This is a genomic window from Bartonella alsatica, from assembly GCF_013388295.1.
Taxonomy (GTDB): domain Bacteria; phylum Pseudomonadota; class Alphaproteobacteria; order Rhizobiales; family Rhizobiaceae; genus Bartonella; species Bartonella alsatica.
The window spans coordinates 1,236,716-1,294,386 of sequence record NZ_CP058235.1; the positions used below are offsets into that span (position 1 = coordinate 1,236,716).

The 57,671-nt window shown below is 36.1% G+C and carries 49 protein-coding genes, 1 tRNA gene and 3 pseudogenes (2 of these 53 running past the window's edge); 40 read left to right on the forward strand and 13 right to left on the reverse strand.

The window, feature by feature from the left end; translation table 11 throughout:
- Together HWV54_RS05045 and HWV54_RS05050 are read right to left on the reverse strand one after the other, a co-directional pair.
- On the reverse strand, positions 1–6 hold the 5' end (the start) of the coding sequence (locus tag HWV54_RS05045) for a prephenate dehydratase (RefSeq protein WP_005866109.1). The gene continues 855 nt to the left of window position 1, outside the view; 6 of the gene's 861 nt are visible here — the first part of the coding sequence; it begins with the start codon at positions 4–6; the stop codon falls past the left edge of the window.
- Positions 3–734 carry a 3-deoxy-manno-octulosonate cytidylyltransferase gene (locus HWV54_RS05050; RefSeq protein ID WP_005866107.1) on the reverse strand — a complete coding sequence of 244 codons (732 nt, stop codon included), beginning with the start codon at positions 732–734 and terminating at the stop codon, positions 3–5. The genes HWV54_RS05045 and HWV54_RS05050 overlap by 4 nt, the downstream gene beginning before the upstream one ends.
- Before the next feature lie 125 nt (positions 735–859).
- On the opposite strand from HWV54_RS05050, the gene HWV54_RS05055 reads away from it, so the two are divergent.
- The 3 genes from HWV54_RS05055 (at position 860) to HWV54_RS05065 (ending at position 4,607) form a co-directional block, all read left to right on the forward strand.
- Positions 860–1,444: a c-type cytochrome gene (locus HWV54_RS05055; protein WP_005866105.1), complete on the forward strand. Its 585-nt coding sequence runs from the start codon at positions 860–862 to the stop codon at positions 1,442–1,444.
- Positions 1,445–2,310: 866 nt separating this feature from the next.
- Positions 2,311–3,375 (forward strand): HesA/MoeB/ThiF family protein, encoded by a 1,065-nt coding sequence (locus tag HWV54_RS05060; protein ID WP_005866101.1) that lies wholly within the window; start codon positions 2,311–2,313, stop codon positions 3,373–3,375.
- Positions 3,372–4,607: an MFS transporter gene (locus HWV54_RS05065; RefSeq protein WP_005866099.1), complete on the forward strand. Its 1,236-nt coding sequence runs from the start codon at positions 3,372–3,374 to the stop codon at positions 4,605–4,607. Before HWV54_RS05060 ends, HWV54_RS05065 begins: the two co-directional genes overlap by 4 nt.
- A 653-nt stretch (positions 4,608–5,260) precedes the next feature.
- Here the strand turns inward: HWV54_RS05065 and HWV54_RS05070 are convergent.
- Positions 5,261–6,049, reverse strand: coding sequence for a molybdopterin-synthase adenylyltransferase MoeB (locus tag HWV54_RS05070; RefSeq protein ID WP_005866097.1), 789 nt, complete (start codon positions 6,047–6,049; stop codon positions 5,261–5,263).
- Positions 6,050–6,134: 85 nt separating this feature from the next.
- Between HWV54_RS05070 and gshB the strand changes: the two genes are divergently transcribed.
- The 18 genes and pseudogenes from gshB (at position 6,135) to HWV54_RS05155 (ending at position 27,417) form a co-directional block, all read left to right on the forward strand.
- The gene (gene gshB / locus HWV54_RS05075; RefSeq protein WP_005866095.1) at positions 6,135–7,073 is read left to right on the forward strand and encodes a glutathione synthase; all 939 of its coding nucleotides are present in this window, start codon (positions 6,135–6,137) and stop codon (positions 7,071–7,073) included.
- A 147-nt stretch (positions 7,074–7,220) separates the two neighbouring features.
- Positions 7,221–8,267, forward strand: coding sequence for a PstS family phosphate ABC transporter substrate-binding protein (locus tag HWV54_RS05080; protein WP_005866093.1), 1,047 nt, complete (start codon positions 7,221–7,223; stop codon positions 8,265–8,267).
- 37 nt (positions 8,268–8,304) lie between these two features.
- Positions 8,305–9,765, forward strand: a complete 1,461-nt coding sequence (gene pstC, locus HWV54_RS05085; protein ID WP_005866091.1) for a phosphate ABC transporter permease subunit PstC — start codon at positions 8,305–8,307, stop codon at positions 9,763–9,765.
- A complete protein-coding gene (gene pstA / locus HWV54_RS05090; protein ID WP_005866089.1) occupies positions 9,762–11,054 on the forward strand; it encodes a phosphate ABC transporter permease PstA in 1,293 nt (430 codons plus the stop codon). Before pstC ends, pstA begins: the two co-directional genes overlap by 4 nt.
- 59 nt (positions 11,055–11,113) lie before the next feature.
- Entirely contained in the window at positions 11,114–11,872 is a 759-nt protein-coding gene (gene pstB, locus HWV54_RS05095) for a phosphate ABC transporter ATP-binding protein PstB (protein WP_005866087.1), read from the forward strand.
- A 21-nt stretch (positions 11,873–11,893) separates the two neighbouring features.
- Positions 11,894–12,616, forward strand: a complete 723-nt coding sequence (gene phoU / locus HWV54_RS05100; RefSeq protein ID WP_005866085.1) for a phosphate signaling complex protein PhoU — start codon at positions 11,894–11,896, stop codon at positions 12,614–12,616.
- 613 nt (positions 12,617–13,229) lie between these two features.
- On the forward strand, positions 13,230–14,081 hold the full coding sequence (locus HWV54_RS05105; RefSeq protein WP_005866083.1) for a cell wall hydrolase: 852 nt from the start codon (positions 13,230–13,232) through the stop codon (positions 14,079–14,081).
- 30 nt (positions 14,082–14,111) lie between these two features.
- Complete coding sequence (locus HWV54_RS05110) at positions 14,112–15,359, forward strand: aminopeptidase (protein WP_005866081.1); 1,248 nt, start codon at positions 14,112–14,114, stop codon at positions 15,357–15,359.
- A 55-nt stretch (positions 15,360–15,414) separates the two neighbouring features.
- The gene (mutM, locus tag HWV54_RS05115; protein WP_005866079.1) at positions 15,415–16,290 is read left to right on the forward strand and encodes a bifunctional DNA-formamidopyrimidine glycosylase/DNA-(apurinic or apyrimidinic site) lyase; all 876 of its coding nucleotides are present in this window, start codon (positions 15,415–15,417) and stop codon (positions 16,288–16,290) included.
- A 77-nt stretch (positions 16,291–16,367) separates the two neighbouring features.
- The gene (locus tag HWV54_RS05120) at positions 16,368–17,756 is read left to right on the forward strand and encodes a M20/M25/M40 family metallo-hydrolase (RefSeq protein WP_005866077.1); all 1,389 of its coding nucleotides are present in this window, start codon (positions 16,368–16,370) and stop codon (positions 17,754–17,756) included.
- Positions 17,757–18,377 carry a ribonuclease D gene (locus HWV54_RS05125; protein WP_005866075.1) on the forward strand — a complete coding sequence of 207 codons (621 nt, stop codon included), beginning with the start codon at positions 17,757–17,759 and terminating at the stop codon, positions 18,375–18,377.
- A gap of 597 nt (positions 18,378–18,974) precedes the next feature.
- Positions 18,975–19,277: a hypothetical protein gene (locus HWV54_RS05130; RefSeq protein ID WP_005866073.1), complete on the forward strand. Its 303-nt coding sequence runs from the start codon at positions 18,975–18,977 to the stop codon at positions 19,275–19,277.
- A gap of 445 nt (positions 19,278–19,722) precedes the next feature.
- Positions 19,723–20,553, forward strand: a complete 831-nt coding sequence (locus tag HWV54_RS05135; RefSeq protein WP_005866072.1) for an outer membrane protein — start codon at positions 19,723–19,725, stop codon at positions 20,551–20,553.
- 336 nt (positions 20,554–20,889) lie between these two features.
- Positions 20,890–21,720, forward strand: a complete 831-nt coding sequence (locus tag HWV54_RS05140; protein ID WP_005866070.1) for an outer membrane protein — start codon at positions 20,890–20,892, stop codon at positions 21,718–21,720.
- Between the two features lie 158 nt (positions 21,721–21,878).
- Positions 21,879–21,992: pseudogene (locus HWV54_RS07250) on the forward strand (hemin-binding protein E); the annotation flags it as partial.
- Between the two features lie 346 nt (positions 21,993–22,338).
- Positions 22,339–23,514 (forward strand): outer membrane protein, encoded by a 1,176-nt coding sequence (locus tag HWV54_RS05145; protein ID WP_005866069.1) that lies wholly within the window; start codon positions 22,339–22,341, stop codon positions 23,512–23,514.
- A gap of 252 nt (positions 23,515–23,766) precedes the next feature.
- Complete coding sequence (gene ileS / locus HWV54_RS05150) at positions 23,767–26,682, forward strand: isoleucine--tRNA ligase (RefSeq protein ID WP_005866067.1); 2,916 nt, start codon at positions 23,767–23,769, stop codon at positions 26,680–26,682.
- A gap of 195 nt (positions 26,683–26,877) precedes the next feature.
- On the forward strand, positions 26,878–27,417 hold the full coding sequence (locus HWV54_RS05155; protein ID WP_005866065.1) for a hypothetical protein: 540 nt from the start codon (positions 26,878–26,880) through the stop codon (positions 27,415–27,417).
- Positions 27,418–27,532: 115 nt separating this feature from the next.
- Here HWV54_RS05155 and HWV54_RS05160 read toward each other — a convergent pair whose 3' ends face one another.
- Entirely contained in the window at positions 27,533–27,979 is a 447-nt protein-coding gene (locus tag HWV54_RS05160) for a nucleoside deaminase (RefSeq protein ID WP_005866063.1), read from the reverse strand.
- Between the two features lie 274 nt (positions 27,980–28,253).
- Between HWV54_RS05160 and HWV54_RS05165 the strand changes: the two genes are divergently transcribed.
- The 3 genes from HWV54_RS05165 (at position 28,254) to HWV54_RS07050 (ending at position 31,874) form a co-directional block, all read left to right on the forward strand.
- Positions 28,254–29,657: a pseudouridine synthase gene (locus HWV54_RS05165; RefSeq protein ID WP_005866062.1), complete on the forward strand. Its 1,404-nt coding sequence runs from the start codon at positions 28,254–28,256 to the stop codon at positions 29,655–29,657.
- Positions 29,638–30,195, forward strand: a complete 558-nt coding sequence (gene rsmD, locus HWV54_RS05170) for a 16S rRNA (guanine(966)-N(2))-methyltransferase RsmD (protein WP_005866060.1) — start codon at positions 29,638–29,640, stop codon at positions 30,193–30,195. Before HWV54_RS05165 ends, rsmD begins: the two co-directional genes overlap by 20 nt.
- A 1,382-nt stretch (positions 30,196–31,577) precedes the next feature.
- On the forward strand, positions 31,578–31,874 hold the full coding sequence (locus HWV54_RS07050) for a transketolase C-terminal domain-containing protein (RefSeq protein ID WP_005866057.1): 297 nt from the start codon (positions 31,578–31,580) through the stop codon (positions 31,872–31,874).
- Positions 31,875–32,014: 140 nt separating this feature from the next.
- On the opposite strand, the gene lldD is transcribed toward HWV54_RS07050, so the two are convergent.
- Both lldD and HWV54_RS05185 read right to left on the reverse strand, forming a co-directional pair.
- Positions 32,015–33,166, reverse strand: coding sequence for an FMN-dependent L-lactate dehydrogenase LldD (gene lldD / locus HWV54_RS05180; protein WP_005866055.1), 1,152 nt, complete (start codon positions 33,164–33,166; stop codon positions 32,015–32,017).
- 950 nt (positions 33,167–34,116) lie between these two features.
- Positions 34,117–35,205, reverse strand: a complete 1,089-nt coding sequence (locus tag HWV54_RS05185; protein ID WP_005866053.1) for a 2'-deoxycytidine 5'-triphosphate deaminase — start codon at positions 35,203–35,205, stop codon at positions 34,117–34,119.
- A 298-nt stretch (positions 35,206–35,503) separates the two neighbouring features.
- Between HWV54_RS05185 and mutL the strand changes: the two genes are divergently transcribed.
- Together mutL and HWV54_RS05195 are read left to right on the forward strand one after the other, a co-directional pair.
- On the forward strand, positions 35,504–37,336 hold the full coding sequence (mutL, locus tag HWV54_RS05190) for a DNA mismatch repair endonuclease MutL (RefSeq protein ID WP_005866052.1): 1,833 nt from the start codon (positions 35,504–35,506) through the stop codon (positions 37,334–37,336).
- 121 nt (positions 37,337–37,457) lie between these two features.
- Entirely contained in the window at positions 37,458–37,694 is a 237-nt protein-coding gene (locus tag HWV54_RS05195) for a DUF2093 domain-containing protein (RefSeq protein WP_005866050.1), read from the forward strand.
- 27 nt (positions 37,695–37,721) lie between these two features.
- Here HWV54_RS05195 and lpxK read toward each other — a convergent pair whose 3' ends face one another.
- The 5 genes from lpxK to HWV54_RS05220 form a co-directional block, all read right to left on the reverse strand.
- On the reverse strand, positions 37,722–38,741 hold the full coding sequence (gene lpxK / locus HWV54_RS05200) for a tetraacyldisaccharide 4'-kinase (protein WP_005866048.1): 1,020 nt from the start codon (positions 38,739–38,741) through the stop codon (positions 37,722–37,724).
- The gene (gene waaA / locus HWV54_RS05205) at positions 38,731–40,050 is read right to left on the reverse strand and encodes a lipid IV(A) 3-deoxy-D-manno-octulosonic acid transferase (protein ID WP_040296461.1); all 1,320 of its coding nucleotides are present in this window, start codon (positions 40,048–40,050) and stop codon (positions 38,731–38,733) included. The genes lpxK and waaA overlap by 11 nt, the downstream gene beginning before the upstream one ends.
- Before the next feature lie 812 nt (positions 40,051–40,862).
- Positions 40,863–41,105: a DUF4170 domain-containing protein gene (locus tag HWV54_RS05210; protein WP_005866044.1), complete on the reverse strand. Its 243-nt coding sequence runs from the start codon at positions 41,103–41,105 to the stop codon at positions 40,863–40,865.
- 45 nt (positions 41,106–41,150) lie between these two features.
- Positions 41,151–41,954, reverse strand: a complete 804-nt coding sequence (locus HWV54_RS05215; RefSeq protein WP_005866041.1) for a 3'(2'),5'-bisphosphate nucleotidase CysQ — start codon at positions 41,952–41,954, stop codon at positions 41,151–41,153.
- Positions 41,941–43,272, reverse strand: coding sequence for a TldD/PmbA family protein (locus HWV54_RS05220; RefSeq protein ID WP_005866039.1), 1,332 nt, complete (start codon positions 43,270–43,272; stop codon positions 41,941–41,943). The genes HWV54_RS05215 and HWV54_RS05220 overlap by 14 nt, the downstream gene beginning before the upstream one ends.
- A 1,216-nt stretch (positions 43,273–44,488) precedes the next feature.
- On the opposite strand from HWV54_RS05220, the pseudogene HWV54_RS05225 reads away from it, so the two are divergent.
- From HWV54_RS05225 to HWV54_RS05235, 3 genes and pseudogenes are all read left to right on the forward strand, one after another.
- Positions 44,489–44,877: pseudogene (locus HWV54_RS05225) on the forward strand (phage tail protein); the annotation flags it as partial.
- A gap of 9 nt (positions 44,878–44,886) precedes the next feature.
- A complete protein-coding gene (locus HWV54_RS05230; RefSeq protein WP_005866037.1) occupies positions 44,887–45,141 on the forward strand; it encodes a tail protein X in 255 nt (84 codons plus the stop codon).
- Positions 45,141–46,144 (forward strand): annotated as a pseudogene (locus tag HWV54_RS05235) (phage late control D family protein). Before HWV54_RS05230 ends, HWV54_RS05235 begins: the two are co-directional and overlap by 1 nt.
- 498 nt (positions 46,145–46,642) lie before the next feature.
- On the opposite strand, the gene HWV54_RS05240 reads toward HWV54_RS05235, so the two are convergent.
- Positions 46,643–46,715: transfer RNA gene (locus HWV54_RS05240), tRNA-Thr, on the reverse strand.
- A gap of 1,182 nt (positions 46,716–47,897) precedes the next feature.
- Positions 47,898–48,218 (reverse strand): hypothetical protein, encoded by a 321-nt coding sequence (locus tag HWV54_RS07255; protein WP_005866030.1) that lies wholly within the window; start codon positions 48,216–48,218, stop codon positions 47,898–47,900.
- 185 nt (positions 48,219–48,403) lie between these two features.
- Here HWV54_RS07255 and HWV54_RS05245 point away from each other — a divergent pair, with 185 nt between their 5' ends.
- The 11 genes from HWV54_RS05245 to HWV54_RS05290 form a co-directional block, all read left to right on the forward strand.
- Entirely contained in the window at positions 48,404–49,831 is a 1,428-nt protein-coding gene (locus HWV54_RS05245) for an amino acid permease (protein WP_005866028.1), read from the forward strand.
- Between the two features lie 41 nt (positions 49,832–49,872).
- Positions 49,873–50,553, forward strand: a complete 681-nt coding sequence (locus tag HWV54_RS05250; RefSeq protein WP_005866026.1) for an energy-coupling factor ABC transporter ATP-binding protein — start codon at positions 49,873–49,875, stop codon at positions 50,551–50,553.
- Positions 50,550–51,206, forward strand: a complete 657-nt coding sequence (locus HWV54_RS05255) for an energy-coupling factor transporter transmembrane component T family protein (RefSeq protein WP_005866024.1) — start codon at positions 50,550–50,552, stop codon at positions 51,204–51,206. The genes HWV54_RS05250 and HWV54_RS05255 overlap by 4 nt, the downstream gene beginning before the upstream one ends.
- Positions 51,203–51,757, forward strand: a complete 555-nt coding sequence (locus tag HWV54_RS05260; protein ID WP_005866022.1) for a biotin transporter BioY — start codon at positions 51,203–51,205, stop codon at positions 51,755–51,757. The genes HWV54_RS05255 and HWV54_RS05260 overlap by 4 nt, the downstream gene beginning before the upstream one ends.
- A gap of 567 nt (positions 51,758–52,324) precedes the next feature.
- Positions 52,325–52,642: a hypothetical protein gene (locus tag HWV54_RS05265; RefSeq protein WP_005866020.1), complete on the forward strand. Its 318-nt coding sequence runs from the start codon at positions 52,325–52,327 to the stop codon at positions 52,640–52,642.
- 1,100 nt (positions 52,643–53,742) lie between these two features.
- Positions 53,743–53,883: a hypothetical protein gene (locus HWV54_RS07060; RefSeq protein WP_245256319.1), complete on the forward strand. Its 141-nt coding sequence runs from the start codon at positions 53,743–53,745 to the stop codon at positions 53,881–53,883.
- A 1,161-nt stretch (positions 53,884–55,044) separates the two neighbouring features.
- A complete protein-coding gene (locus HWV54_RS07185; protein WP_280641474.1) occupies positions 55,045–55,176 on the forward strand; it encodes a hypothetical protein in 132 nt (43 codons plus the stop codon).
- Between the two features lie 80 nt (positions 55,177–55,256).
- Positions 55,257–55,682, forward strand: coding sequence for an aminotransferase class I/II-fold pyridoxal phosphate-dependent enzyme (locus tag HWV54_RS07260; RefSeq protein WP_005866019.1), 426 nt, complete (start codon positions 55,257–55,259; stop codon positions 55,680–55,682).
- Positions 55,655–56,092, forward strand: a complete 438-nt coding sequence (locus HWV54_RS05280) for a hypothetical protein (protein ID WP_005866017.1) — start codon at positions 55,655–55,657, stop codon at positions 56,090–56,092. The genes HWV54_RS07260 and HWV54_RS05280 overlap by 28 nt, the downstream gene beginning before the upstream one ends.
- A 936-nt stretch (positions 56,093–57,028) precedes the next feature.
- The gene (locus HWV54_RS05285) at positions 57,029–57,622 is read left to right on the forward strand and encodes a phenylacetate--CoA ligase family protein (protein WP_051011395.1); all 594 of its coding nucleotides are present in this window, start codon (positions 57,029–57,031) and stop codon (positions 57,620–57,622) included.
- Positions 57,623–57,644: 22 nt separating this feature from the next.
- On the forward strand, positions 57,645–57,671 hold the 5' end (the start) of the coding sequence (locus HWV54_RS05290) for an ATP-grasp domain-containing protein (protein WP_245256318.1). It continues 852 nt past the right edge of the window; the window shows 27 of its 879 coding nt (coding positions 1–27); its start codon is at positions 57,645–57,647; its stop codon lies beyond the right edge, outside the window.

The following is a 57,671-nucleotide window of genomic DNA, read 5'->3' on the forward strand; positions in this document are numbered from 1 at the left end:
TTTCATGCTAAAATCTTACGTACTTTCTCAAGATCACGTTGTGTATCTACTCCTAAGGGAATTGTATCGATTATTTCTACATCAATACGCATATTATGCTCTAATGCGCGTAATTGTTCAAGTTTTTCACGTTGCTCGAGTGGTGAAGGGTTGAATGCTACAAATTGCTCAAGCGCTTTGCGTCGATAGGCATATATCCCAATATGATGATAAAGGGGACCATCTCCATAAGGTGCTGTTGCGCGGGTAAAATAAAGAGCGCGAAGGCGATTTTGAGAAAGCGGTGTACCAATAATTTTGACAATATTCGGATCTATCTTTTCGCTTTCTTCAATGATTTTAGCACCTAAGGTCGCAATATCAGTGAAGCTATTTTCCAAAGGGCGTAAAGCATTAATAATTTCACGAGGCGTTATTGTTGGCAGATCACCTTGTACATTCAAAATAACATTGTAGTGTTGCTTAGGATCAATATGCGTTAAAGCTTCATAAATGCGATCGGAGCCGGATTTATGGTCACTACATGTTATGATACATTCATGTCCGTAAGCTGTAACGGCTTTAGCGATATCATTGTGATCTGTTGCAACGATAGTACGTCCTATTGCAGCTTTTTTTGCTTGTTCAGCAACATGAACAATCATCGGTTTTCCAGCGATCTCAGCGAGAGCTTTTTGAGGTAAACGGGTTGAGCTCATACGAGCGGGAATAAGAATAATTGGTTCAAGAGTCATTGCAAAGTTCCAAATGCCGTGTGTAATGCATTTATAATCGTGTGTAATGCATTTATAATATTGTATGTTATAAGGAAAAAGCTTAAACTAAAAGTGGTAATGAAAAGCTAAATGTTTAAGTTTTTATGAATCGCTCTAAAATATATTTTGTTTTTGCTTGTCTATTTGTGCTGATTATTTCGGTGGGAATTTTCACACTCAGCGATATAGTCTATGATAATTCTTCATCGGATCAATATTCTCATACAGTTATAAATCATGATGCATCGAAAGAAAAGAAACAGACATTTGACCATTCTTTATCATTGAATGTTCGTCTTAAACAAGGCAATCTTGAAAATGGGCGTAAGATTTTTCGCCAATGTGCTATATGCCATACTTCTGGACAAAATGAATCTGGTCGTGTTGGTCCGACACTTTGGGAAATAGTTAACCGTTCTTTGGCGGCTGTTCCAGGTTTTTCTTATTCACGGACGTTGCGTGCAAATTCTGACCAGAAATGGGACTTTGTGAATTTGGATCGTTATCTGCAATCACCGCGTGAAACTTTTCCAGGAACAATTATGTCTTTTCGTGGAATTAAAAATGACCAAGATCGTGCTGATCTTTTACTTTATTTACGCAATTTATCGGATCATCCTGTTCCGTTACCAATGGATAATAAAGAAGGTGAACCAAGTCGGACAAAAGATAAACTATTCCAGAAATAAATCACTTTAAAAAGAGATATGATTGGGTTTAAGGTTTTTATTTGTAATCTGAGTTTCAATATGTTTTTAAATTTACTTGTCAGTCTACCTTTTTGCATAATTAAATTTTCTATATAACTAAAAGTATGCAAACATTTGTATTTAACGCTTTAGTTTATCATTAGAACATGATAGCTTTTTTATATTATTAAAGAGTATTTAATCTAAAATTTCACATTATATGCGGTTAATTATATTGAGAGATGCAATTCAATTTTCTCAGTATTCATTGTTTCATTAATAGATTCTTCTTTTCAAGAGTAAAAGTTTATTATGTAAAAATTATCCGATAACTTAGTGGGGCACGAATAGAATTTGAATTCGGTAGCTACTTAAATATTGTACAACAATAACAAATGTTCCGTCTGCATTTCTTTTATCTATTGTTGGTAATGAAACAAAACAAGCCTATAATTGATTGAATCGAAATAATGAAATCAAAATTGGAGAATACCAGTATCAGGTGAAGCCTCATCTAGAGTTTTTCTTGAAAATAAAATTTGGCCAGAACATGTTTCATTTATCTGCCGAATGCAAAAGAGAGTTTTAATATAGATGAGTATTTTCTGTTTTCTAAGAAGCTTCATGAGATTTTTTGTAAAAATAATCATTCTACTCCATAAATCTACTCCATAAAAATGATTTACAATAATTACATTCTGATATAAATTTTTTCCTGTCATACGAGTGAAAAACAGTAAAAACATAGCACTTGAGGGGGAAGGATGTCATGGATCATATAGGATTTAATTGATAAGAAGAATTTTCCCCCTGAAATTATTTTTCAGGGAGAAATTGATTTAGTGAATAAGCAGGGGGGGGGAGCGATGGGACAGCACTATATTTTAGGGAAATATACCCGTGTTCTTATGCGTGAAGAAGATGCAATTTTCGGTGCTGGTTCAAAACAATTTGTTATTAATGAGAAAAAAGACTGGGAAAATTTTGTACTTCTCGCCGCACAATGGATCGAGAAAAAGACGATAAAAGAAGCGTATAATTCGCTATCTTCAGTTATGTTAAGAGAAGATTTTAACTATGCGTTTGACTTTCTTTTTTCTAACCATTTCCTTGTTTTAGCAGAGACATCGAACAATATTTTCAATCATCGGTATTCTAGAAATCATCTCCATTATCAAAGTTACGGTATGGATCCAGAGTCCGTTCAGCATATCCTTTCACAAAAAGTTGTGGTCATTTTAGGATGTGGCGGAATCGGTAATCATGTATCAGTGATCCTTGCATCTTCTGGGGTGGGGAAATTAATTCTTGTCGATAATGATGTGATCGAAATAACCAATCTTAGCAGACAAATTCTTTTTACTGAACAAGATATAGAGCTTCCTAAAACAACTGTTCTTCAACGTGAGTTGACACGCAGAAACAGTCAAATCGAGATTAGTGAATTACAAATGTCAATCACTACAAAAGAAGATATTAACAAATTGCCCAGAGCCGATTTGTGGATCATTTCTGCTGATACACCTGATCAGCTGGTACCATGGATAAATGAATGGTGTGTAAAAAATAAACAAGCTTATATAAATTCTGGTTATGTCAATGATATCGCTGTATTTGGACCTTTTTATATACCTGGAAAAACCGGTTGCTACGCATGCAGCTCATCCATAGGAAACCTCCCCCTAAAAAGCGACGGTTTAATCTATGAGGCTTGCGCTGCTATTAATAATAATTTTAAAGTTGCGACATTTCCCCCTGTAAATGCTCTTTCAGCAGCCATGTGTGCTAACGATGCTCTTAAATTCTTGGGTGATTATGGTGATCTACTTTCCACTGATCGTCGTGTGGGGATATGGAGTAGCAAACTTTTCATAGAAGAGCGTTCCTTAAAAAAGAACCCTCACTGTAAAGTCTGTGGAACAAAACAGTGAATAACCCTCAAACGCTCTCTGTAACCTATGGATCTTACCATGCAGTACGTATGCTGATCGGTGTTTATCACGCCATTTTTTTAATATCTATGGGGGTTACCCTATCCCAATTGGCTTTGCTTCAAGTCGTCTTTTCGGTAACTGTTTTGCTTCTTGATTTTCCTTGTGCTGTCTTAGCTGACAGATATCGACGTAAATACCTAGTCATGGCTGGAGTTTTTATGACGGGATTGTTTTATCTTCTCTGTCTTCAAGCCCCCAATATAACGGTGCTCATCGTTGCACAAATTTTCTATGCAGCAGGAATTAGCTTCATTGCCAGTGCAATTGATGGGTGGATTTACCATTCTCTAGGAAATAAACAAGACCACTTTTCGTATTATGCACATCTCTCTCACCAGGTAAACTCCTTTGGCAGCGTTTTCAGTGGTATCATAGGAATCGCAACGATATATTATTCTAAGCAATATTTTATGGGGTATATTATCTCAGGTATTCTAATGGGAATAATTTTCTTTATATTCCTTGTTGTTCCTGAAAAGAAAATATCAGTTTGTGAAGAAACAAAAACAAAAACCATCCTGCAAAATGCTAAGGAAACGCTCTGGATATTTCAAAACACCGTGGGAGGAGCATGGTTTATTGTGCTAATGTGCCTGTTCAGCGCTGGCATTCAGATTATTTATCACTTCTGGCAGCCTATAATACTTTCAAGGGAAAAAATCGTTCATCTCAATGGCTCGCAGATGTTGGTACTCATGTTTTGCCATATAGGCGCCTTCTCGGCTCAATATTTTTCCAATTCACTAATGTCGAGATATCACATACTTGATAAAAAGTATAAGGATTCTATGAAATATTTTTCATTTTTTTCTGCTCTTATGTGTATTGCTCTTTATTTTTTCGTTCAGCGCAATCAAATTGCTATGTCAGTCATCGCATTTTCATTAATTCATGGATTTATTTGCACTGTACCAATAGGAGCAAAGAGCCTATTTTTTTCAGAATTGAACCAAAAACAAACCCAACATATTTCTGGTATCGTTGGCGCCGTATCTTTCAGCGCAAGAATATTTTCAATAGCGATCTTAAGTGTTATTTCATTTCTCCCTGCAAATATTTCACCGTCTTATTATCTTATATTACCAACTGTGACTTTTTTCATGTGTGGCTTGATAATTAAGAAATGGATGTCATTCTCTCAAAAGTCTATTTTGAAAAAAACGCTATGATAAATACAGTTGAAAGAGTAATTTACAGTTAAAAAGAGTGATTGCTTTTGGAATTTTGTAGATCAAGGAAATTATCAAGATTCATTTTACTCATGAAATAGGACAATTTGCTGCCAGAAATTTTTCTGTATTATAAATTACTGAATTAAGCACGCTAAAATCATATAGAATTCTGTATTGCTAAAGATGGTTTATTTCATCCGAGTACGGTTTCTAAGATTTCTTTGACAAACTGCAATTTTGCTTTTTTTCAGGAGTATAGAGAAAAGAGCTTTTATCAGAAGTCGTGAGAATAAGAAAAAAGAGGAGATCATTAATATATTGAAGTCTTTTATAAAATTGATTTTGTTTCTTTTAGTTGTTATCACTACCCACATGCGTTTTCTGATGGATAAAGTCAGCCAATTTATTCTTCTACCCGCAATCATCTTCAAGTCGTACTTTAGGTAGTTGACGTTTTCTTTTGATGCTAAGTGTGCGAGTGCAGATTATTGAGTTTTTAGATCATTTCTAGCCCAAATATCATTTGGATTATTTGTTTATCAATCATTATTTGAGGGTTATTAGAATGTTGGCACATGAAGTGATTGTCATGTGTAATAGAAGAATAGCTGAATAGAGTTCAGCTAATTATACTTTTATCGTCTCTAAACTTATACGCACACCTTAATGGCTGCTGCATTTTCGTTAGAATCTGAGCGTTTATAGGTAATTATATGAAATTGCGCTAATAACCCATTGTAGAGAAGAATTTTTCCTACTAGGGGTTCACCAATATTTGTGATAAGTTTAATGACTTCCATTGCTTGTAGTGTCCCGATGACTCCAGGTAAAGCACCTATGATTCCAATTTCAGTACATGTCGGAATAGTACTGGCAGCTGGCTGGTTGGGGAATAAATCACGGTAGTGAGGGTTATTATCTTTATAAGGCATGAGCACCGTTAATGAACCGTCAAAACGTTCTACAGCACCGCTTATTAAAGGTTTTGCGCATTTGGCAGCGTGATCAGCAAGTAGGTAGCGCGTGGTAAAATTATCACTACAATCAACAATGATGTCATAGACATTTAACAATTTATCCACATTACTTTTATTCAACCTTAAATTGTGTTTTTCAACTGTAACATGGGGATTTATTTCTTTTATAGTGATTTGGGCACTCTCAGTTTTTCTTTGGTTAATTGTGTTAGTTTTGTGAATAACTTGGCGTTGCAAATTAGAAAGTGAAACGATGTCATCATCAACAATTCCAAGGGTTCCAACACCTGCTGCAGCTAAATAGGTTAGGACAGGAGCACCAAGACCACCTGCACCAACAACAAGAACACGTGCAGCTTTAAGCTTTTGTTGACCCGCACCTCCAATTTCAGGCAAAAGAATATGACGTGCATAGCGTTCGATTTCCTGGTTGCTTAATTTTATATCAGCTTTTTGTATCATAGGCTTTCTCTTAGCATAGTTCTTTTATATTTACTGAGTTTATGATGTATAGACCAGTCTGTTTTCGTATAGGGAGGTTTTATTCATGAAAGTTGCCATTCAGATGAATCATATTTCAACCATTCAGATTCAAGGGGATACGACATTTGCACTTGCTTTAGCAGCGCAAGAGCGCGGACATGCTCTCTTTCATTATACACCAGATCGTTTATTTATGCGTGATGGTTGTGTGATTGCACAATTGGAATCATTGACAGTACATGATGAAGAAGGGAACCATTATCAATTAGGAAAGTCTGTACGCACAGAGTTAACGGATATGGATGTAGTTCTTTTACGCCAAGACCCGCCTTTTGATCTCAATTATATCACCACAACGCATTTGTTAGAACGCATTCATCCTAAGACATTGATTGTGAATGATCCAGCATGGGTGCGCAATAGTCCAGAAAAAATTTTTGTAACTGAATTTCCTGATTTAATGCCAGAGACTTTAATTACGAAAGACATTGAAGAAATAATGGCTTTTAGAACTACATTTGGTGATATTATTGTGAAACCACTTTATGGTAATGGAGGTACTGGTGTTTTCTATTTGAAACAGGATGATCGCAATTTAGCATCGCTCTTAGAAATGTTTGAGCAAATTTATCACGAACCTTTTATTGTTCAGCGCTATTTAGAGGCAGTGCGAAAAGGGGATAAACGAATTATTTTGCTTGATGGTATCCCTGTTGGAGCGATTAATCGGATTGCCGCAGAAACGGATATTCGTTCTAATATGCATGTTGGAGGTCGGGCAGAAAATATTGATTTAACAGAACGTGATCATGAAATTTGTGAACGTATTGGTCCTGTTTTAAAGAAACGTGGCCTTCTTCTTGTGGGAATTGATGTGATTGGAGATTATATAACAGAAATAAATGTGACATCTCCTACTGGAATTCGTGAAATTAAACGCTTTGGTGGTACAGATGTTGCTCATCTTTTCTGGGATATTGTTGAGTGCAAACGTTCAAATTAAATTTATTTGAACAACAAGAAAAAACATGATTTTATCAGAAAAAGTTATTAATGTTGTTTTTTTATATTTGTTATACTGCAAATATGAACTAGAATTACCGTTTAATATAAATGGTAGGTCTTGACCTAAATTTTAGGGAGTTTATGGATGGGCAAAGTGTTATCCATTGGAGTAGGACTGGTTTTTGCGGTACTATTGTCAGTGCATAGAGGAAACGCACGTGATCAAATTCAGATAGCTGGTTCATCTACAGTTTTGCCTTACCAAAAGATAGCCGCTGAGATATTTGGAGAAATATATCCTCATTTTAAGGTTCCCGTTATCGAATCGGGCGGAACAGGGGCTGGTATTAAGGAATTTTGCCGCGGCATTGGGGAGAACACAATTGATATCGTTAATGCTTCTCGGGCAATGAAGCTTAGTGAATTACAGTCTTGTATTGATGCTGGTGTAAAAGATGTTGAAGAGGTACGCATTGGATATGATGGTATTGTCTTTGCAACAGATATAAATGGTCCTGATTGGAAATTACAGCCTGTAGATATTTATAAAGCACTTGCTGCTCGAATTATTAAAGATGGAAAATTGCAGCCCAATAACGTTTCAAAATGGAGTGCAGTCAATCGTGCTCTTCCTGATTGGACGATAGCAGCTTATATTCCTGGAGAGAAACATGGAACACGTGAAGTTTTTGAAGAGAAATTGCTCTCTGTAGGTTGTAAAGATAGTGGAGCAGTTGATGTAATGAAGTCTTTAGGGATGAAGGATAAGGAGATACACGCTGCTTGTGTTGCAGTGCGGAAGGATGGAAAGGTCATTGATATTGATGGTGATTATTCTGAAACATTTGCGCGTTTAACTTCTAATAAAACAGGAATTGGTGTTTTTGGTTTATCTTTTTATCAAAATAATGCTGATAAGCTAAAGGTTGCAGATATTAATGGTTTTGCGCCGACCGTTGAAACAATTTCTAGTGGACAATATCCAATTTCTCGTCCGCTCTTTTTCTATGTTAAGAAAGCACATTTAGGTATTATTCCAGGATTACAGGAATATGTTGACTTTTTTCTTTCCGATCAAATAATTGGTCCAGATAGTCCTTTGGCTGAATATGGTTTGGTTTTTGCTTCTGAGGAAGAGCGAAAAACGCAACGTTCTGCTTTTTCTGCTGGTAGAGTTATGATGTTGAAATAATTTTCTGGGCTACTTTTAAAAAAAATTGAAAGACAATATGCACATTTCCTTTATTATTTTTCTGTTATTGATTCTTGGATTTGTTGGCTTTTGTATTTCTTATATGCGAGCACGCTCTCTTGAATACGCACACTACAAGATGCATTCTCGTGCGTATTATTATGGGTGGTGGACATTTTTAATAACTGTTATTCCGCCTCTTGTTTTTTTAATTTTTTGGAATGGTACGAGTAAAATTTATTTAGAGTATAGCGTTTCTCGAGAAGTTGAGGCTTATAGTGCGCATATAACAGAGCTTGTGAATCATGACCTTATTTGGGGGACTATACGAAGTTTGGTCAAAGTGCTTCATCGTTTTGATGGGGATCTTACTACGGCTTCATATGAAGAAGTGCGGGCGCAATTATTCACGAAAGGATTTATTTTACCTAATGAAGCATCAGATGATGTATTAAGGATAGCACAATCATGGGTATCTTCTTCTAAAAAGCTCCAGTTTATTGGTAATAGCTTCCTTTTTGTCATTGCATTCTTTGGTTTCATCTGTGGTCTTATGCAAATTGCTCCCCATCAGCGTGCACGCAATAAGGTTGAGTGTTTAATTGTTATTGGGTTGGGTTGTGCGTCTATCGTTGCAGTCTTGACGACAGTAGCCATTGCACTTTCCATGTTTTTTCAAACAGTGAGCTTTTTTCAGTCTGTATCTTTTTCAAATTTCTTTTTTGGAACGGTTTGGGATCCGCGTTTTTCAGTGAGCGGTTCGAGCAATGAAGTAGGGCAATTTGGTTTAATACCACTGCTTGCCGGTACACTTTATATTGCATTTGTAGCAATGCTTTTTGCTGTGCCAGTAGGATTATTTTCAGCCCTTTATATAGCCGAATATGCTTCAGCTCGATTACGAACGATAGTAAAGCCATTGTTAGAAGTTCTTGCTGGTATTCCAACCATTGTTTATGGTTTTTTTGCTTTAAAGGTTGTCGGACCATTTTTACGTGATCTTTCTATTTCTCTCTCTAATGGTTTTGGCTTTATTATGGCTCAAAGTGTTTTTACCGCTGGAATTGTGATGGGAATTATGTTGATACCTTTTGTTTCCTCTTTGTCGGATGATGTTATTACGGCTGTTCCACGCATTTTGCGTGAAGGATCGTATGGTTTAGGAGCAACACAATCGGAAACGATAAAAAAAGTGGTTATACCTGCGGCGCTTCCTGGGATTATTGGAGCAATTTTATTGACAGCATCACGTGCAATTGGAGAGACGATGATCGTGGTTTTGGCAGCAGGTGTCGCAGCAAATTTAACACTTAATCCGTTTGAAGCTATGACCACGATGACGGTTAAAATTGTTAATCAATTGACAGGTGATTTTGAGTTTAATTCTCCTCAAACTCTTGTTGCTTTTGCTTTAGGAATGACACTTTTTGTTATAACTCTTTTGATGAATATTCTTGCTCTTTATATCGTGCGTAAATATGGGGAACAATATGAATGAATAAAGATTTTCTTTTTCTTCGTCATAATATTGGACTCAAACGCCGGTATTGGGCTGAATGTCGTTTCCGTGCATATGGTGTGATTGCTGTTTTTATTGGTTTATTTTTTTTATTTGCGCTTTTATGGTCGATCATTAGTCAGGGTTATACAGCTTTTTTTCAAAGTGAAATGACGTTATCAGTTTATTTGGATGAAGAGATCATTGATCCAACTGGTCAGTATGAGACAAATCCACAAGTGCTTATGACCGCTAATTATCCCCTTCTTGTACGGAATGCTTTAGCGAAAAAGCTGGGTATAGATCAAAATGATAAGGTAGCACTGCGAGATGTTAACCGTATGTTTTCAAATGGTGTACGTGCCCAACTGCGTGAAATGGTAATAAAGAATCCAAAACTGATTGGAACAACGCAACAAATCAAAGTTTTGGCGGCAGGGGATATCGATTCTGCTTATAAAGGGAAGATAGATTTACATGTGGTAGAAAAAAACCGAAAAGTTTCTAACCGCCAAGTAGAATGGATAAGACGCTTAGCGTCTGACGGTACACTTTATAAAACATTTAATTTTGGCTTTTTTACATTTGGTGCTTCAAGTCGTGCTGAGACTGCTGGATTAGGGGTCGCTATAATTGGTTCTTTTTACATGATAGTCATAGTTTTAATGGTTTCACTCCCAATAGGAATAGCGACAGCTCTTTATTTGGAAGAATATGCACGCAAAAATAAGTTTACAGATTTTATTGAGGTTAATATTAATAACCTTGCAGCTGTTCCTTCAATTGTTTTTGGTCTTTTAGGGCTTGCTGTTTTTGTTAATTTTTTTGGGTTACCACGTTCCGCCTCTTTTGTTGGTGGGCTTGTCTTGGCTCTTATGACCTTACCAACAGTTATTATTTCGACACGTTCTGCTTTGCGTGCTGTTCCTCTCTCTATTCGCGCGGCAGCTTTAGGGTTGGGAGCATCGAAAACACAAATGATTTTTCATCATGTTGTTCCTTTAGCAGCCCCTGGTATTTTGACTGGTACAATTATTGGAGTGGCTCAAGCTCTGGGTGAAACAGCTCCTTTGCTTTTGATTGGAATGGTTGCTTTTGTTGTAAATATTCCTGCTACCCCCATGGATCCGGCAACAGCTTTGCCTGTTCAGATTTTCATGTGGGCGAGTGAAGCAGAGCGTGCTTTTGTTGAAAAATCGTCGGGTGCTATTATCGTATTAATGATTTTTCTTGCGATCATGAATATTTCTGCTGTTTTCTTACGTCGACGATTTGAACAGCGTCGGTAACTTTGATAAAGCAGCAAGTTCGGTAAGGTTTGTATTTTAAAGTAAGGCGAGTTTTTGTAATGAAGGTTAAAATGCGTGGTCAGGATGTGAAGGTTTTTTATGGTGACAAAGAAGTACTTCACGGTATTACTCTTGATATTCCTGAGCATCAGGTTACGGCTTTGATCGGACCTTCAGGTTGTGGAAAGTCTACTTTTTTGCGTTGTTTCAATCGTATGAATGATACGATTGAAGGTGCTAAAATAACAGGTCTTATTACTTTAGATGGGGAGAATATTTATGACCAGAGGATTGATGTTGTAGAATTACGGGCTCGTGTTGGGATGGTTTTTCAAAAGCCTAGTCCTTTTCCAAAATCTATCTTTGAGAATGTTGCTTATGGTCCACGCATTCACGGTTTAGTCAAATCCCGTGCTGAATTGCATGATGTGGTTGAAAGGAGTTTGAAACAGGCAGGTTTATTTGAAGAAGTAAAAGATCGTCTCCATGAGGCAGGAACAAGTTTATCGGGAGGGCAGCAACAGCGCTTGTGTATCGCGCGTGCCATTGCAGTTAATCCTGAAGTTATTTTAATGGATGAACCCTGTTCCGCTCTTGATCCAATAGCAACAGCGCGTATTGAAGAACTTATTGATGCATTACGACAAAATTATACCATTGTTATTGTGACACATTCTATGCAACAGGCAGCACGCGTTTCTCAATATACAGCTATGTTTCATTTAGGGCATTTGGTAGAAGTTGGTGCAACTGAAATGATCTTCACTTCACCAAAAGAGCAAAAGACGCAAGATTATATTACGGGGCGTTTTGGATAGGTGAATTGAGGAGTATAATATATGTCTATGAACCATACTGTCCGTTCTTATGATGCGGAACTAAAATATTTGAAAGCAAGGATTACAGAAATGGGTAATCATGCGGAAAGAATGATTGAACGTGCTGTTACATCTATTGTGTGTAGTGATCTTCAACTTGCGTCGATAGTTATTGCTGATGATTTATTTTTAGATGAAGCAGAACGTGACATTGATGAGAAAGCAATTACCATTATTTGTAAACGCCAACCGATGGCTGTTGATTTGCGTGAAATTATTGGTGCCATTCGTATTTCTTCTGATCTTGAACGGATTGGGGATATGGCAAAAAACATTGCTAAGCGAACGGTAACACTTTCAGAAATACGTCAATCTGCAGCTTTTTACCATGGGCTTGAAACAATTACAGCTTTAGCACTCAATCAGTTAAAAGAGGTGTTGAATGCTTACACTAGTCGTCTATTGGATCGTATTGATACAGTACGTGAGCGTGATGGTAAAATTGATGCTCTGTATACTTCTCTTTTTCGTGAGCTTCTGACGTATATGATGGAAGATATGCGCAATATTACGGTTTGTACACACTTACTTTTTTGTTTAAAAAATATTGAACGAATTGGTGATCATGTTACTAATATTGCGGAAATGCTGCATTATATCATAACGGGTTATCATATGTCTTCTGAGCGTTCTCGCGATGATCTTACCTATAAAGTTGGGGTAGAAGAAAAAAAGACAGATTAACATTTTTTTCAATGTATAAAATGTTTTTTAGCTTGGATATAGAAAGCTATTGATTGTTTTTTATAGTATAATTTTAAGCAGAATATAATAGAAATATATCGGCGAGTGCAAAGAAGCAGAAAATAGGCTTTTCAAGATAATCTTACAGTTTTTGGTCTTAAATTTGACAGATTTGGATATTGGAGGGTATCAATATTCATACTTTAGCTGGAGTGGCAACTTTTTCCGATCATTGTATTTGCATTTGTTTTGAAAGGGATATTTGTATTGATTTTTTCAAATCAATATAGATAGTTTTAATACTCCAATCTTTTTCATCTTTAGATTTTTGGAGAGTTTGCGAGGACTTATTATTTTATTGAGATTTAAAATGTAAGGATTGATATTGTTATGAATACAGTTGACTATAATAAGGATGGTATTAAACTGTAAATTAAGTTTCTTTTATTTTTTATTTGGCATAAATGCCTTTTAATTACTACTTTTATTAAAATTTTACTAAGTTGTAACAATTAACCATATACTTTCTTTGAAGATACATTTAAAACGCACTCAGATTTTGAATATTTCGAAGACATGAGGATGTGTTGTGTAAGAGGATGCGTTATATAAAATGAAAAAAAATTTTTGGACTGTTTTTGTTAGCTGTTTTATAGCACCGTTGGTTATTGTGGGGTGTGCTTCAAATCACTTTGGTGTTAGAAACGTAAATGATAATAAAAAGACAAAAACAGTAAGGTATCCACTGACTGAACGCCAATGCCTTATGCGTGCAATGTATTTTGAATCAAATCGTACAAGCCGTGAAGGAATGATTGCTGTTGGCACTGTTGTTATGAATCGTGTTAATTCAAGCGCTTATCCAAAAACAATTTGCGGAGTTGTTGGTCAATACAAACAGTTTGCTCCTGGTGTTTTAACGCGTTCTATGACGGAGTCTTCATCTGTTGACCGTGTTAAAGAGGCAGCAGATGCTGTTTTACGCGGTGAACGAGATAAAAAACTTAAAAACGCTAAATTTTTCCATACTGCTGGTTTATCTTTTCCTTATAAAAATATGCACTATGTTCGTGTTGCAGGGGGAAATGCTTTTTATGAAAAGCGCTCACGTGATGGATCTCTTCAAGTTCCTAGCAATGATCGTCCTTATGATGTTGCTTATGCTTTTTTTCAAGAACGTGTTGGTATTGCATCGAGTTTCATGGATGCAAGTATAGTAAGTAAAGGAATAAAAGCAGAGGAAAAACAAAATACATCTCTTTCGATAGAAGTAGTACAAGAAAACAACGTGCGCAATAAATCTTTTGCTGTAGTACAACTTAATAAAGTTCCCATTCCTATCTATGCACCTCATTATATAGATAAGGAGGGAGAAAGCAAAACAATTATGGCTTACGTTATACCCTCATCAGATCAGTTAAATGCGATTGTAGCAATGTTAGAAGAACGGTACAGAAGCCGGTAAATTTTTCATAAAAAAGAAAGGATATTGGTAATGTACTTTGATATTCATGAGACAATTTCCCCTGAAATTCTTAATCGTCTTGCAGAAATTACGGTAAAAGTTGGGCTGAATTTACAAGAAGGACAGGATCTTGTTCTAACTGCTCCAGTTTCAGCATTACCTTTAGTTCGGCGTATTGCATATCATGCTTATAAGATTGGTGCTGGTGTAATTACACCACTTTTTAGTGATGATATGTTATTGCTTACACGTTTTGAAAATGCTCATACTGCTAGTTTTGATTGTGCACCTTCTTGGTTGTATGAGGGAATGGCTAAAGCTTTTGAAAATGGCGCAGCACGTTTAGCTATTGTTGGTGATAATCCTTTACTACTTTCTAACCAAGATTTTGATAAGGTTGCACGTTTAAATAAGGCCACTTCAATGGCTTACCAACCGGCTCTCAAGAAAATATCAAATTTTGCTATGAATTGGTCGATTGTTGCTTATCCAACAACGGGGTGGGCTGAGGCGATGTTTCCTTCTTTGCCACTTCATGAAGCGATTAAGAAATTAGCTAATGCAATTTTTTCTGCTTCACGTGTTACAGAAGAAGATCCAGTGCATGCGTGGTCTGTCCATAATGCAACTTTGAAGCAAAGATCATCTTGGCTTAATAAACAGCGTTTTTCTGCTTTGCACTTTACGGGGCCAGGGACTGATTTAAAAGTTGGTTTAGCAGATGATCATGAATGGCATGGAGGTGCATCAGTTGCTAAAAATGGTGTTGTCTGCAATCCTAATATTCCAACAGAAGAGGTATTCACTACTCCTCATGCTCATAGGGTTGAAGGTTTTGTTCGTTCGACAAAGCCTCTTTCCTACCAAGGAGCACTAATTGATAATATTGAGATGAGGTTTGAAGCGGGGCGTGTTATTGATGCACGTGCTTCGACAGGACAAGAAGTTTTGAAACAGATTTTGCAAAGTGATGAAGGTGCGAGTCGATTGGGTGAAGTTGCTCTTGTTCCACATTCTTCACCGATTTCTAAAAGCGACTTTCTTTTTTATAATACATTATTTGATGAAAATGCTGCATGTCATATTGCTTTAGGACAATGTTATTCCAAGTGCTTTTTGGATGGAGCATCATTAACGGCAGAGGAAATTGCAGAACGTGGTGGTAATAAGAGCATGATTCATATTGATTGGATGATTGGATCTGGTGAAATTGACATAGACGGCATTACGCAAGATGGAATGCAAGTTCCTGTATTTCGTAAGGGCGAATGGGCTTAATATTATTATTTTTTTGATGTTATTGTTAGAAAATGTGTAATAATTAAAAAAATAAATGCCTGAACTTCCTGAAGTAGAAACCGTTCGTCGTGGACTTGAGCCGATTATAACGGATGCAAAGATTATATCTGTTATGCTTAATCGTAGAGATTTGAGGTTTCCTTTCCCTGAGGCGTTTTCTGAGCGGCTTATGGGGCGGACGATTATAGAGCTTAGACGACGCGCGAAATATTTGTTGTTTCATCTTTCACAAAATGAAACGATTTTGAGCCATTTAGGAATGTCGGGATCATGGCGCATAGAGGATGATCTTTTAAGAAAAGCATCTTCTACTACAAGTAAATTTATTAAGCATGATCACTTTGTTATGTATATTCAGGCCAAGGATGGAAAATTTTATCATCTTACTTATAATGATGTACGTCGTTTTGGATTTATGCTTTTAGTAGATACAACCAGACTTTATGAACATAAACTTTTAAAGAGGCTAGGGATTGAGCCTATGAGTAATACATTTTCTGGTAGTTATTTACAAAAGGCTTTTGTTAATAAAAAAATATCTCTTAAGAGAGTTTTGCTTGATCAGTCTGTCGTTGCGGGTCTTGGGAATATTTATGTTTGCGAAGCACTTTGGCGTAGTCGCTTATCTCCACAACGGGGTGCATTTACATTAGCATCTAAAACTATACGTGCACGTGAATTTGCAGATTCTTTAGCGCAAAATATACGCAATGTTATTTCTGAAGCTATTTTGTCTGGTGGATCTTCTTTACGTGATTATATGCATGTAGATGGCTCACTTGGTTATTTTCAACATGCTTTTTCAGTTTATGGACGAGAAGGCAAAGAATGTTTTCAATGTGGAACGCCTATCGTTCGTATTTTGCAATCTGGGCGTTCAAGTTTTTACTGTTCACAGTGTCAAAAATGAATGAAGTATCTTGCAAAATCCTACAAGAAGCTTAAAGTCCTTTATATAATTACAAAAGGCTTTGGAGGTTTTTTTTTATGCTAAATAAAGTGCTAACATATCTTGATGAAAATATAGAAAGGAGCCTTGAACGCCTTTTTTCTCTTTTACGTTTTCAATCGATTTCTACAAACTCGGCTTATAAGGATGCATGTCGTGAAACGGCTGATTGGCTTGTAGAGGATTTAAGAAGTATTGGCTTTGATGCTTCAAGGCGTGATACACCAGGACATCCGATAGTTGTTGGGCATCATTCAGGACCTTCAGATGATTGTCTGCATGTTTTGTTTTATGGTCATTATGATGTTCAACCTGTTGATCCGCTGGGTTTATGGGAAGATGATCCATTTATACCTTCTTTAAAAGAAAGAAATGGAGAGAAAGTTATTTGTGCTCGTGGGGCTTCAGATGACAAAGGTCAGCTCATGACGTTTATTGAAGCATGCCGTGCATTTAAGCAAGAGACAGGGCAGCTTCCTATTAAAGTTACTATTTTATGTGAAGGTGAGGAAGAAATTTCTTCTCCTTCCCTTATTCCTTTTTTGAAAGAAAATAAGGATGAGCTTAGAGCTGATTGTGCATTAGTTTGTGACACGTCAATGTGGGACTCAGATACACCATCTGTTTCTGTTGCTCTTCGGGGAATTATGGCAGAAGAGGTTATCATCACAGCTGCTAATCGTGATTTGCATTCTGGTTATTTTGGGGGAGCAGCAGCCAACCCCATTCGCATTTTAGCTAAAGTTTTGGCAGGGCTTCATGACGAAAATAATAGAATAACAATTCCTGGCTTTTATGATGGAGTGGAAGAAACTCCTCCACATATTTTGCAATCATGGAATGAGCTTAATTGTAATGCTGAAAATTTTCTTGGTCCTATTGGTCTTTCCATCCCTGCTGGTGAAAAAGGACGAAGCATTTTAGAACTAGTATGGGCGCGTCCTACAGCAGAAATTAATGGTATTAGTGGTGGTTATGAGGAAGAGGGAATTAAAACGGTTATTGCTTCTCAGGCAAGTGCGAAAGTGTCTTTTCGTTTAGTACATAAGCAAGATCCAGAGAAAATACGTCAAGCTTTTCGTGATTATGTGCGCAGTGTTATTCCTGCTGATTGTACAGTTGCATTTAAGGCACATGGTGCTTCTCCAGCAATTCAGCTTCCCTATGATTCCCCTTTTATCGAGGCAACAAAGGAAGCTTTATCGCAAGAGTGGAGAAATCCGGCTTTATTAACAGTCATGGGTGGTTCGATTCCGATTGTTGGAGACTTTCAGTCAATTCTTGGTATGGAAACTGTTTTGGTTGGGTTTGCATTAGCTGATGATTGTATTCATTCACCTAATGAAAAATATAACCTCAAATCGTTTCATAAAGGGCAGCGGTCTTGGGCGCGTATTCTTGCAGCTTTAGCAAAAACAGGAGGGTAGATGACGGAAATTCGTGTTCATCAAGGTGATTTACCAAACTTAGACAATTATCAAGTTGATGCTATTGCAATTGATACTGAAACTTTAGGGTTACAGCCTCACCGCGATCGTTTATGTGTTGTTCAGCTTTCTTCTGGAGATGGTACTGCTGACGTTATACAGATTGCTAAAAGACAAAAGAGTGCGCCGAATTTGGTTAAATTGCTTGAAGATAAGGCAATTACCAAAATATTTCATTTTGGGCGTTTTGATCTTTCTATTTTAGCACATACATTTGGCGTTATGCCGGATATGGTTTTTTGTACAAAGATTGCTTCAAAACTCACGCGGACCTATACAGATCGTCATGGATTGAAGGAAATTTGTGGTGAGTTGTTGAATGTGAATATTTCTAAACAGCAGCAATCTTCGGATTGGGCTGCTGAAACTTTATCACGTGCGCAAATTGAATATGCTGCATCGGATGTTTTATATCTGCATCGTTTAAAGGATATATTTGAAGAACGCTTAAGACGTGAGGAGCGGGAAAATGTTGCAAAGGCATGTTTTGAATTTTTGCCTATGAGGGCAAAACTTGATCTTTTAGGGTGGGCGGAGGTTGATATTTTCGCACATAACTAAATTTTAAATGGCTTTAAAATCAACAAAGAGAATAAGTAATGTCCCAAAACAAAATGCCCATATATTATGGGTATTTTGTTTTGCCATCTGTTTTTACAACTGTGTTTGTGACATAATTCTTAGTGTAGTGAGCTTTATTTCATTTGAATGATTGTACAATAACAATTATGAATCTGTCCTTTTTGTGTTTATAACTTGCCTTTATTTTTAAGTTTATCAAAAGAAACAGACAGTTTTATGGAGAAGTGAAAGCAGAAAATATGGGTAAGAATGTTACATAAAAGCTTTGCTATATGAAAGCTGTCGAAACTGCATTATTATAGATCAGATGTAATATCTTTGCTAAAGAAATACGTTAGTAAATGTCTGTTTATTTTGACATTTGTTAGAGGCTTGTATCTTATTGGTTACAAAATCAGTGATTTCTGCGTTCGCATAGCTTAAAAATTTTTCATTTATTTTAAAATTAAATTATTACAAGGCTCAGTTTTTTAGAATTCTGGCTTTTTGTCTATTCAGCATATCATTTTTCTATGGAAATCTAAAGCGAAGGCACTAGGTAAAATTCATTATGGATATTTATAAGGAGTTATATCTATGAACATGAAATATATTATTACAGCTTTTGCTATTTTTGCTTCAATTTCTATAGCTGAGGGAGCTAGTTTTGTTGTTGCTCAAAAGCTGGAACAAAGAATATTTTCTTCTGCTTCTTCTAATGAACAGGGTAACAGTACCGTATCTGAAATTTTTCAAGGGGAGTTTTCCTATATTGATAATGGCCAGAGGAGGGCAGTCGTGAAATTAGTACCGGTGTCACATCGGGGTAAAAAAAGAGATTTGGGATCTCGTAAAAATTTTAAGAGACCAAAATTCTCACGGGGGCCGTTGAGTTTTTAATAAGCGATGCCGTGATGTTAAAAGGTATATTTTTACAAAATTTAGGGGGGGGTATATTATTGCCAACTTTAAAGTGAGGGTGGTACGTGGTTTATGTGTTTTTAATGTGATACCAGTGTTGGGGTAATTTAGAGAGAAATCTAACTATGTATGGTAATGCGATGGGTGAAATCAAAGGCATTATTGTGCGGTGATGTATTGCAATCAATAACTGACAATATATGTCTGTATTGTGGCCAGTGATATTTCAGACTTTGAAAGACAAGGGACAGTATTGAATTTGTCGAGGATAACTCTCATTAGCGTAGCTTATAATTTCATTCAATCAAATAGCTAAAGGAGAGAAGAAGCTTTTTTTATAAGTGTGTCATTTTTACTACAGATATCTAGAGTTGTGGCTCTATATGAGACTGCACATTCAAATATTCAGATATGGAGAGAAATTATGAATATGAAATGGTTAATAACAGCTTCTGCTTTCGCTTTTGTTTCAGCTTCAGCAGCGCATGCAGCAGATGTTATTGTTCCCCACAGTTCTACATCTGTTGCACCGGTTATTGTTACTCCATCTTTTTCTTGGACAGGTCTTTATGTTGGTGGACAGATTGGCGGTTTTTCAAGTAAAACGAAGATGGATATTCTTAGTAAAGGGAAAACCATTCCCGTAAGTGATGACTTTTTACCTAAATTATCTGGCTTCATAGGGGGGCTTTATGCAGGTTCTAATATTGATCTTGGCAATGGCCTTATTCTAGGGGTTGATACAGATATCATTTGGACTGACAAAAGTCATACGAAAACAGGGCCAGCATACGAAATTCAAGAAAATCATGTGGCATATATTACTAAGATGCTGAAAGAAGCTGGTATTAAGATTGATGGCGATCTTCAAGCTAATAATAAGCGAACGCAGACTTTCACTTTTAAAGAGAAGTGGGCTGGTGCTACGCGGGTACGAATTGGCTTTGCTGCTGAACGCATTCTGCCTTATATTGCTGGTGGTATTGCTTATACACAGATTCAAGATATTGCTTCGATATCAATAACAGACCAACAGACAGGTAAAGTAAAAGCGTCTGGTAACCTGTCTGATGAAACGAAAGCCTTTGTTGGTTACACCCTTGGTGCTGGCGTTGATTTTGCTATGACCAATAATGTTATTGTGCGTGCAGAATATCGTTATTCGGATTTTGGTAAGAAGAAATTTTCAAACGATGAATATGAAACTTCTTACAAAACCAATGATTTCCGTGTTGGTGTAGCTTACAAGTTTTAACATATTATAAGTTTAAATTACGCAGGGGCTTTGTCTTTGGGAAGCTCCTGTTATTTTCTATTGCTGTATTGCCACATAATACGAATTATTACACATGGGAAATGTCGCCAAGTTTTAATTTTAGTAAAAAGAAATGCACAAACAGTAAACAGAGATTAATATTTAATATCAACAAGTTGAGTGTATTTTAACTTACGAGATTTGGGTTAGAGCGAAGCATTAAGAGGTTCCAACTCCGAGTGGGGCCTCTATTTTATGTAACTGTGTTATTTTTACTACAGATTTTTTTTTAATAGGCGTGTAACATATGCAGCATAAATAATAGGAGCAAAATTTATGAATATAAAATCTTTAATGACAGTATCTGTTATCTCTTTGATTTCAGCTACTGCGGCACAGGCTGCAGACGTTGTAGTTCCACATGAGGCAGTACCAGTTGTTACTGCCCCTGCATTTTCTTGGACAGGTTTCTATATTGGTGCTCAAGTTGGAAACTTTTCGAGCAAAGTTGAGATAACTGATTCAGGAAAAAATAAACTTGGTAAAGATGCAACACCTAAGCCTTCAGGTTTCATGGGAGGCATTTACGCAGGTTCCAATATGGACCTTGGAAGTGGACTCGTTTTAGGGGTTGAAACTGATGCAGTTTGGGCTGACCGAGAAGACACAAAAACGCTTTCTCCAAAGGAGATTGGAGGAGGTAATCTTGAGAATTTTAAGAACTCTCTTACAGCAGCTGGCGCCAAAGCTGCTCCAGGAAAGCAAGTTAATAATATCCAAGCAGATGACAAGCGTACAGATAGTACTGCTTTAAAAGAAAAATGGTCTGGTGCTACTCGTGTACGTATCGGTTTTGCAATCGCTGATCACATTATGCCATATGTTGCTGGTGGTGTTGCTTATGCACAGATGCAAGCTATTAATTCTGTTAAAGTAACAGCAAAGGCAGATAATCAGGAAGTTACTTCTGCGGCCTTGTTGGATAAAACAAAGACGTTTGTTGGTTATACCGTTGGTGGTGGTGTTGATTTCGCTATGACCGATAATGTGCTATTGCGTGCGGAATACCGTTACTCAGATTTCGGTAAAAAGGAATTCGTGAAGGATAATAACAAATTTAGCTACAAGACCAATGATTTCCGTGTTGGTGTGGCTTATAAATTCTAGTTTGTAGCAAAAGTTAAATTATTAAGAGGCTCTGTCTTTGACAGGGCCTCTATTTTTTATGATTTTTATAATTGTGTTATTTTTACTACAGATTTTTTGCATAGGTGTGTAGCATATGCACCAGAATAATTAGAAGTAAAATTTATGAATATAAAATAATGGCGACTTTTGTTATTGCTTTGATTTCCTCTTCTGCGGCACAGGCTGCAGACGTTGTGGTTCCACATAAAGTTGCACCAGTTGTGACTGCTTCTGCATTTTCTTGGAGTGGCGTCTAATCTGATGAAACAAAGACAATGGTTAATTTTACTATAGGGGGGATATTGATTTTACGGTGACTAATAATATTCTATTGCGTGCAGAATATCGTTACGCCGATTTTGATAAAAAGAAATTGCAAACACAATCAAGAATTTAACTACAGGATGAATGATTTCTGTGTTAGTGCAGCTTACAAAGTCTAAATGTAAAAAACAGAATTATTAGTACAAAATTAAAGCTAAAAGGCTCTGTCTTTAACAGAGCCTCTATTTTTTTTGTGGATGTGATATTTTTGCTACAGATATTTAAACATAGATACACTATATACAATCCGTTTTGGATTTTTGGAGATAATTTATGAACACGAAACGTTTGATATCAGCTTCTATTTTTGCTTTAATTTCATCTTCTGCAGCGCAGGCAGCAGACGTAATGATTCCTCGTCAGCCTACACCGGTTACTTCATCAGCTTTTGTAGCTCCTACTTTTACATGGACGGGCCTGTATCTTGGTGCGCAGGTTGGTGGTTTGTCAAGTAAAATTGATATGAGTATGGCTGCTCAGGGCAAGACGGTACCGCTAAGTAAAGATTTATCACCTAAATTTTCAGGTTTTGAAGGTGGTCTTTATGCAGGTTCTAATATTGATCTTGGCGATAACTTTGTTTTTGGTATCGATACGGATTTAACATGGTCTGGTAAAAAACACTCAAAGACCATTACTATAGCATCTTCTAATAGTACTTTAGTAGAAAATGTAGTCTCAAGAACTCGTAGATCAGCGCCATCGGGCCAACCACAACAAGAATCAGCATCATCATCATCTTCTTCAGGACCCTCATCATCTTCTTCAGGAGTATCATCACCTGAATCATTAGGTAGATCAGATTCAAATTCAGGAGGGAGGTCAGCATCACCAGTAGAAGGAAGGTCAGGAGAATCCGGAGCATCGACATCTGCAAGGCCCCAACTAGTATTTGCAAGATCAGGATCAGAAGAAACGCAAAGACAAGCTGGCAATGGAGCAGGGGGAGTTAACCATCACGGAAGTGGAAACGTTGGAGCTAATGCGGATAAAAACAGTACCAGTGTATATGGTATAGAGCAGGTGAAAAGAGAGATCGCTAGTCTTGCTCTAGTTCAAGGGGGCAAGGTTGAAACTTTAAGTCATACTTTAAAGCAAAATTGGGTTGGTGCTACACGGGTACGTATCGGTTTTACTGCTGATCGTTTTATGCCTTATATTGCCGGTGGTGTTGCCTATACGCGGCTCCAAGATACTATATCAGTATCATTTAAGAAAAGTAATACAAGTGATGCAAATGTTGTTTCTTCTAAGAATTTAACTGACGAAGCAAAGACAGTGATTGGTTATACTCTTGGTGGTGGTATTGATTTTGCAATGTTGGACAATGTTATTGTGCGTGCGGAATACCGTTACTCTGATTTTGGTAAAAAGAAATTTGCAAAGGAAAAACTTGAAGTGAATTATAAAACCAATGATTTCCGTGTTGGTATCGCTTACAAATTCTAATTTACTGTCAGAATGAATTGATAAAAGGGCTCTACCGGTGGTAGGGCCTTTGTTTTTTAGACGATCATTTTTGGATTTCCTTTCTTGATAATTTCATGATAAAGCGCATAAAGTGTAATGATATATCTTCTTGATCGCTGCTTAATACGTATAATGAGCTCGGCCTTCCCTATAGATAAAAAAACCAGAGTTGCAGGGTTCAGGAGAGTTATGCAAAAATGAAATCGTAAAAGTGGATAGGAATATTTCACAATGGCTGTGAAAAATGAAACAATAGATTATTCGAAAACTCTTTATCTACCGCAAACAAATTTTCCGATGCGTGCAGGGCTACCTCAAAAAGAGCTTGAATTAATAGCACGATGGGAAAATATAGGGCTTTATACGCAATTGCGACAACAAGCAAAAGATCGTCCGTTTTACATTCTTCATGATGGTCCACCTTATGCGAATGGACATATACATATTGGCCACGCTTTGAACAAAGTTCTAAAGGATGTGATTGTTCGTTCATTCCAAATGCGCGGTTTTAACGCAAATTATGTTCCTGGTTGGGACTGCCATGGGCTTCCGATTGAATGGAAGATTGAAGAAAAATATCGTGCGCAAGGGAAAAATAAGGATGATGTACCCCTTAACGAATTTCGTCAAGAATGCCGTGAATTTGCACAACATTGGATCACTGTTCAAAGTGAAGAATTTAAACGCCTTGGTGTTGTTGGAGATTTTAACATTCCTTATACTACAATGGCTTTTCATGCAGAAGCGCGTATTGCCGGTGAATTGATAAAGTTTGCTATGTCAGACCAGATTTATCGTGGTTCAAAGCCTGTGATGTGGTCAGTTGTGGAGCGTACGGCTTTAGCAGAGGCAGAGATTGAATATCATGATCATGAATCAGAGGTTATTTGGGTTAAGTTTCCTATTTTAAAAACAGATTCTAGCGATTTGTATGGTGCTTATGTCGTGATTTGGACAACTACTCCCTGGACAATTCCTGGTAACCGTGCGGTCAGTTATTCATCGCAGATTTCTTACGGTCTTTACGAAGTTGAAAGCACGGAAAATGATTTTGGTCCTCAAGCTGGAGAGAAATTTCTCTTTGCTGATGCATTGGCCATGAGTTGTGCAGAAAAAGCAAAACTTGTTTTGAAGCGTTTACGTGTTGTTTCTACGGATGAGCTCAAAACGCTTCTTCTTTCTCACCCACTCAAAGGTTTGTCCGGAAGTTATCATTATAAGATTATGTTGCTTGATGGTTCGCACGTAACAGAGAGTGCTGGTACAGGTTTTGTTCATACAGCGCCCAGCCATGGGCGTGAAGATTTTGAGATTTGGAATGCTTATAAGCCTCAATTGGAAGAGGCAGGTATTGATTCATCTATACCATTTCCTGTTGATGATGCTGGTTTTTACACAAAAGATGTTCCTGGTTTTGGTCCAGAGCGTAAAGAAGGGCCTGCACGCGTTATTGATGATAATGGAAAAATGGGTAATGCCAATAGAGAAGTTATTAACGCTTTAATCAAAGCGGATCGGTTATTTGCACGCGGTCGTTTAAAGCATTCTTACCCTCACAGTTGGCGTTCAAAAAAACCAGTCATTTTTCGTAATACACCACAATGGTTTATTTCAATGGATAAAGATCTTGGAGATGGTTCAACTCTACGCAGTCGTGCTTTGAAAGCTATTTCGATGACACGTTTTGTTCCTTCTTCTGGTCAAAACCGATTAGCTTCTATGATAGCAGATCGTCCTGATTGGGTTCTTTCTCGTCAGCGATCTTGGGGGGTTCCTATTTGTATTTTTGCCAATGAGGAAGGTATAGTTCTGAAAGATGAGAGCGTGAATGAGCGTATTTTGCAGGCTTTTGAAGCAGAGGGCGCAGATGCGTGGTTTGCTGAGGGAGCACGAGAGCGTTTTTTAGGTGACCGTGTGCATGAACCTTGGGTTCAAGTTCGTGATATTCTTGATGTTTGGTTTGATTCTGGAGCGAGTCATAGCTTTGTGTTAGAAGATCGAGCTGATTTAAAATGGCCTGCCGATGTTTATTTTGAAGGATCTGATCAACATCGTGGATGGTTCCAATCTTCTCTTTTGGAAAGTTGTGGTACGCGCGCTTGTTCTCCTTATAAAGTGGTGATCACACACGGTTTTACTTTGGATGAGAATGGCAAGAAAATGTCTAAATCTTTAGGCAATATAGTTGTTCCGCAAGAGATCATTAAAACATCGGGTGCTGATATTTTTCGTCTCTGGGTCATGACGACTGATTATTGGGAAGATCAGCGTTTAGGTAAAAAAATTCTTCAAACAAATGTAGATTCGTATCGTAAACTACGGAATGCAATTCGTTGGATGCTTGGGACTTTAGCGCATGATGAAGGAGAAGAAATATCTTATTGTACACTACCAGATCTTGAAAAACTTATATTACATCGGCTTTATGAACTCGATCAATTGATTAATCGGGCCTATGACGCGTTCGATTTTAAAAAGATTATGCGTGCATTGTTGGATTTTTCGATTATTGAGTTATCGGCCTTTTATTTTGATATTCGAAAAGATTCTCTTTATTGTGATGCTCCTTCATCAAAGAAACGTAAGGCTTCCTTGCAGGTAGTTCGTGAGATTTTTGAACGAATGGTAACATGGCTTGCTCCAATGTTGCCTTTTACAATGGAAGAAGCTTGGTTAGAGCGTTATCCAGAAAGTCAGTCGGTGCATTTAGAACAATTTCGTCCTGCACGAGAGGAATGGAAAAATGAATCTTTGGCTGAACGTTGGCAAAAAGTTCGGCAAGTCCGTAAAGTTGTGACAGGTGCTTTAGAGCTTGAACGAGCGGATAAGCATATTGGATCATCTTTAGAAGCTGCACCTATTGTTTTTATTTCTAATCTGGCTTTACTAGAGGCATTAGAAAATTTGGATATGGCGGAAATTTGTATCACAAGTGCCCTAACAATTAAACAGGATGTACCACCTGAGGATGCTTTTACTCTGAGTGATGTGGAAGGCGTTGGTGTGTATCCGGAAAAGGCGCTGGGGAAAAAATGTGCTCGGTCATGGCGCTATACGCAAGATGTTGGGAGTGATCCAGCTTATCCTGATGTCTCAGCTCGTGATGCAGCTGCTTTGCGGGAATTACAGATGCTTGGAAAGATTTAAAGTTTTAGACCAAGGGAAGAAAACAAATGCGGGGTTGTTTCGGTTCAATTCTGTGATTGATGCGTATTATCTTTTATGATAATAAGGAAACTCTTTGTTTTTCTGTGGGGGAGAGGTGGATTTATTGTGTGGAACGTATCTACAATAAATGCGGGAAGATTATTCAGCCATATACTTAAAAAAATGGGATAAGTAGTGAAAAAACGTGAAATAAAAATATTGCCAATAAGCATTTTGGGTATATGCTTTGTGTTAACAGGATGTGGTTTATCTGCTCCTACCTATGGTACAGATAAGTCGGTTTCATTACAGTTTTTTGAAGATATTGCTAACTTTGCTTCGCTGACATCAACAAACGATAATAGTCAACTTATTATGAAACCTCATTCAAAACTTGTGATGCCGAAATTCGGTTCGCACTTAGTTTTACCATTACCACAACAAGATATAGCACAGAATAGCTCTCTTGGTAGAGCAGAAACGACGAAGCAACATCTTGATAATGGCAGAGTTCCCGTTTTTCCAAAAAAGATATCATTAATTAATAAGCATGCCAATGCTGCTGATTCAGAAAGTATTCCACAGTTGAACGCGAAGCAGCAGCAGGAATATTTGCGTCGTCAAAGAGCGCGAGGTGGTAGTGCAAAGTATCGCCGGTATCTCACTGAGCCACCTTTAAGTTATCGGCAACCAGCGAAGATAGTGCCTGTTGGTCAATCAGAGTCGAGGCGTTAAAAGAGTTTCGAAGAAAAGTGCTTTAAAACCAGTTTGGATAAAAAAAGAGTTATTAACCTTTTTAGAGAGTTCTAATATTGTTCAAAGTAGGTGTTATAGATAGAAGAGAAATTTTTTAACATCGCTTTTGTGCAAAAAAATTTTTAAGCAATTGGGCTGCTTCTTTTTCCTTAAAACCAGAATAGATTTCAGGTTTGTGATGACAGGTTGGCTGCTGATAAAAACGTGGACCGTGTTCAATAGCACCTCCTTTAGAATCGCTTGTTGCATAATAGAGACGCTGTATGCGTGCAAGTGAAATGGCTGCAGCGCACATCGCACAAGGCTCGAGGGTTACATACAGGTCACAATCAGAAAGCCTTTCACTTTGGAGGGTTTCGCAGGCCATACGGATTACGCGCATTTCTGCATGTCCTGTAGGATCATATGCGGCTTTTATATAGTTACTAGCGCGTGCAATGATAGTTTTTCCGCGTGTGATAACAGCACCAACTGGGACTTCATCTTTTTTTTTTGCCCATTGTGCTTCTAAGAGGGCTATTTCCATGGGAGTCAAAGTCATAGAGTTCTTTCTACTAAAATATAGGGAGTCGACAAGCTTCTCCATATAGTTTCTTCATGAGGAGTATTATAAAATGAATGAGTTATAATCCTTTTATAACGAAGGGCTATTATTTTTTAAATATTTAAATCAACTGGCAAGTAAACCAATATATTATGCTACTAGGGGATAGAAAATAATAAATGATTGTGTTACTCCCACTTTTTAGGATAAGCGGCATGGTATGGGTAGATGATTTGCTGAACGTATTGGAAGAGGTTGATGTAAAGAGCGCATGAATGAAAACAATGAGAGTGAGCGGATCGCTAAAAGATTAGCGCGTGCAGGTGTTGCTTCGCGTCGTGATGCAGAAATGATGATTGTTGCAGGTCGTATTGTTGTTAATGGTAAAGTGGTAACGACACCTGCTTTTAATGTTACTCGCTCTGATGTTATTAAAGTTGATGGCAAATCTTTATCTCCCATGGAACGAACGCGCTTATGGCTTTACCACAAACCGGCAGGACTTGTCACCACTAACCGTGATCCTGAAGGTAGACCAACAGTATTTAGCAATTTGCCAAAAGGAATGCCTCGTGTTCTTTCTGTAGGCAGGCTTGACATTAATACAGAAGGGCTTTTGCTGTTAACCAATGATGGAGGTTTAGCACGTATATTAGAGCTTCCCTTAACAGGATGGGTGCGCAAATATCGAGTTCGTGCTCATGGAAAAGTAAAACAGAATGCACTTGATAACCTTAAAAATGGCATAGCGGTGAATGGTGTATTCTATGGTTCGATTGAAGCATCAATTGAACGTGAACAAGGGACAAATATTTGGCTTTCTGTGGCTTTGCGTGAAGGAAAAAATCGTGAAATAAAGAAAGTTTTTGGTGCTTTAGGATTATCGGTTAATCGTTTAATTCGTGTATCTTATGGTCCATTTCAGCTCTCTGATCTGGATGAAGGGGCCGTTCGTGAGATAAAAGGTCGTATGTTACGTGAGCAATTGGGAGAGCGTTTGATTATACAAGCCAATGCAAATTTTGATGCTCCAGTTTTAAAGCCATTTTCAAATTCTACGCTTATTGCGGAAAGACGAAATGATAGGGATATTTGTGTCACCAATGATGGTTGGATTTTCTCGAGTGAGAAAGGTATACAGCGTAGACAGCGAGACCGTTTTACTAAACACGATCAATCACGGTTGGTTACAAAATCTGATGAAAAATTTATACGCAAGGATAAGAGCGAGGAAAGGAAAGTAGAGCGTTTTTTGCCTCGTTGTCGTCGTTCTAATGTTTGGATGGCTCCTGGTGCACGTCCACAGAGTTCACTTAAAAAGTCTTTCTATAATAGCAGTACTTCTCAAGATCATAAAAGAGATTTAGCTGGCCCAAGAGCTTTTCATAAAGCTAAAGAAAAATCTCCAGTAGTACAGTTGCAGAAAGAGAGAGGTGTTAGTTTTGATCAAAAGCATAGTAAAAAGTCTTATGGAGAAGTATGTGTTGTCGGCAAAAAGAAGCATTCTTTTAAGAGAGAAGAAAGGGTTGTGAAAGACAATAATGGTGAGCATGCTTTTGAGAGTAAGAAAAAGGATAAATTGTTTATTGGTAATATAAGAAAATCTATAACATATAACGATGAAGGAAAAATAGGGAAGAAATTTGGAGAACCACGTGCGGATCGTCGGCGGTAAATTTGCTGGGCGTATTTTGTTTGCACCTGTGGGGCAGTCAATTCGTCCAACGAGTGATCGTACGCGCGAAAACCTTTTCAATATTCTTGCGAGTCGAGAAGAACAATTTTGGACCAATAAACGTATTCTTGATCTTTTTGCTGGTACTGGTGCTTTAGGCATAGAGGCTCTATCGCGTGGTGCAAAAGCTGCTGTTTTTGTTGAAAATTCAGTTGAGGGACGTGGATTACTTCAAAAAAATATTGAAGCTTTGGAATTGCAGTCAATTGGACGCATTTTGCGTCGTGATGCTACAAAACTGGGTAATATTGGCACAATGTTGCCATTTGATGTAATTTGCGCAGATCCTCCTTATGGCCATTGTTTAGGTGAGCGTGCTTTTGTGGAGGCTCTAAGAGGAGGGTGGGCAAAAAATGATACACTCTTTGTGCTTGAAGAAAAGAAAGATACAATTATTCATTTACCTGAGATATTTTATCTAGATGATGAGCGTTTTTATGGTGAGACAGCAATACGTCTTTATAAACTGCGATCATAGTTTTAGGTTTGAGAAAGTTTTCATTTTTATACAAAAGGATGAGAAAAATAATTTTGTATTACTTTTCTCATGACACTTTTTTATGGAATGATTACTATATTAATTAAAGACAATTTTTTTACTAATCAAGGGTGTGTGAAATTTTTATATTACCATTTTTCATAACCAATATACAATTTTTTGCCCGTATATGTATTTTTCTATGCGGTGTATCTAAAAAAGATATATGGCATGATATAGTTGCTCTTTTCATGAATATCACAAGACTTTTTAATTTCAGGTAAGCAATATAGGCAGTATAAAAGATGCAAATGATCTTTTAAGGTTGCTGCATATATACAAAACTCTTGATAACGTTATATCAAAATGATCAATATTTTCTTTATCATGGAATTTATCTTATATGATCAAAATAAAGGATAAGTAACGTATAAAATTACAATTTTATATAAACTTTTTAAAAACTTGGAAAGAAGAAGACAGTATGACTTATGTAACCAATAGAGCAGATATTTACAAGGCATTTTATGCCTTTCGTTTGTGACTTAATAAAATACTTAATCTCATTAGAAAAGCAAAAATTAACCACATAGCTAGAAGCTTTTCCTAGATTAATTTCTTTAATAGCTTATACAAATATAATTTTGCAAATAAATCCAACGCGCATCTATAATATTAATGGCGATCGATATATTCAAAGTAATGGTTATGCAGTTAAGGCACTGTACATTGTATTATAACAAATAGCATTTGATCCTCAACTTTTTGATACGTATTTAAGCTTTGATTTTAATTTTATTTGCCATGTAACCAAAAAAATTCTTGGCAACGAGCAAAACATAGGTTTTCTTGGTACAGGAATAATGGCTCTTTGGGGCAACTTAACTCTCAATCCTATCATTCTTTTGTACTTCTTGGCGATGGCGAAAGACAAAAGGATTCATCTGGGAGGTTGCATTATTTTCAGCACATTATTAGTTCATCAGTCTTATTGTGGCTGTCGATAGAAATAAACTCAAATTGTTGATAAGACTGGGTATCTTAATGAAAAGAGAGCACTTAAAAAATAAATTTAAAAGTGTTCAGTACTTTGTTGTAGAAATTGATGATCATAATATAACACAATTAAAAAAATCCTTCGGTTCTCCTCCATCTCATAAGAACAGACCAACAGCAATATTTGTAAACACAATGAAGGAGTATGGAATTTCCTATAAGGAAGACGGACATTGGCACTATAAGTTCCAACAGATGAGGAATACAAATATCATTATCAATAAAGCGTATGTTATAAAAAATGGAAAAGATATTCTTTTGTTGTTACTGACGAGATCGTTCAGATTTGTTTTAATGCTGCTGAAAAACACCCAAAATATGAAATTATGCTAATAGTTGGAAGTGTGCCAACAATTTGGTTTTTAGATAATGCATTTGTGCTAGAACTATGTAAATCCTATAATTCTATTATTGTCTGTGAAGAATATAGTATAAATGGAAGGCTTAGAAATGGAATTGCTAGATTATTTATGGAACATAGAATTGTATGCAAATTTGTATCGTCGGGAATACTGGATGAGTCAATCTTTAATGGAAACCAATTAGATATTTTAGCGAATTATGGAATCAACCCAAATAGTGTAACAAAAGCTATATTAGCAGTACAATACAAAAACTATTAAATTACTTTTTAATATGTTCATCAGCTCAAAAACATCATAAATCATTGAACATGCAAAAAAATAAAGCAGACAAGCACATTAAATCACGCTTTTTTGCTTTTATTGAATACGCTTTTCTTTTCTAAAGACAGTGCATTTGTTCATTGTTCAAAAGCACCTATACTTACTAAATTTTCGCGTGTAATCTTTTTAATTGTATGTGCACCGATCAAAGTCATAGCTACTCGCATTTCATTAGCTAAAAGGTCAAGGAGGTGAGCAACACCTTTTTCACCTGCTGCTGCAAGCGCATAAACAAAGGCACGACCAATCATAACGGCATCTGCACCTTGAGCTATCATGCGGACAACATCGAGACCAGAACGAACACCAGAATCTGTTAAAATAATCAAATCACCCTTTACAGTTTCCGCAATTGCTGGCAATGCGCGTGCCGTTGATAAGACACCATCAAGTTGGCGTCCGCCATGATTGGAAACGACAATGCCATCAGCACCAAATTGTACTGCTTCTCGTGCATCTTCTGGATCAAGAATGCCTTTCAAAATCATTTTTCCCTTCCAAAAATCTCGAATCCATTGCAAATCACGCCAACCAATTGATGGGTCAAAATTTGCACCAAGCCAACCAACGTAATCATCCAATGCAATTTTCTTTTGCAAATAGGTAGAAACATTTCCAAGATCATGTGGTCGCCCCATAACACCAACATTCCACGCCCAATGTGGATGGGTAAAAGCCTGTAAAATACGGCGTAATCCAGCATAGGGCCCAGACATTCCCGAATGTGCATCACGATAACGTGCACCAGGAACCGGCATATCCACTGTAAAAACCAAGGTGCGCACACCAGATGCCCAAGACCGTTCTAAAGCATCACGCATGAACCCGCGATCTTTGAGAACATAAAGTTGAAACCAAAATGCGCTTCCAACCGCTTTTTGCACTTCTGCAATGGGGCAAACTGAAACTGAGGACAGGGTAAAAGGAATCCCTTTTGCAACAGCTGCACGCGCAGCTTGTACCTCACCACGACGTGCATACATGCCAGTTAGTCCAACAGGTGCAAGTATAATCGGCAAATTAAGTATTTGACCAAAAAGTTTAGTTGAAAGATCAACTTCACTAACCTGTTTCAGAATTCTTTGACGTAATGCAAGCGTTTGCAGATCTGTACAATTACGTCGCATTGTTTCCTCAGCATAAGCTCCGCCATCGATATAGTGAAAAAGAAAAGGAGGAAGTCGTCGTTTTGCTGCTTTGCGATAATCAAATGTTGAGGAAATAATCATGAATCACACCACTGTTCCTGAATGAAAACAAAAACAATCCTAAAACTAATGAGAACTAACCTGAGCACTTCCCCTATTAGACATTTTCTCAAAATATCCCTTTAGTAGATACAGGCAATTAAGATTGCAACTCAAAAAATACATCGATAAAAACAATATCTTTATTTTTGTTCTTTTCCAGGTTCAAAATTTGACAGCGCTAAGCTTTAGTCAATAACTGACAAATACACAGGTTATTAGTATGTATTCTAAGAATCAAGAATTAAGATGTAGTGTTTTTTATATCAATGCTTTTTATAGAGGTTGTTTTAAGCATCTATTCCAATTTTAAAACAATACACACCTTATAAGCTATTAAAGATATTTCACGTTATAGTTGATAAAAGTCATATAGCTCTAACTATTAAGTATAGATCACAGAAGTCTCCTTCCCAAAGATGAAAAAACTACTAATAGAATGAACTGAACTTGTCACATGCATCCAGCAATGTTTTCTTTCGTAGGTGCCTGTTAATCAAAATTTATGAATATACACTTCTTAGTTTATCAGGGTATTAAAGGATTTTAGATATGAGTACATATAAACAGAAAAATTTCATCTTTGATTAAGCTATTTTCTAATCATACTATAAAGCGATTATATACAAAAAGCGTAAATTATATAAAATTATCAAAATAGCATTTAAAATAAAAGTGTATTTAAAAAGTTATTATTGTTTTGTCACTGAAAGAAAACTCATTTTTTATTCTTTAACGATATGTTATATTGAAAAAAGTATGTGATATATTTATTTAAAGTTTTTAAAATAAAGCGAATGGCTGCAATTAATTCCGCATATTCAGTTCGAGAAACAAATAAACTGGCAGTATATCATATTGATAAAAACTACAGCGTTTCTTTCATTAAAATCCGCTTTTTGAAACATTTTATCAAAGTTAGTGTTTTCAAATTATTTAAAATGTTTAGACAACTTTAATCCTTGCGCTTGATAATGTGATCCAGCATCATGTCCGTAAAGTGCTGATGGTCGATTAAGCATATGTTCATACACTAAACGGCCAATAATTTGACCATGCTCCAAGATAAACGGAACTTCATGACTGCGTACTTCCAAAACCGCTTTTGCTCCTTTTCCACCTGCTTCCATATGTCCAAACCCTGGGTCAAAAAAACCTGCATAATGCACCCGAAATTCACCAACTAAAGGATCAAAAGGGGTCATTTCCGCTGCATAAAGTGGAGGAATATGGACAGCTTCTCTCGAAACTAAAATATAAAACTCATCAGGATCAAGAATAAGTTCCCTTTGTCCACGGTCAAAAAGAGGCTCCCAAAAATCTAGAATATCTGCAACAGCATGTTTATCGATATCAATAACACTTGTATGGCGTTTACCACGGTAGCCCACAAGCCCATTTTCATCACCTTTCAAATTAATGGAAAGCCCAAGCCCACCTGCACTAATATTAGGTAAATCATCGGATATCAATGTTTCATACGTATGCAAAGTGTGCAGTTCAATTTCATTTAAATAACTGTGTCCTTTGCGAAACCGAAGTTGAGATAAACGTGAACCGGTATGCACCAAAATTGGAAATGTACGTGGACTAATTTCAAGATAAAGTGGACCATGATAACCGGCACAAATCTTATCAAATTCTTGAGCATTATCGGTAATTACACGTGTAAAAATATCTAAACGTCCGGTAGAACTTTTAGGATTGGTAACTGCTGATAAAATGTCCGGTAAAGCTAAACTTTCCAAAAGAGGGACAATATAAACACAACCTGTTTCTAGAACCGCTCCGTTCCGCAAATCAAATTCGTGTAACTTTAATCGTTCGAGTTTATCTAAAACTTTCACATTGGCTCCTGGCATAAAGGAAGCACGTATACGATAAGCTTTATCCCCTAAACGAAGATCAAGACTTGCAGGTTGTATTTGGGCTGCATCAAATGGCCAAAGAGCTTTGAGAATATTATTATCAATTAAGGCTTGTATATCATCATCTGCCAAAATACCGCTACTACGCGCCATATGTTTTGCCTTCCATTTTTACTTCATTTCTTTTTTGTCTTAGATGATTGATTAGTACAAGATGTTTTCGGGTAATAAAGATGATTCGCTTCTCATTTTCCCAATTAATTTACTACTATAATTAGTCATAGAATGCTAAAAAAAACGAAACAGCATTTAGTGCAATACTCTTTGAAAGTAAATAATAGTTATTTTGAATAATATCTCTCATACCTTGTCATTCTTGAATGTTACACAAATAATGCTATTATAATCCAAAACTTCTATAGAATCCGCGGGAATCTTGTTAGACTTTATTATGATCATACGCCATCTCAGCGAGAATATTATTAATCAAATTGCTGCCGGTGAAGTTATTGAACGGCCAGCAAATGTTGTCAAAGAACTTGTTGAAAATTCTATTGATGCTAGAGCAACGCGTATTGAAATTGTTATAGCAAATGGTGGAAAAAACTTTATAAAGGTGAGTGATAACGGTTGTGGTATTTCTGCTAATCAGTTAACATTAGCAGTGTCCCGTCATTGTACTTCAAAAATTACCGATGATGTACACAATATCTGCTTCCTTGGTTTTCGAGGGGAGGCTTTACCCTCTATTGGTTCTGTGGCAAAACTTAAATTAATTTCACGAACGCAAGATGCTGATAGTGCTGCTGAAATTACCGTCACAGCAGGAAAAATTGTCGGACCAAAACCGGCTGCTGCAAATCCTGGAACAATTGTTGAAGTTAGGGATCTTTTTTTTGTCACTCCAGCACGGCTAAAATTTATGAAAACTGATCGTGCTGAAACGAATGCCATTATCGATATGGTTAAACGAATTGCTATCGCATTTCCACATATCCGCTTTTCTTTCTCAGGCCCAGACAGAACTACTATGGAACTTCCTGCTACAGAAAATAATATCCAAGGACAGTTACAACGTATTACACAAATTATGGGTAAAGAATTTGCTCCCAACAGTATCCCACTTAATGCTGAACGCGAATCAGTTCGTTTGACTGGGTTTGCTTGTTTACCATCTTTTAATCGTAGTAATAGTCTTCATCAATTTGCTTATGTTAATGGGCGTCCAGTGCGCGATAAATTTCTTTGGGGAGCAATTCGAGGAGCCTATGCTGATGTCATGATTCGGGATCGTTATCCTGTATCCATTCTTTTTATTGATCTACCACCTGCTGATGTAGACGTAAATGTCCATCCAACCAAAGCAGATGTACGATTCCGTGATTCAGGGTTAATTCGTGGTTTAATCATTGGAGCAATTCGTGAAGCATTGCATCAAACGGGTGTTCGTCCTACTTCAACGCACTCTGAAGCAATGCTGGCTGCATTTCAAACACAACAGCCATTAAAAGCTTTTAAAAGCACTTCTTCTTCTTACAGCCTACAACCTCACCATTTTACATCTGCAACAATGATTCACAAACCACTCGATACTACTAGCTCTTTGGGTTTAAAAGAATATGCCACTCCTCTTATGGAGGGCTTAAATATACCAAGCGGTGATGCCTATATTTCAAGTACTACACCTTCATCAGAAGAATTATCTTATCCCTTAGGGGCTGCCAGAGCACAAATTCATAAAAACTACATTATCGCTCAAACCCAGGATAGTTTGATTATTGTAGATCAGCATGCTGCTCATGAACGATTGATTTATGAAGCACTCAAGAATGCACTTTATTCCAAACCACTTTCTTCACAATTGTTGCTTATCCCTGAAATTGTAGAACTCTCTGAAGAAGAGGCAACATGTCTTTTAACGCATAAAGATGCTTTGCAGAAATTTGGCTTGGGGATAGAACCATTTGGTCCTGGTGCAATTGTTGTACGCGAAACACCCTCTATGTTAGGGGAGGTCAACATACAAGCCCTCATTAAGGATCTTGCAGATGAAGCTGCTGAGTATGATACGACAGACAATTTAAAAGCAATGCTTGATTATATCGCAGCTACTATGGCTTGTCATGGCTCAATACGATCAGGACGTCTTTTGCGCCCTGAAGAAATGAATGCACTATTACGACAAATAGAAGCAACCCCTAATACAGGGACATGTAATCACGGTCGACCTACTTATATTGAACTTAAATTAGCTGATATAGAGAGGCTTTTTGGTAGAAAATAAATTACTTACTTATCGTATTGGCAAGAAGGAAATATTTTTTAAATCACTCTCGACTTCATAAGGTGTTTTATGGCACTTTACTTGGATACTTCCTCATAAAAATAAAAAGGGAATATAAAGAATGTTTTCTAGTGAAGAACGCGAAGCGAAAATTCATTATACCAATAATGGATATAAAATCGTAGAATATGGAACCTATACCCTTTGTGCTGTCAGCGGACAAAAAATCCTGCTAGAAGATTTAAAATATTGGAATCATCACCGTCAAGAAGCGTATGCTAGTTGTGAAATTTCCTATCATCGCGAACTTGAGTGTAATCCGTATCTCAGCCAATTGTTAAAAACGCAGAAAAAATAACCAATTGAAAACTATAAATTCATTTCTTTAAAGGAGATGTTTGCGCTCTTTAAAACGGGTCATGACTTCTTCAAGGATTATATGGCAAAAGTCTTTTTGAACAAAATCGACTTTAATATCAAATACAATAAGATTTTTTAAAATTTTTTGCACATTGCTTGTTTGTATACGTACGTAATCTTTAGCAGTTGTAGCTAACCATAAATTTTGAGTTTTAGCCTTTTGTACAAGATTTTTTAAATCTGTATCGGTAAAAAAATAGTGGTCAGGATAAGAGTAGGTTTGGACTACATGACCAGAAAGTTCTTTAATGGATTTAAAAAATTTATTTGGATTGCCAATACCTGCAAATGCCAAAAATGATTTTTTTGCAACCTCTTCAGATGCTAAAGATTTAAGGTACGCATGATACAAAGGTTTTCCAGTATGAGTGGCAGGAAAAGTAATTTTATCATGTGTATCCGAATGACCAATTAACAAAACACCATCTGTCAAAGAAAGTTGTGTTTTTAATGGTGCACGCAATGGTCCTGCTGGAAAAACAAGTCCATTACCAAAACCACGCATTGAATCTACAACGAGCAATGCATAGTCCATATAAAGGCGGCGACTTTGAAATCCGTCATCCATTAAAATCAGATTACATCCTTCTTGCTTGAGACGTTGTGCTGCTGCATAACGATCGGCGGATATGGCAACAAGAGCATGTCGTGCAAGTAAAAGCGATTCATCTCCAACATCGCGCGCATTATCATATTCCTCATTGACAAGATGTACTTCCTTAATTATTCCACCATAACCACGGGATACAACACCGGGCACAAAACCAAGTTTTTTAGCTACTTTGGCAAAAGCAATAACAACAGGTGTTTTACCAGCACCACCGCATGTAAAATTGCCAATACACAAAACTGGAAGATCAATAATAGGGGGATGTCTTGCCATATGGCGACGTGAATAATAACTATAAACCCATGAGATTGGGGCTAACAAAACACGCAAAAAGCTTTTATCTTTCCACCAAAAATATGGCGCGTTAATACGCATATTTACCCCGGTACCGACTTAAACCTGTTTGTATCACAAGAGGTTGCAAAAATGGTTCAAGAACCTTTAATGTGCGTTCGAGTGCACCGGCCATACTTGTTGCAATTTCATAGGCTTTATCAATCATTTCTTGTCGTAATACTTCATTTGTTAAAAGCCTATACACTTGAATAGCAAGCTGTTTTGTATCTTGAATCATATATGCTGCTTCACGCATTAAGAATTGTTCAAACATCTCTTGAAAATTTGAGACATGAGGTCCGGTCAAAATAGCTGAACCAAAAAGAGCCAATTCCAATGGATTGTGTCCACCATTTCCACATAACGACTTTCCAATGAAAGACACTTTTGATAAGCGAAGGAAAAGCCCCATTTCCCCAATCGTATCACCCCAGAAAACGTCTGTATTTGCATCTGGAACAACATTACTGCTTCTACGGATAAAACGCAAACTCTTATTGTTGCATTTTTTAATAAGATCTTCTAAGCGTTGAGGATGGCGGGGCACAATGATTGTCAATAAATCTGGCAAATAATTTTTAAGAATCTTATGAACCTCAAAAGCAATCTCTTCTTCACCTTCATGGGTTGAAACAGCTGCCCAAACTGGGCGGTTGCCGATAGCATTACGGTAATGTGTAAGCAAGGCTTGATTTTCAGCTGGTAAAACATCGGCTTTAAGATTACCAGAAAGTGCAACAGATTTTACTCCAAGGGCATGGTAATAAGCGACATCTCTTTCATTTTGGCCAATAGCCAAGTCAATATGCTTAAAAATATATTTGGCAAGAACAGGACGTTTTTGCCAAGCTTTAAAAGAACGTTCAGACATATGGGCATTAACCAAAATTTGTGGAATACCCATTTTAGCCAATTCTTTAATACGGAGAGGCCAGATTTCCGATTCACAAATTAATGTTAAATCCGGCTTCCAGTGATTGATAAAACGGTGTACTGCCAAATCTAAGTCCAAAGGAGCATATTGATGAATTAACCGATTACCAAACTGTTTTTTCACAAGGGTGGAAGATGTTACAGTACCAGTTGTCAATAATACATTAATACCCAATGATAAAATGTAATCAATAAGAGGGACAAGAGCAAGTGTTTCTCCAACACTGGCGGCATGCAACCAAATGAGTGGGCTTTGAGGTCGTGCTTTATGGCTCTTACCCAAACGCTCTTTTTGGCGCCCCCACTCTTCTTTTCCACGGACAGTACGAAGAAACAGATAAAAAGGTACAACAGGACGTAAACAAAAGCCAATCATTCGATAGATTAAAAAAGCAGCTTGTGCCTTTATTTCCATTCTTAAAACCATCTCATTCACCTGTTTTGAATCGTCTGTAAACTTTTTTATTAAACGATTCATTACTTCTATTCATTGCTTTGATTTTTTTTTCACGAATAGTAAAATATCCCTAATATTTTAGGCAATAAAAAACGCTTCATTTATAAGAATGATTTGGAAAGCAGAAATGCAATTCTATGCCATGTTTTTTCAAGTGTTTTCTCCTATGAAAATGCATACACATAAGGTATGATAGTACAGGTAAATAATTTGGCTAATAAAATAATTCTTTTTCTAATTTTGTGCACTTTATATCCACAATTATAATATTTCTTCAGACTTAAGAAAATTTTGAGCATTAGAAGCCCTTATATTCATATGAACATTAGGTGTTTTTTTCATACTCTCAAACCATGAGCAAATTTAAATTTTCATTTTTGCAAGTGGTATATTATTTCTGAAGGAACAAAGCGAAAAACATAGTAACAACTTTATCCCTTTGAGAATAAAGAAAAGATATTATGTTATATTATCATACAAAAAAGTTGTAAGAAATCTATTATAAACGTTTTCTGCCTTGATAGCATTATCTAAGATTCTTAACTGTGGATTTGTCTAATAAACAAAACATAATTATTCTATCCACACAACAAAAACGATATAAACCTTATTTTATCCGTAAATATTGATTTCTGTATCAAAAACACTTTAAAATGCAGTACTTTTTTCTGAGTTCTTTACTCTTCTTTGATATATATCGAATCTAAAAAATTCAATTTTTCTATATGCATATAACTTAAGGAAATGGTGATCAAATATTCAAGTCTTACTTATGTATCGCTTATTTCAGAGTCAAAAAATTGATGCAAGTCAACGATATAATAACGTTGTAATGCGTTGTCTACACTGCTTTGTGCTTTCGCATGCCATGCCTCTTGAGCTGATTGATAATCTGGAAAAATACCAACTACATCTAAATCATCAATATTCTTGAATTGATTACTATTAAGATTTTTTAATTCTCCACCAAATACAAGATGCAAACATTGTTTTTTTTCACTGGTTTCAGTCATATGTGCCTCCATATCATTAAGAAATTTTAGCGCGTTTTTATGTGATTAAACTAACTTTGCTTGACGAACAACATCTATCATATCTTGACAGCAATTATTTTTACCAGCAATTAAAATTCCATATTGATAAGGTTCAATTCTGTAAGATATAATAGGTGTATCAAGCGATAGAAAACAACCTCCGCTTTCCTGTAAAATAAGATCAGCTGCAGCAATATCCCATGCATGACAATTCGGACGAACCAATACAATATCAATCTCATTTTGAGCAACAAGAACAATACGATACGCGAGAGAAGGAATGTGGCGATAAAAATTGACTTGATTGCAAAAATCATCTGGTAATTTTTGCGCTAGTGATTTATCGAGTGAAACTTTGTACTTTCCATTAATTTGAGAAGCTAAAAGAGGGAGTTTTGTACCATTTAATGTTGCCCCGCTACCAGCAACAGCTGCATAAACATCTCCCTGAGCTGGACATTGTACAACACCTACAATAGGACGCCCATTCTCAATAATAGCAATCGAAATACACCAATAAGTGCTATCTGAAAGAAAACCACGAGTTCCATCAATAGGGTCAACTACAAAGTAGCGTTCATAAATTCTTTGATACCGATCATCTTTTGTTTCTTCTGAAATCCATCCATAATTTGGGCGTGCTCTAAGAAGCTTTTCCTTCAAAAAGTGATCAACTGCAAAATCTGCTTCACTGACTGGTGAATTACCTTCTTTCATCCAAACGTTCAACGCACATCCAAAATACCTCATTGCTAAATTTCCTGCCTCTCGACAAACATCAAGCAAGAGAGTTAAGTCAGAAGAATAATGCGTATTATTTTCCTGCAAGTGTCATACCTTCAATTAATAATGTTGGAGCGGTTGTACCATAACGTCGATCAATATCGTTCGCAGGTGTTAAGTGTGCTAACATATGAAGTAAATTAGAACCTAGTGTTATTTCACTTACTGGATAAGCAATTTCGCCGTTTTCAATCCAAAAACCAGCAGCACCACGACTATATTGGCCCGTAACAAAATCAATACCATGCCCAAATAATTCTGTAACATAAAAACCATTTTGCAAATCTTTTATCATATCATGAGGCGATATTAAACCCGGTTCAATAGCAAAATTGGTACTCATTGGTTGAATCGATGACGCTGAACGGACACCATGACCATTAGTTTTCAGTCCCAATTCACGCGCTGAAGATGATGAAAGGAGCCAGTTTTTTAAAATACCATTTTCAATAATATTTAATGTTTGTCCTTCTACTCCCTCTTCATCGAAAGGACGAGAAGCAATTCCACGCAATCGCAAAGGTTGATCAGTTACATTAACATCTGGTTTCATCACTGCTTTTCCCAAGAGATTTTGTAAAAGGCTTGTTTTGCGTGCCACGGATGCTCCATTCACCATCGATGCGATATGCCCGGCGATTCCACGAGCTGTACGCGGATCAAAAATAACATCTACAACTCCTGTAGCAGCACGAACTGCTCCCAAACGTCGAACTGCACCAATACCCGCCTTTCTTCCAACAATTTCTGCTGCTTCCAAATCAGAAAAATGTAAGGCAGTTGTATAATCATAATCTCGTTCCATTTCTGTGCCCTCACCAGCAAGGGCACTGCAAGAACGAGAAAAACAACTGGAGTGATAAGTTCCACAAAAACCATCGCTGGTTACAAGAACAAATCCGCTATGACCATAAGCTGTCGTGGCTCCACCAGAGTTGCTCACTCCTTTAACATCAAGAGCTGCTGCTTCCATTTTTAAAGCATCTTCTGTGAGAAAATGACTAGGTGGAATAAAATCATCAAAAAGATCAAGATCTTTAGGTTGTGTAACTAAAGCTTCTTTATCTGCCAAACCTTCAAATAAACTGTCAGGAGAAGCTTTCGCCATCATAACAGCATGTTCTGCAAGTTCTTGAGGATAAGACGCTAAATTCGCAGAAACACTTGCCACTTTTTTGCCGACAAAAACTCTTAATGTAAAATCATTGCTTTCTGAGGCTTCTGTCGATTCGACTTTCCCAAAACGAACTGATACGCTGGTAGAATGTGTGCGAACAATAACAGCATCAGCAGCATTTGCCCCAGAACGCTTTGCCGATTCAATCAATGAAGAGGCTTTATCAATCTGGTTCTTTTCAGTCATCATGGACTCCTTTAAACATTGATCATTCATATGGGTAGCAATTTGGAAAGTTTATACAAAATATAACTTTTGTATATACATAGATAGAAAAGTATGCATTATTAAAGCATTCTTTTTCTTTTAACGAATTGAGCAATTTCTTTTTTAACTTCTTTTTAAAAAGGTGCAATATATTATTAATTTTTTGGCTTCAATCATTCGAATTCACTGTATGCCATTGCACAAGCTAAACCCGCGTTTATAATTAAACAAACAAGCAACCACGCAATGATACTGTGACTTTAACGTCAAATTTTCAAGCGTTCCAATAATTGGAAAATATTCTAAACCACATGCCTTTTAGTCATTAAGCACTAAATTGATTTTCATGTTATCTCCTCTATAGTATTCTTTAGTTCTTACGCAAGCGTAAGGAAAAACCTCTATAATACTCCTTCTTTAACATTTATGTGCTCTCTTCTCATGAATGCAATAATTTGGTGAATAAAACACAAAACATAGAAAGTACAAAAGATAACTGCGTTCATTATGATTTACTCAGAAAAGTAGTCATAAGTTTCTTTTACTCTGTATGCAGATGTCAATACAGACTCTCTGTTTCATGGCTATCTAAATAAGTTATCATCATGCACTCTTTTTCGGTGTTACAAAGTACAAAAGACAGCATTTTGCCTTTTTTATGCATCGTAGTTAATCGGCTATTATGTTATTAATTAAAAAAGCCTGATCGATTTTCTCTATATCTATCCTTGGATTTAGTTTCGAAATCAGAATGCTGTTTCAATTAATTCTGGAAGAATGATAGTTCATAATCTCTTAAACGAGTACAGAGGTATTTGCCAATAACGAAATATCTTTGCACATAAAATAAGCTTTTTGAATAAATACATTCAATGAAATCTAGTCAATTTTTATAAAATAGATATTGCACTTATTTTATTATAGAAGCTTTAGTATAGAATCGATTGTACACAATGGTCTGATTAGATTTAAACAGATAAAAAAGTACTCTTTGGAATGGGATTATAAAATTCCTATGGTTCAAAGACTCAATTCTCACGTGGGCTATAATAACTTACACCATATTCTTTTGAAAAAATATCAATTTTCTTCAATAAATTGAGCATTACTACGAGATAGTTTTATTTCCAGAATGAGGGAGGGAAGGGTATGAGTGAGAGATTCTTTGCTAATGTTAGGAGCACATTAATTCTATGTGGACTGGTTGAATTTTCAATCCTTTGAGAAAGAGTTTTTTGCCTCATGGGTTTCCATGGAGCGTTTTGGCAGGTTCCCCAGTTTACAATTTACTGGTTATGGCAATGACCCTAAAATCATCCGTAGGGTTTGGTTTCCGGAAGAATTTAGGGATCGGGTTTTTAATGCTATCACCACAACTATTCGAAGAGCAAAGCCCATTCAGATGCTTCATTGGATCAATGATAGAACCTATAGTGCTATTCTCTATAGTCTCATAGTGATCACCACTATTAGTAAAGACCACGACTTTATCAGTCGCTCTGGTCAATCCCAGCGTATCCGCTATTCCATCAGTTTTTGTCCTTTTTTGACGGCGGAAAACCGCAAGAACAATATCAGGTGGGAATAAACTCCATGAAGATACCAGAAAAGCATGTTTTTGTAGAATTAGAGGATTTGAGTTTCGATCTCGTCTGCTTTCAATATGCTATGGCTATGTTAAGGGACTGCAGACAAATTGGGGGACTGGATGGTTATTTAGAAGCTACGTTGGAAGCCAATCCAGAGATTGCCAAATGTGGAGCTCTTTTATTACAGAGCTTAAAAGTCATTCTGCCTGAATTTGTGATGTATGAAAAGAACAATGTGGGCAAGCGGCTATGGGATTAATGCGCACGCATTCCTTTATTGAAGTGAGAGTAGGAGATAAGCTTGTTCATGAAGTTTTTTATCAATGTTTTTAATGGCTACCATCACTGATCATGCTGGCAATGAAGTTGATACATTTGAAGCAGAACTTGATGATAGTGGTAATGATTTAGAGATTCCCTTGAGCTTACAGTGCGCTGCAGGTAATCTTTAGCGATGAGAACAGCATGATTGCTTTTATGAGGTATTTTATTGTCGAGTCGGTTATGAGTTGTGGTGGCAGCGATGGAAAAATCTTGCGCCTTTGTGGCAAAAGCGCCTCTATGCGTGAGGAAATCAAGGAACAAAGCAGTGAACACTTTGACCATAAAACCATTGTGAAGATTGTTGAGATAGTCGCTAAACGTCATGACTATCAAGCAAAGGTGAGCTCGCGATTTGCCAAATAAACCTTACCTACCTTATGTGGTGAGCACGGATCAGTTTGCGATTGATTTTTTAACTTGCCTTGTTAACCGAATGCGGGCGCGGTTTTTAATCGAAGACAATAAGTTTTTGTTTTTGAGCGGGAGCGATTTACCAGCCCTCAACATCCATCGGCGTGACTGTTACCAGCTGGGAATTTATCTTCGAGTCATGTACTCAATACGGTACCATTGAAGCATGTTATTTTGATCGCTCACAAGAGTATCAATGCCAGGTTACGCATCAACAGATTTTAGCAGTCGCGTGCGCCGTTTGTGCAATTACTATCCATGCAAGGAAAAGGCTTTGGCTGCTGCAGCCTTCTGTGTCGAATAGGCTTTGCTGTGCTGTGAGAAGTGATTCTTTAACCCTCGAGGGGGGCGCCCTGAGATCATAGTTGATCAACTTCATCTGTTGCAAGGGTTTCGGGATGAAAACAATGGCTCATGGAAAGCTGCAATCGTTACTCACCGCTATGAAAAGCAAAGCGGGTTATACCACAGAAATCACCCTAGAAGCACACGATAAAGGAAAGAAAACAATAGAAAATGAAAGCTAGAGAGAACACAAAATCAAAGGATCAAATTGACCCTTTGACCGGACGCGATGCTTCCTGAAATCAAAGTGCAATATTTGCACTTTGCGTAGGAGAGAGGAATAGGGAAAACTTGTCTCGATTTCTCAAAGGAGCAATGGTGCAAACATTGCACAATTGTATACTGAAAAACAATAAGATCAACTTGATCGAATTGCTTAAACATTTTTCTTTTTAAATAATGTGCTTAGGGTACAGAATAATTATCAGTTAATTTATTCTAAAAGAGGTTATTACATCTTATATACTGCCTTTTAAAATAACGCAATTCTTACTAAAGAGTTGATCATCTCAGATTGTGATTTTGAGGAGAAGAAAAAAAGATTCATGAAAGGGGTTTTAAATGACCTTTGAAAGGTCTTTGAAGACCCTTTGAGAACTCCTTAAAAAAAACTTTGAAAAAATGCGTTGGTACAAAACCTAATGACAAGCTACAAGTGATTATTTTTTATAGCAATACGGTGCCGCATGCCGGATTCGAACCAGCGACCCCATCATTACGAATGATGTGCTCTACCAACTGAGCTAATGCGGCATAGGCTTGTACATTAATTAAACAAAATCAGTTTGAGGGTAATAACTAAAAGTATGCATAAAAGCAAGTATGCATTTTTTTCAATAAGTTATAAGATGCGGTCATTATTGAGATAGAGAACGGGGAATAAAAGGTTAAGAGCAGAATAGTATTTTTTGATATTAATGTCATAAAATGGGTTTCAATTTATCACAGTGTTCTAACTTAAAAACTATTATAAAAGCGCATTTTTTAGGTATTACTTGATGCCAGGATAGTTTCGTAAGATAAGTATATAGCTTTTTCTAGAAAAGAAAGAAATTTATTGGACAAGCAATTGAAAAATAAAAGATATCATAACCTTTATGATGTGGAGATAAGAACAATGGAATTAATAGAAAAGTTAATTATTGTTTTTATAAGAACAAACATAAAAAGTATATTAATAAATTAAATATGTTTTCTATTAGAGTTGGAAATGAAACTAGTTTACCAAGAAAAGCTTATTGATGAGCTTTCTTTCACTTAATCAATAAAAAAATTATAATGTGATATTAAAGATTGGATGCTTTAACGAGCAGATTTCCAGAGTTGGAAAAACAGGATTAGTTTAAAACTATCGTGTTATCATCTCCACATCAATAAGGATTTAGAATATTTTTTTGAAGCTTTTAAGTTATTTCTCAATAATAAGGAATTTTGAATTTTTTCAAGATATGATGTGTAACAGGCTGCAATTAATATAAAGTTTTTATAAACTGCATAATTTCTCTCGTTATTTCAGGAAATTTCAATCTTATTAAGGAGTACTGATATTATTAAGATATTTTTCTATATGTGATCTGTAATGATAAAACAAAGAGAAATTTATGTAAAGGATAAAGGAACGATCATGAGCAATTTTAACTATACCAACTATTCAGCCTTTCTTATACAGATGTTTCTTATAGGTGGAATAAGAAATTCAATTGAGTAAACAATTGTCTTTCATTAACGAAAATGAGTTGGCAGTACAGTTGTTAATTATAATAATCATAAGCGAGTGTATCTTTTGATAATAAAGTGCTTTAAATCTCTTTTTATTAACAAAATAGCTTCCAGCTATCATTGATAGAATGAAGTCTTCTAAACTACCTTGATTATGTATTGTACAATGGATTTTAGAAGAATCTTTTCAATTTTAAAATCAAATATATTCTTTTTTTAAGTATACGATATTTTGTGAAAAGGCTTTTGTTTTTCATGATTCAAGATACAAAATGCTACTGCTACAGCACAAAAGATAGACCACATTGGTAAACAAGTGAGAATAATGCAAACTGAGGACAGAACAGGGGGTAAGATATTCTTTATAGACTGGTTTAGGTTATAGATATCTGTTTGCAGAAAACTTGCTAATATTTTGTTTAAGGGGGTTACCGTCCAATGTGATGCGCTCATAGAGTGTACACTATCAATGACAAATAGTATGATTGCTAGTGTAACGAAAATGAAAGCCATTAATTTAAGAAAAAGGCGCAGCATATTTTTTCCTATAATTTTAACAAGAACAATTGCATAATTCACAAAAAAACAAGAAGTTGCATTATAACAAGAAAATAAATTTATATTCTCTCTATATAATTTCTTTTGAAAAAAAATATGTTAAAGATATTATCAGCTTTTTGTATAAAGATTAAAATCAATATCAAGGGGGAGAGTGGATAATAGTGCTTAATGATGCGAATAATGAATTGAAGCGTGATCTTCAAAATCGCCACATTCAAATGATTGCTTTGGGTGGTGTTATTGGGACAGGACTTTTTTATGGATCAACAGAGGCAATTCAATTAGCTGGTCCTTCAGCCATTTTAGCTTATCTCTTCGGGGGACTGATTATGTATTTCATTATGCGAATGCTTGGTGAAATGTCAGCAGAAGAACCGTCTTCAGGAGCTTTTAGTTTCTTTGCATATAAATATTGGGGAAGATTGGCTGGCTTCATAACAGGTTGGAATTATTGGTTTCTTTATATTCTTGTGAACATGACTGAACTTACAGTGATTGGGTTTTACCTTGATCATTGGGTTTCGATTGATCATTGGAAGTCATCCTTCACTGTTCTTTTGTTTGTTACATTAATTAATTTGTTTAATGTTCGTTTTTATGGAGAATTTGAATTTTGTTGCGCTTTGATCAAAGTTGCTGCTGTTATTAGTATGATTATTTTGGGGATTTTTCTCATTATTACTGGAGTAGGGGAAAGCCCAGCGAGTGTTCATTATCTTTGGGATCATGGCGGTTTTTTTCCTTATGGGGCAATAGGGGTTGTTTTGGCGACTTCTGTAGTAATGTTTGCTTTTGGAGGCACCGAACTTATTGGTATTGCTGCTGGAGAGGCAGCTAATCCACAAAAAACAATACCAGCGGCTATTCGTCAAGTTATGTGGAGGATTATAATTTTTTATATTGGTTCTATCAGCGTTATTATGATAATCAGTCCATGGAATATAATTGGGAAAAACGGTAGTCCTTTTGTCACAATTTTTGAAACTATAGGAATCCCTGCACCTGGTCATATTTTAAATTTTGTGGTTATTATGGCTGCTATTTCTGTTTATAATAGTGGCATTTATTCTAATGGTCGTATGCTTTATAGTTTAGCCATACAAAAAAATGCACCACATATTTTCAGTAAACTGAGTACTGCTCATGTTCCTTATGTTGCTATCCTTTTTTCATCATTCTGTACGGCTATAATTGTTGTTGTGAATACTCTTATCCCTGATAATAGTTTCATGCGAATCATGGCTCTTGCAACTGCGGCAGCAGTTATTACTTGGGCCATTATTATTATTGTTCATTTGAAATTTCGAAAAGCACATAGGAATAGAAAAAAGGACTTTATATATGCGTTTGGTTTATATCCTTACGCTAATTATCTTTGCCTCTGCTTTCTTGCTTTATTATTTTTCATTATGTTTGTAAGTGGCTTTGGAAACAATGGATTAATGGGGCGACTTTTTGAGATGATCGGAATAAGAATATCTTTTTTTGAAACATATATCTCTGTTCAGATGCCTGATATGAGTTTGGCAGTTATTATTATTCCTCTATGGTGCTTGTTTTTATTCTTGGGCTATAAACTTAAACGGTAGCGATATAAGAGGTAATATAAAGGGATTGATTGGAATAAATTGTGGGGATTATAAAGTTTGATAAAGTGACACAAGTCTTTGGTGATTTGTGTGTTTTAAGGAATATCACTGTACAACTTACCGAAAAACGAATTGCTATTATTGGTGCGAATGGTTCAGGAAAAAGTACATTTGTTCGTCTTATAAATGGGCTACAATTACCTTCTCATGGTTTTGTAAGTGTTGATGGTCTTGATACAAAGCGTGATGCAAAGGCAGTAAAGCGTAAAGTAGGATTTGTTTTTCAAAATCCTGATAATCAAATTGTTTTGCCGTTAGTGGAAGAAGATTTATCTTTTGGTCTCAAAAATCTAAAACTTAGTAAAGATGAAATTAAAAAGCGTGTAGATGAAATTTTACAACGCTATGAGCTTCAAGCTTTCAGAAATCATGCAGTTCATTTATTAAGTGGTGGACAAAAACAACTCGTTGCCATTTCCAGTGTAGTAGCAATGAAACCAGATTATATTGTTTTTGATGAGCCGACAACGTTACTTGATTTGCGAAACAAGCGCCGCATTACACAAGTTATAGAAGAATTATCACAAACGGCGATTGTTGTATCGCATGATTTGGAATTTCTCAGAAATTTTGATAGAGTTTTAGTTTTTGATAAAGGGGAAATAGTTGTTGATGATATACCTTTTGTTGCGATCAAAGAATATATAGGAAAAATGTCGTGATCAGTTTATATCTTCCTCAAGATACGTTTGTTCATAAGCTTAGACCAGGAGTTAAGTTATTATTCCTTACTGTATGCGCAACCATTCTATTTATGGTGTCATCTATACCTATTCTTTTAATCTTTTTATTGTTTGTAGCTTTACTTTATAGAGTTGCTAAGATTCCTTTTAGCAATGTGTTAAAGCAGCTTAAAGCAATGAGCTTATTTTTAATTCTTATATTTGTTTTTCAAATTATTTTTAAAAATTGGCTTACAGGTTTTGAGATTATATTGCGTTTTACTTCTCTTGTTTTTTTCGCATCACTTGTTTCATTAACGACTAAAGTTTCAGATATGGTCAGTACAATTGAAACATGGCTTCAACCATTTCGCCACGTTGGTATAAATTCATCAAAATTTAGTATGGTTTTATCTATGGCAATTAGGTTTATACCAGTTGTTGGTAAAAAGCTTAATGAGGTGAATGAAGCTCAGCGTGCACGTGGGCTTGATACCAATATTTTTGCTCTTGCAATGCCGTTAATTATACGAACGATAAGAATGGCTTCAGAGGTTGCTGAAGCATTAGATGCACGTTCTTATGACTGTAATGCTGACAATAGTATATCTGATGATAATATAACTGTCCAAAGGAAGGGAATAATTCCATGAATACAAAAGATCTCACCTATATTGCTTTATTTGCAGCTATTTACGCGATTTTAGGCTTTTTCCCTCCTATTTTTCTTCCTGTTTTCCTTGGAATTCCTATTACAGCTCAATCTATGGGACCGATGTTAGCGGGGTCTATATTGGGAGCAAAAAGAGGAGCTTTAGCATCACTCCTTTTTCTTGTACTTGTTGCTATTGGATTGCCTTTATTAGCTGGTGGGCGTGGAGGAATCGGTGTTTTTTTAGGGGCTGGTGGCGGGTTTATGATTGGTTATCCCATTGCTGCGTTTTTTATTGGTTTTATGGTTGAATGGTTTTGGCAACGATTAAATTTTATAATATTATTCGCAATAAATGCTTTGGGTGGTGTTGGCATTGTCTTTTCTTTTGGGATACCATGGATGGCTTATGTTGCTCAGGTACCTTTGCTGACAGCTTTAACAAGTTCATTAGGTTTTTTAATTGGTGATTTTCTGAAAGTACTGATTGCATCTTTTATAGCACTTACCGTTAAAAAATCCCTTCCTCTCATTACATTAAAGAATGGATAGCTCTTACTTTAAAAATGAGGTGGTGTATTGCAGTTTATATGAAGGCAAAAAGAAACAACATACTAAGGTTCTCTTAGTTTTTTTACGCTTTTGAGAGTAGATAAGCTAGGACAAAAGAATTTCATTGTATACTATCTAAGTGATTATTTTAAAAGTGGTAATATAAAATCTATATAGAGTTTTATTTAATAGATATAAAACTACAAACTGTTCTTGATAAGCAGGAAAGGTTATTTTCCTTCTTTTTTTGAACAATTTTATTATAGAAATCTTGAGAAAGAATCGTGAGAAATTTTATTCTCTTATCAGCAACTTTATAAGTTTTTCAAAAAAAATTAAGCATGAAAAGCTTTCATTATATTTTATTGGTGTTTTAGTTATAGGAAGTTTATATATTAAACATATAAAATAAAATACGCGTTAAGAAAATAATGTTAATTTAATGAATTTTGAAATATTTTTATTCTTTTTGTTACATTATTTATGGTATATAGAGAAAATAGTATTTTATGTTATTTTCATTATGTTCCTTTTTAAAAAAAGGAAAGTATAAAATAAGGTTATGAAATGATGAGATATTACTTTGCTATATGCGCTATTATTTTAAGTTTTACGTGTGTTGTAAAAGCATCTGAGTCTCCGGTTTTTCAAGGAGAAGCATCAGTTATTGTTGCTCCTACTGTTATTGGGACAAATGTGTTTCTTGATAAGAACGTTGATTCTTTATTAAAGTTTGATTCTTTATTAACTAAAGTGGTTATACCTGCCCATCCGGGTTCTCATAGTGTGTTTTGGAGCGGTCTAGTATCGTTTTTTCAGCAAATGAAAGATGTATGTACTAGTTTAGGATCATATATACGCTTCCCTGTCTCTGCATTTTCTTGATAGAGTGAAAAAGAACGCATATTATTTTTAACTTAATTACTGCAGTAATTTAATTACTGCAGTAAAATTATAAAATTATTCTTTAAATATATCTAAATTTTGTTGAGGGGATAATCTTATTTTTATTAACAAAGTGAGCGATTATAGCTTGAGTCTTTTTAATATAAATTTTTTAATATTATAATTATATATTGAATGCATTAAGTAATGATTTACTAGTGCAAGTAATTTAAATAGAAGTATTATCAACTTTTTTAGTGCATTGAGAATCATTTAGAGATTTTGCAAAACAAAAGGATTAATTTATCTTCATCAAGTTCTTTATACTTTCTAAAGCCGTCAAGAATTCATAAAGGTTATAAAAATACTCTGCTCTCCCTAATCCCCATGATGCATGTCCCACTGCAGTTACAATAAATTTTTTTCACATTGATTGTTTACAGTTTATTAAGAATAAATGTTTTAGAACTTGCACTTAATCCTTAATTTTACCAATGGAGCTATTTGCTTCACATTCAACTATACAGAGCAATTTTAATTCCTCTCTACGTTTTGTGTTTGTGGAAAAAACTATCCAATTGCTCTGTATGGTGCCTTTTTATCAATTTAAACACATATCTATTCCAACATCAAACCGAAAAATTCTCTACTTTGCTATCCGGCAATGTTTTTCATTATTCTTCCTATTCCCTTTAATACTTTTTCAAGTTTTTGTTTTTGAACAAACGTAAGAAGTATAAAAGCTTTCTCACTATTTTTTCTTTTATCATTTATTCAGATATATTCAAAATAGCTTTATAAAAATCATTAAAACCATCCTTCATCGTATTTATGCTGAGCCTTTTGTTGGAATGGGGGGCTATTCTTTGGGTGGCAATCGATCTCCTTATATGAATCATCAATGGTCGTTCAGAAGATGTGGTGAATTTTTTCCGAATATTGCAACGTCATTATCATTTTTATGAATCTATTGCGCTCCAGATTAGTGGCTGTGAGAGGCGTTTCAACGTTGTGCTCTACCAGAACCAAAGACACTTACGGATTTAGAGCAGGCTTTGCGGTTTTTATATCTGCAGCAGCATTTGAGTTTTGGTGAGCAAGTGGTAAAGCGTACGTTTGGAGTTGATCTTAACCATGGTGTACGGTTTAACTCTTTCAAACTCGAATCCTTATTAAAGCTTGTTAACCGTCGTTTAGCGGGTGTGACCATTGAACATTTAGACTGGTTTGATTTTAATTAGGCGTTATGACCGGTCAAATACCTTGTTTTACCTTGATACGTCTTACTTTGGCATTGAGGATTACTATGGAAAGGATTTGTTTAAGCCGGAGGATTACCAGACAATGTCCACACTGCTTGCATAATTAAGGGGAAAGTTTCTTTTGTTTCTTAATGATGAGCCTCAGATGCGAAAGACCTCTAGCCAATTTAAGATAAAAAATGTGAATACATCTTATACATGCGCTTCAAAGAAATGGACTCCGGCTCAAGAGCTCATCATTTCAAATTGGCGATTTTTAGAGGAAGAGAAAATATGCATTAAAAGGACTTTAAATGGACCTTTTAAAGGTCTTTGAAGACCATTTGAGCCCCCTTTAAAAATCATTAAAAATGAATTTGTATAAAACTTGCTGTCAAGCTACACTGATTTATTAGAAATGGCATTGTATTGAACCCCTTTGAGTTTTAAACCGCTACACTCACCATTGAATAGCACCAATAATTGCTCTGAAAATAACGACAAGAAAATTTTATGTTGCAGCGCTTTGTACTGGTTTGATTTCTGTTCTCGATATATTTCTAATTACATTACTGAAAGTAATGTACTAATCTTGCGTTTGAATCTCTTTGGGGTTCATTGAAAACATGATTAGTTTTCAATTTTCTAGGTAGTTGTGTTAGGAAGCAGTCAATTTTTTTGATTTAATTATCTTTAATTTAAAGTTTCATTTAATTCCTATGACATTCAGTAAACTCAGCTTTTGTTTTGGTATCTTATCATTTGATAGACTGTGCAGAGCTTGTAGTATCAGAATTTTGAATATTAGCACATGAAAGGCGGACATCATTCCTTCTTTCGGTAAGAATATTCGATCTATTTCCCCAGCAAATTGCCAAATAGTACAGAATCTACGTAACGCTATGCTTTCCAAGGGGGCATATTGCCTTCGATATGCTGGCCAAACACTTTTAAAATTACAGATGCAATATGATAAATCCTTCTAATCACAGCAGTGAATCACATAATTATAAAATAAGTTAAATTTTTATAGATAGCTAAGTATTTATAATTATTAAAAATTTCCGTAAGACGTAGTAAATATTTTTAATTAATAATATTTATTTATTTTTATTTTAGTATTAACAGTATCTTGAAACTTAGAGATAGTGGGGGGAGCAATTGTTTAAGTCTGCACTAACTTACTATGAAAGGTCTGCTTTAACACAAGAAGCAAATCTTGCGGATGGTCATGCATATCACAATCTTCACGAGAGCTTTAATGATATTATTGTGGGATTAAAAGATAGTTAGGACTGGGCAAAATCACACAAAATACCTGAGATAGAGGCGCGTTCATTCAAAAATGGGGTGAGTTGTCAAAATCACCGACGATGGCCAGACATGCGGAATATCTTATTTGCCCGACAGCCTCTAATTCTATTGATATAGTAGGTGCATACTTAGCCTGCACTCGAAAAAGGACAGCTCTCTTATTACCATGTTTTGATAATCTCCCTCTACTGATGAGAAGGCGCAACGTAAACTTAGTGCCGATTCTAGAAGATGATTTATTTATTTTGTCTTCAGATAAAGATGCGCTTTCGAAGTATTTTCTTGAAAATAGTTTAGACGCTTTATTTATAGTAAATCCAAACAATCCTACAGGGATGATCTTTAATGAAAACCAGCTTGCAAATATCGCTGACGTATGTCGCGAGCATACTGTCATACTGGTTATTGATGCTACATTTAGTTTTTATGATCGTAGAAACCAGATTATCATAAGATATTGGATAGTTCAGGTGTTAAATATGTAATTATTGAAGATTCTGGTAAGACTTTTCCAACGCAGGATATGAAAGCTAGCTTAATGCTCTTCCATTCTGAGCTTAAAAGTGCAATACAACAAATTTACGAGGAAATATTTTTATGTGTGTCTCCCTTTAGTTTGGAAGTAATCACCAGAATTGTTGAACAAGCATCCGAGATTGGATTAGAAGAAGTATTATGGAAAGAAGTGGATATTAGGCGTACTAATTTTCGTAATATATTAAATCAAACAAATTTAGAGATAGCAAAAAAATCTGTTGCATCGATTATGCTGTTAGAGTGGATTGATTGCTCTGCAACAGGTTTTAGTGATCTTGATTCGCGCAGCACTGTAAAGCTTTTGGCTTGTGCCTTTTGCCTGGTAGATATTTCTATTGGAGTAGTCCTGATGAATTAGGGCATCAATTTGTGAGGGCAAGTTTAATGAAGCAAGACAGTGTATTTGAATTAGCATTGCAGAGGTTACGTGAAGCTGTGTCCAGTGGTTGGAGATAGGGGCTGAATATGCAAACATTAGGCTCTAACGTTGCTCAAGATATAGAAAGGTTTAAAATAGATTGGGCTTTCTTAAAGCCAGAATTACCTTGGCTTCAATCTAAGGTGCTATCTAGATGATCCTATACACGTAATATGCTAAAGTTAAAAGTGAGATCTAACGATGTTAGCCTGCGCACATGGAAACTTCAGAGATTAGGAGAATTAGTTGACTGGGCTTTTACATCAGTGCCTTTTTATCGTGATCTATATAAAGAGATAGGCTATAGTGTAGGGGAAATTCGATCATATGATGATTTTACGCGACTGCCAATAATTTCACGAGAGCATTTACCTTTTGTAGGAGATCTCAATTCATATCATTTGTCAAGTCATTTGCTCCATGATGAGCTGCGTGGCCTTGAAACTACTGGATCTACGGGTAGACCAGTATAAATAATGATGGATCAATCGCTCACTGAAATTGATACAATCCATCGCATGAATATGTTTGAAGAAATGTCGGGCAATCAACTAAATCCCAAAGAATGGATATATAATAAATCATGCTCATTGGTGGCATACTAACTTATGTGGGTTTTATCGAGTTTTTACGGTATCTCAACGTTGCTTAATAGAGTCAATCAAGCAGCATATTCAGCTGCTCAGACCTAAATTTATTTCTTCAATATTTAGTGCCGCAGAAAAATTAGCAGATTCTAATATAGATTTAGGGGAGCTGGGAGTCACTTGCTTGAGTACTAATTCTGAAACTTCAACTAGAACCCAACGGAATAGGTTAGAAGTATCATTAAATGTAAAAGTTCGAGATGAGTACAGTAGTGAGGAAGTCGGTTTGATGGCATATGAATGTACAGAAGGAAACTACCACCTTTTGGAGCATGACACGCATATTGAGCTGATTACTGATAGCCATAGTGATTTTGGCAGGATTGTTGGCACTTCACTATGGAACATGGCTATGCCTATAATCCGCTATGATCAAGGTGACTTTGGGCAGTGGTATGGGCAAACAGCTGGAAGTAATAATGGTTGGGCTGGAGAAAAGTGTTGCTGTGGGTCATCCTATAGACGAATAAAAGCAATACATGGAAGAATAGACGATGCATTTATAAGTATAAGTAATAGATTAGTACCTTCAGGTATGATGTTAGAAATTGCAGAAAAATGGTTGAGTCATGATGACGCTGGCATCATTGAATTTAGAGTAATACAAGAAGAAGTTAATAAGATACGGATTTTAACGGTTTGGAAAAGCGGTACGCCTACCAACAAAGCGATGCAATGCATTAAGAACTTTATGAATGAAATGTGTTATCTTTTTCATTCAAAAATAGATGTTGAGCTGGTCACTGTAGATCATATTCCTCCTTTGAATAAACTCAAGAGGCGTATATTCTTTAACAATATAAAAAAACAGCTTAAGTTTTAAGGAAAATTCAATGCATTCATATATGATTGCGATTATCTATGATGAAATG

What these genes read in the sequence shown, in the direction of transcription:
- pstA (WP_005866089.1), top strand. Translation starts at nt 9,762, where the DNA reads ATGAATAAAGATTTTCTTTTTCTTCGTCATAATATTGGACTCAAACGC.
- HWV54_RS05060 (WP_005866101.1), top strand. Translation starts at nt 2,311, where the DNA reads ATGGGACAGCACTATATTTTAGGGAAATATACCCGTGTTCTTATGCGT.
- HWV54_RS05125 (WP_005866075.1), top strand. Translation starts at nt 17,757, where the DNA reads ATGACGGAAATTCGTGTTCATCAAGGTGATTTACCAAACTTAGACAAT.
- HWV54_RS05220 (WP_005866039.1), bottom strand. Translation starts at nt 43,272, where the DNA reads ATGACTGAAAAGAACCAGATTGATAAAGCCTCTTCATTGATTGAATCG.
- gshB (WP_005866095.1), top strand. Translation starts at nt 6,135, where the DNA reads ATGAAAGTTGCCATTCAGATGAATCATATTTCAACCATTCAGATTCAA.
- HWV54_RS05120 (WP_005866077.1), top strand. Translation starts at nt 16,368, where the DNA reads ATGCTAAATAAAGTGCTAACATATCTTGATGAAAATATAGAAAGGAGC.
- HWV54_RS05265 (WP_005866020.1), top strand. Translation starts at nt 52,325, where the DNA reads ATGATGAGATATTACTTTGCTATATGCGCTATTATTTTAAGTTTTACG.
- lldD (WP_005866055.1), bottom strand. Translation starts at nt 33,166, where the DNA reads ATGATTATTTCCTCAACATTTGATTATCGCAAAGCAGCAAAACGACGA.
- HWV54_RS05285 (WP_051011395.1), top strand. Translation starts at nt 57,029, where the DNA reads ATGGCATATGAATGTACAGAAGGAAACTACCACCTTTTGGAGCATGAC.
- lpxK (WP_005866048.1), bottom strand. Translation starts at nt 38,741, where the DNA reads ATGCGTATTAACGCGCCATATTTTTGGTGGAAAGATAAAAGCTTTTTG.
- mutL (WP_005866052.1), top strand. Translation starts at nt 35,504, where the DNA reads ATGATCATACGCCATCTCAGCGAGAATATTATTAATCAAATTGCTGCC.
- HWV54_RS05145 (WP_005866069.1), top strand. Translation starts at nt 22,339, where the DNA reads ATGAACACGAAACGTTTGATATCAGCTTCTATTTTTGCTTTAATTTCA.
- pstB (WP_005866087.1), top strand. Translation starts at nt 11,114, where the DNA reads ATGAAGGTTAAAATGCGTGGTCAGGATGTGAAGGTTTTTTATGGTGAC.
- HWV54_RS05135 (WP_005866072.1), top strand. Translation starts at nt 19,723, where the DNA reads ATGAATATGAAATGGTTAATAACAGCTTCTGCTTTCGCTTTTGTTTCA.
- HWV54_RS05105 (WP_005866083.1), top strand. Translation starts at nt 13,230, where the DNA reads ATGAAAAAAAATTTTTGGACTGTTTTTGTTAGCTGTTTTATAGCACCG.
- HWV54_RS05165 (WP_005866062.1), top strand. Translation starts at nt 28,254, where the DNA reads ATGAATGAAAACAATGAGAGTGAGCGGATCGCTAAAAGATTAGCGCGT.
- HWV54_RS07050 (WP_005866057.1), top strand. Translation starts at nt 31,578, where the DNA reads ATGCTAATAGTTGGAAGTGTGCCAACAATTTGGTTTTTAGATAATGCA.
- HWV54_RS07260 (WP_005866019.1), top strand. Translation starts at nt 55,257, where the DNA reads ATGGCCAGACATGCGGAATATCTTATTTGCCCGACAGCCTCTAATTCT.
- phoU (WP_005866085.1), top strand. Translation starts at nt 11,894, where the DNA reads ATGTCTATGAACCATACTGTCCGTTCTTATGATGCGGAACTAAAATAT.
- mutM (WP_005866079.1), top strand. Translation starts at nt 15,415, where the DNA reads ATGCCTGAACTTCCTGAAGTAGAAACCGTTCGTCGTGGACTTGAGCCG.
- HWV54_RS05055 (WP_005866105.1), top strand. Translation starts at nt 860, where the DNA reads ATGAATCGCTCTAAAATATATTTTGTTTTTGCTTGTCTATTTGTGCTG.
- HWV54_RS05070 (WP_005866097.1), bottom strand. Translation starts at nt 6,049, where the DNA reads ATGATACAAAAAGCTGATATAAAATTAAGCAACCAGGAAATCGAACGC.
- pstC (WP_005866091.1), top strand. Translation starts at nt 8,305, where the DNA reads ATGCACATTTCCTTTATTATTTTTCTGTTATTGATTCTTGGATTTGTT.
- HWV54_RS05160 (WP_005866063.1), bottom strand. Translation starts at nt 27,979, where the DNA reads ATGACTTTGACTCCCATGGAAATAGCCCTCTTAGAAGCACAATGGGCA.
- HWV54_RS05110 (WP_005866081.1), top strand. Translation starts at nt 14,112, where the DNA reads ATGTACTTTGATATTCATGAGACAATTTCCCCTGAAATTCTTAATCGT.
- HWV54_RS05210 (WP_005866044.1), bottom strand. Translation starts at nt 41,105, where the DNA reads ATGACTGAAACCAGTGAAAAAAAACAATGTTTGCATCTTGTATTTGGT.
- waaA (WP_040296461.1), bottom strand. Translation starts at nt 40,050, where the DNA reads ATGGAAATAAAGGCACAAGCTGCTTTTTTAATCTATCGAATGATTGGC.
- HWV54_RS05185 (WP_005866053.1), bottom strand. Translation starts at nt 35,205, where the DNA reads ATGGCGCGTAGTAGCGGTATTTTGGCAGATGATGATATACAAGCCTTA.
- HWV54_RS05260 (WP_005866022.1), top strand. Translation starts at nt 51,203, where the DNA reads ATGAATACAAAAGATCTCACCTATATTGCTTTATTTGCAGCTATTTAC.
- HWV54_RS05230 (WP_005866037.1), top strand. Translation starts at nt 44,887, where the DNA reads ATGAAGATACCAGAAAAGCATGTTTTTGTAGAATTAGAGGATTTGAGT.
- HWV54_RS05140 (WP_005866070.1), top strand. Translation starts at nt 20,890, where the DNA reads ATGAATATAAAATCTTTAATGACAGTATCTGTTATCTCTTTGATTTCA.
- ileS (WP_005866067.1), top strand. Translation starts at nt 23,767, where the DNA reads ATGGCTGTGAAAAATGAAACAATAGATTATTCGAAAACTCTTTATCTA.
- HWV54_RS05195 (WP_005866050.1), top strand. Translation starts at nt 37,458, where the DNA reads ATGTTTTCTAGTGAAGAACGCGAAGCGAAAATTCATTATACCAATAAT.
- HWV54_RS05130 (WP_005866073.1), top strand. Translation starts at nt 18,975, where the DNA reads ATGAACATGAAATATATTATTACAGCTTTTGCTATTTTTGCTTCAATT.
- HWV54_RS07255 (WP_005866030.1), bottom strand. Translation starts at nt 48,218, where the DNA reads ATGCTGCGCCTTTTTCTTAAATTAATGGCTTTCATTTTCGTTACACTA.
- HWV54_RS05050 (WP_005866107.1), bottom strand. Translation starts at nt 734, where the DNA reads ATGACTCTTGAACCAATTATTCTTATTCCCGCTCGTATGAGCTCAACC.
- HWV54_RS05080 (WP_005866093.1), top strand. Translation starts at nt 7,221, where the DNA reads ATGGGCAAAGTGTTATCCATTGGAGTAGGACTGGTTTTTGCGGTACTA.